Source organism: Pseudomonas xionganensis (assembly GCF_009763245.1).
Classification (GTDB): domain Bacteria; phylum Pseudomonadota; class Gammaproteobacteria; order Pseudomonadales; family Pseudomonadaceae; genus Aquipseudomonas; species Aquipseudomonas xionganensis.
In genome coordinates this window covers 1,916,810-1,974,002 of the sequence record NZ_WKJZ01000001.1, presented here as the reverse complement: position 1 = coordinate 1,974,002, position 57,193 = coordinate 1,916,810, and the positions used below count along the sequence as shown (strand labels likewise).

Annotated in this window: 47 protein-coding genes, 2 tRNA genes and 1 pseudogene (1 of these 50 only partly in view); 18 read left to right on the top strand and 32 right to left on the bottom strand. The window is 65.0% G+C overall.

Annotated features, from left to right (window positions below):
* Positions 1–4,414, bottom strand: partial view of an NAD-glutamate dehydrogenase gene (locus GJV18_RS09225; protein WP_160344679.1) — the 5' portion only. The gene continues 428 nt to the left of window position 1, outside the view; 4,414 of the gene's 4,842 nt are visible here — the first part of the coding sequence; it begins with the start codon at positions 4,412–4,414; its stop codon lies beyond the left edge, outside the window.
* A 165-nt stretch (positions 4,415–4,579) separates the two neighbouring features.
* On the opposite strand from GJV18_RS09225, the gene GJV18_RS09220 reads away from it, so the two are divergent.
* From GJV18_RS09220 to GJV18_RS09195, 6 genes are all read left to right on the top strand, one after another.
* On the top strand, positions 4,580–5,539 hold the full coding sequence (locus tag GJV18_RS09220) for an AAA family ATPase (RefSeq protein WP_160344677.1): 960 nt from the start codon (positions 4,580–4,582) through the stop codon (positions 5,537–5,539).
* Positions 5,540–5,679: 140 nt separating this feature from the next.
* Complete coding sequence (locus GJV18_RS09215; protein ID WP_160344675.1) at positions 5,680–6,621, top strand: DUF58 domain-containing protein; 942 nt, start codon at positions 5,680–5,682, stop codon at positions 6,619–6,621.
* Entirely contained in the window at positions 6,618–7,112 is a 495-nt protein-coding gene (locus GJV18_RS09210) for a DUF4381 domain-containing protein (protein ID WP_160344673.1), read from the top strand. The genes GJV18_RS09215 and GJV18_RS09210 overlap by 4 nt, the downstream gene beginning before the upstream one ends.
* Positions 7,105–8,133 (top strand): VWA domain-containing protein, encoded by a 1,029-nt coding sequence (locus GJV18_RS09205; protein WP_160344671.1) that lies wholly within the window; start codon positions 7,105–7,107, stop codon positions 8,131–8,133. The genes GJV18_RS09210 and GJV18_RS09205 overlap by 8 nt, the downstream gene beginning before the upstream one ends.
* Positions 8,130–9,899, top strand: coding sequence for a VWA domain-containing protein (locus GJV18_RS09200; protein ID WP_160344669.1), 1,770 nt, complete (start codon positions 8,130–8,132; stop codon positions 9,897–9,899). The genes GJV18_RS09205 and GJV18_RS09200 overlap by 4 nt, the downstream gene beginning before the upstream one ends.
* Complete coding sequence (locus GJV18_RS09195; RefSeq protein WP_160344667.1) at positions 9,896–11,542, top strand: BatD family protein; 1,647 nt, start codon at positions 9,896–9,898, stop codon at positions 11,540–11,542. Before GJV18_RS09200 ends, GJV18_RS09195 begins: the two co-directional genes overlap by 4 nt.
* Before the next feature lie 212 nt (positions 11,543–11,754).
* Here the strand turns inward: GJV18_RS09195 and ahpF are convergent, their stop codons facing one another.
* From ahpF to GJV18_RS09180, 3 genes are all read right to left on the bottom strand, one after another.
* Positions 11,755–13,311 (bottom strand): alkyl hydroperoxide reductase subunit F, encoded by a 1,557-nt coding sequence (gene ahpF, locus GJV18_RS09190; protein ID WP_160344665.1) that lies wholly within the window; start codon positions 13,309–13,311, stop codon positions 11,755–11,757.
* A gap of 272 nt (positions 13,312–13,583) precedes the next feature.
* Positions 13,584–14,147: an alkyl hydroperoxide reductase subunit C gene (ahpC, locus tag GJV18_RS09185; protein ID WP_160344663.1), complete on the bottom strand. Its 564-nt coding sequence runs from the start codon at positions 14,145–14,147 to the stop codon at positions 13,584–13,586.
* A 114-nt stretch (positions 14,148–14,261) separates the two neighbouring features.
* Positions 14,262–15,227 (bottom strand): NAD(P)H-quinone oxidoreductase, encoded by a 966-nt coding sequence (locus tag GJV18_RS09180; RefSeq protein WP_160344661.1) that lies wholly within the window; start codon positions 15,225–15,227, stop codon positions 14,262–14,264.
* Positions 15,228–15,356: 129 nt separating this feature from the next.
* Between GJV18_RS09180 and GJV18_RS09175 the strand changes: the two genes are divergently transcribed.
* Both GJV18_RS09175 and GJV18_RS09170 read left to right on the top strand, forming a co-directional pair.
* Positions 15,357–17,435 carry a carboxy terminal-processing peptidase gene (locus GJV18_RS09175; RefSeq protein WP_160344659.1) on the top strand — a complete coding sequence of 693 codons (2,079 nt, stop codon included), beginning with the start codon at positions 15,357–15,359 and terminating at the stop codon, positions 17,433–17,435.
* 85 nt (positions 17,436–17,520) lie between these two features.
* Entirely contained in the window at positions 17,521–19,275 is a 1,755-nt protein-coding gene (locus GJV18_RS09170; RefSeq protein ID WP_160344657.1) for a bifunctional diguanylate cyclase/phosphodiesterase, read from the top strand.
* A gap of 7 nt (positions 19,276–19,282) precedes the next feature.
* Here the strand turns inward: GJV18_RS09170 and GJV18_RS09165 are convergent, their stop codons facing one another.
* The 3 genes from GJV18_RS09165 to GJV18_RS09155 are packed head-to-tail and all read right to left on the bottom strand — an operon-like array spanning position 19,283 to position 20,430.
* Entirely contained in the window at positions 19,283–19,750 is a 468-nt protein-coding gene (locus GJV18_RS09165; RefSeq protein WP_160344655.1) for a sel1 repeat family protein, read from the bottom strand.
* The gene (locus GJV18_RS09160) at positions 19,751–20,116 is read right to left on the bottom strand and encodes a hypothetical protein (protein WP_160344653.1); all 366 of its coding nucleotides are present in this window, start codon (positions 20,114–20,116) and stop codon (positions 19,751–19,753) included.
* Positions 20,113–20,430 (bottom strand): helix-turn-helix domain-containing protein, encoded by a 318-nt coding sequence (locus GJV18_RS09155; protein WP_160344651.1) that lies wholly within the window; start codon positions 20,428–20,430, stop codon positions 20,113–20,115. The genes GJV18_RS09160 and GJV18_RS09155 overlap by 4 nt, the downstream gene beginning before the upstream one ends.
* 124 nt (positions 20,431–20,554) lie before the next feature.
* Here GJV18_RS09155 and GJV18_RS09150 point away from each other — a divergent pair, with 124 nt between their 5' ends.
* Positions 20,555–21,277 carry a substrate-binding periplasmic protein gene (locus tag GJV18_RS09150; protein ID WP_233280087.1) on the top strand — a complete coding sequence of 241 codons (723 nt, stop codon included), beginning with the start codon at positions 20,555–20,557 and terminating at the stop codon, positions 21,275–21,277.
* A gap of 8 nt (positions 21,278–21,285) precedes the next feature.
* Here the strand turns inward: GJV18_RS09150 and GJV18_RS09145 are convergent, their stop codons facing one another.
* The 4 genes from GJV18_RS09145 to GJV18_RS09130 form a co-directional block, all read right to left on the bottom strand.
* On the bottom strand, positions 21,286–21,741 hold the full coding sequence (locus GJV18_RS09145) for a YkvA family protein (RefSeq protein ID WP_160344649.1): 456 nt from the start codon (positions 21,739–21,741) through the stop codon (positions 21,286–21,288).
* A 366-nt stretch (positions 21,742–22,107) separates the two neighbouring features.
* Positions 22,108–22,815, bottom strand: a complete 708-nt coding sequence (locus GJV18_RS09140) for an FKBP-type peptidyl-prolyl cis-trans isomerase (RefSeq protein WP_160344648.1) — start codon at positions 22,813–22,815, stop codon at positions 22,108–22,110.
* A 201-nt stretch (positions 22,816–23,016) separates the two neighbouring features.
* A tRNA-Asp gene (locus tag GJV18_RS09135) sits at positions 23,017–23,093 on the bottom strand.
* A 22-nt stretch (positions 23,094–23,115) separates the two neighbouring features.
* Positions 23,116–23,191 (bottom strand) — tRNA-Val (locus GJV18_RS09130).
* Positions 23,192–23,460: 269 nt separating this feature from the next.
* On the opposite strand from GJV18_RS09130, the gene rdgC reads away from it, so the two are divergent.
* Together rdgC and sugE are read left to right on the top strand one after the other, a co-directional pair.
* The gene (gene rdgC, locus GJV18_RS09125) at positions 23,461–24,381 is read left to right on the top strand and encodes a recombination-associated protein RdgC (RefSeq protein ID WP_160344646.1); all 921 of its coding nucleotides are present in this window, start codon (positions 23,461–23,463) and stop codon (positions 24,379–24,381) included.
* Between the two features lie 147 nt (positions 24,382–24,528).
* Positions 24,529–24,843, top strand: coding sequence for a quaternary ammonium compound efflux SMR transporter SugE (sugE, locus tag GJV18_RS09120; RefSeq protein WP_160344644.1), 315 nt, complete (start codon positions 24,529–24,531; stop codon positions 24,841–24,843).
* Between the two features lie 57 nt (positions 24,844–24,900).
* Here sugE and GJV18_RS09115 read toward each other — a convergent pair whose 3' ends face one another.
* The 4 genes from GJV18_RS09115 to GJV18_RS09100 form a co-directional block, all read right to left on the bottom strand.
* Positions 24,901–26,775, bottom strand: a complete 1,875-nt coding sequence (locus tag GJV18_RS09115) for an MFS transporter (RefSeq protein WP_160344642.1) — start codon at positions 26,773–26,775, stop codon at positions 24,901–24,903.
* Positions 26,776–26,888: 113 nt separating this feature from the next.
* Positions 26,889–27,218: an AzlD domain-containing protein gene (locus GJV18_RS09110; protein ID WP_160344640.1), complete on the bottom strand. Its 330-nt coding sequence runs from the start codon at positions 27,216–27,218 to the stop codon at positions 26,889–26,891.
* Entirely contained in the window at positions 27,215–27,901 is a 687-nt protein-coding gene (locus tag GJV18_RS09105) for an AzlC family ABC transporter permease (protein ID WP_160346062.1), read from the bottom strand. The genes GJV18_RS09110 and GJV18_RS09105 overlap by 4 nt, the downstream gene beginning before the upstream one ends.
* Positions 27,902–27,954: 53 nt before the next feature.
* Entirely contained in the window at positions 27,955–28,524 is a 570-nt protein-coding gene (locus GJV18_RS09100) for a GNAT family N-acetyltransferase (RefSeq protein WP_160344638.1), read from the bottom strand.
* Positions 28,525–28,782: 258 nt separating this feature from the next.
* Here GJV18_RS09100 and GJV18_RS09095 point away from each other — a divergent pair, with 258 nt between their 5' ends.
* The 3 genes from GJV18_RS09095 to GJV18_RS09085 all read left to right on the top strand — a co-directional run bounded on the left by GJV18_RS09095 (position 28,783) and on the right by GJV18_RS09085 (position 34,563).
* Positions 28,783–32,259 carry a hybrid sensor histidine kinase/response regulator gene (locus GJV18_RS09095; RefSeq protein WP_160344636.1) on the top strand — a complete coding sequence of 1,159 codons (3,477 nt, stop codon included), beginning with the start codon at positions 28,783–28,785 and terminating at the stop codon, positions 32,257–32,259.
* A gap of 67 nt (positions 32,260–32,326) precedes the next feature.
* The gene (locus GJV18_RS09090; protein WP_160344634.1) at positions 32,327–33,583 is read left to right on the top strand and encodes an MgtC/SapB family protein; all 1,257 of its coding nucleotides are present in this window, start codon (positions 32,327–32,329) and stop codon (positions 33,581–33,583) included.
* A gap of 74 nt (positions 33,584–33,657) precedes the next feature.
* Positions 33,658–34,563 carry an alpha/beta fold hydrolase gene (locus tag GJV18_RS09085; protein WP_160344632.1) on the top strand — a complete coding sequence of 302 codons (906 nt, stop codon included), beginning with the start codon at positions 33,658–33,660 and terminating at the stop codon, positions 34,561–34,563.
* Here the strand turns inward: GJV18_RS09085 and rmuC are convergent, their stop codons facing one another.
* From rmuC to GJV18_RS09065, 4 genes are all read right to left on the bottom strand, one after another.
* A complete protein-coding gene (gene rmuC / locus GJV18_RS09080) occupies positions 34,564–35,931 on the bottom strand; it encodes a DNA recombination protein RmuC (protein ID WP_160346061.1) in 1,368 nt (455 codons plus the stop codon). It lies immediately after the preceding gene.
* Between the two features lie 176 nt (positions 35,932–36,107).
* Positions 36,108–36,512: a tetratricopeptide repeat protein gene (locus tag GJV18_RS09075; RefSeq protein ID WP_160344630.1), complete on the bottom strand. Its 405-nt coding sequence runs from the start codon at positions 36,510–36,512 to the stop codon at positions 36,108–36,110.
* 450 nt (positions 36,513–36,962) lie between these two features.
* Positions 36,963–37,715 carry an RES family NAD+ phosphorylase gene (locus GJV18_RS09070; RefSeq protein WP_160344628.1) on the bottom strand — a complete coding sequence of 251 codons (753 nt, stop codon included), beginning with the start codon at positions 37,713–37,715 and terminating at the stop codon, positions 36,963–36,965.
* A gap of 36 nt (positions 37,716–37,751) precedes the next feature.
* Complete coding sequence (locus tag GJV18_RS09065) at positions 37,752–38,120, bottom strand: antitoxin Xre/MbcA/ParS toxin-binding domain-containing protein (RefSeq protein ID WP_160344626.1); 369 nt, start codon at positions 38,118–38,120, stop codon at positions 37,752–37,754.
* Between the two features lie 132 nt (positions 38,121–38,252).
* Here GJV18_RS09065 and GJV18_RS09060 point away from each other — a divergent pair, with 132 nt between their 5' ends.
* From GJV18_RS09060 to GJV18_RS09050, 3 genes are read left to right on the top strand one after another with little or no spacing between them, the layout of a single operon-like run.
* Positions 38,253–40,850 (top strand): YdbH domain-containing protein, encoded by a 2,598-nt coding sequence (locus GJV18_RS09060; RefSeq protein WP_160344625.1) that lies wholly within the window; start codon positions 38,253–38,255, stop codon positions 40,848–40,850.
* A gap of 16 nt (positions 40,851–40,866) precedes the next feature.
* On the top strand, positions 40,867–41,055 hold the full coding sequence (locus GJV18_RS09055; RefSeq protein WP_160344623.1) for a YnbE family lipoprotein: 189 nt from the start codon (positions 40,867–40,869) through the stop codon (positions 41,053–41,055).
* Positions 41,056–41,066: 11 nt separating this feature from the next.
* Positions 41,067–41,411 carry a YdbL family protein gene (locus GJV18_RS09050; RefSeq protein ID WP_160344621.1) on the top strand — a complete coding sequence of 115 codons (345 nt, stop codon included), beginning with the start codon at positions 41,067–41,069 and terminating at the stop codon, positions 41,409–41,411.
* A gap of 63 nt (positions 41,412–41,474) precedes the next feature.
* On the opposite strand, the gene GJV18_RS09045 is transcribed toward GJV18_RS09050, so the two are convergent.
* The 7 genes and pseudogenes from GJV18_RS09045 to GJV18_RS09020 all read right to left on the bottom strand — a co-directional run bounded on the left by GJV18_RS09045 (position 41,475) and on the right by GJV18_RS09020 (position 49,965).
* On the bottom strand, positions 41,475–42,698 hold the full coding sequence (locus tag GJV18_RS09045; RefSeq protein ID WP_407692354.1) for a methyl-accepting chemotaxis protein: 1,224 nt from the start codon (positions 42,696–42,698) through the stop codon (positions 41,475–41,477).
* A 36-nt stretch (positions 42,699–42,734) separates the two neighbouring features.
* Positions 42,735–43,064, bottom strand: a pseudogene (locus tag GJV18_RS18870) (PAS domain-containing protein); the annotation flags it as partial.
* The gene (locus GJV18_RS09040; protein WP_160344617.1) at positions 43,061–45,334 is read right to left on the bottom strand and encodes a putative bifunctional diguanylate cyclase/phosphodiesterase; all 2,274 of its coding nucleotides are present in this window, start codon (positions 45,332–45,334) and stop codon (positions 43,061–43,063) included. The pseudogene GJV18_RS18870 and the gene GJV18_RS09040, both read right to left, overlap by 4 nt.
* Positions 45,335–45,503: 169 nt before the next feature.
* On the bottom strand, positions 45,504–45,812 hold the full coding sequence (locus tag GJV18_RS09035; RefSeq protein ID WP_160344615.1) for a hypothetical protein: 309 nt from the start codon (positions 45,810–45,812) through the stop codon (positions 45,504–45,506).
* A 249-nt stretch (positions 45,813–46,061) separates the two neighbouring features.
* Positions 46,062–47,795: a hybrid sensor histidine kinase/response regulator gene (locus GJV18_RS09030; RefSeq protein ID WP_160344613.1), complete on the bottom strand. Its 1,734-nt coding sequence runs from the start codon at positions 47,793–47,795 to the stop codon at positions 46,062–46,064.
* The gene (gene ercA, locus GJV18_RS09025; RefSeq protein ID WP_160344611.1) at positions 47,779–48,942 is read right to left on the bottom strand and encodes an alcohol dehydrogenase-like regulatory protein ErcA; all 1,164 of its coding nucleotides are present in this window, start codon (positions 48,940–48,942) and stop codon (positions 47,779–47,781) included. The genes GJV18_RS09030 and ercA overlap by 17 nt, the downstream gene beginning before the upstream one ends.
* A 54-nt stretch (positions 48,943–48,996) precedes the next feature.
* Positions 48,997–49,965 carry a LysR family transcriptional regulator gene (locus tag GJV18_RS09020; protein ID WP_160344609.1) on the bottom strand — a complete coding sequence of 323 codons (969 nt, stop codon included), beginning with the start codon at positions 49,963–49,965 and terminating at the stop codon, positions 48,997–48,999.
* A gap of 94 nt (positions 49,966–50,059) precedes the next feature.
* On the opposite strand from GJV18_RS09020, the gene GJV18_RS09015 reads away from it, so the two are divergent.
* The gene (locus GJV18_RS09015; RefSeq protein WP_160344607.1) at positions 50,060–51,379 is read left to right on the top strand and encodes a D-serine ammonia-lyase; all 1,320 of its coding nucleotides are present in this window, start codon (positions 50,060–50,062) and stop codon (positions 51,377–51,379) included.
* Here GJV18_RS09015 and GJV18_RS09010 read toward each other — a convergent pair.
* From GJV18_RS09010 to pqqA, 6 genes are all read right to left on the bottom strand, one after another.
* Entirely contained in the window at positions 51,349–53,469 is a 2,121-nt protein-coding gene (locus GJV18_RS09010; RefSeq protein WP_233280086.1) for an alpha/beta hydrolase family protein, read from the bottom strand. The genes GJV18_RS09015 and GJV18_RS09010 overlap by 31 nt on opposite strands.
* Positions 53,457–54,611: a pyrroloquinoline quinone biosynthesis protein PqqE gene (gene pqqE, locus GJV18_RS09000; RefSeq protein WP_160344605.1), complete on the bottom strand. Its 1,155-nt coding sequence runs from the start codon at positions 54,609–54,611 to the stop codon at positions 53,457–53,459. The genes GJV18_RS09010 and pqqE overlap by 13 nt, the downstream gene beginning before the upstream one ends.
* Complete coding sequence (pqqD, locus tag GJV18_RS08995) at positions 54,583–54,849, bottom strand: pyrroloquinoline quinone biosynthesis peptide chaperone PqqD (protein WP_160346059.1); 267 nt, start codon at positions 54,847–54,849, stop codon at positions 54,583–54,585. The genes pqqE and pqqD overlap by 29 nt, the downstream gene beginning before the upstream one ends.
* 83 nt (positions 54,850–54,932) lie before the next feature.
* The gene (gene pqqC / locus GJV18_RS08990) at positions 54,933–55,685 is read right to left on the bottom strand and encodes a pyrroloquinoline-quinone synthase PqqC (protein WP_160344602.1); all 753 of its coding nucleotides are present in this window, start codon (positions 55,683–55,685) and stop codon (positions 54,933–54,935) included.
* A gap of 72 nt (positions 55,686–55,757) precedes the next feature.
* Positions 55,758–56,672, bottom strand: coding sequence for a pyrroloquinoline quinone biosynthesis protein PqqB (gene pqqB / locus GJV18_RS08985; protein WP_160344600.1), 915 nt, complete (start codon positions 56,670–56,672; stop codon positions 55,758–55,760).
* Between the two features lie 48 nt (positions 56,673–56,720).
* On the bottom strand, positions 56,721–56,792 hold the full coding sequence (gene pqqA, locus GJV18_RS08980) for a pyrroloquinoline quinone precursor peptide PqqA (protein WP_003253598.1): 72 nt from the start codon (positions 56,790–56,792) through the stop codon (positions 56,721–56,723).
* Between the last annotated feature and the right edge of the window lie 401 nt (positions 56,793–57,193).

Below are 57,193 nucleotides of genomic sequence, written 5' to 3'. Positions count from 1 at the left end.
CCAGCTCCTCCGGCACACCGGCTTCCACATAGGCCTGGAAGCGCGCCAGCCACTGTTCGCGGGCCGGGCCTTCGAGCAGTTCGTCCAGGCAGCCCACCAGGGCCTCGATGCGTGGGGCGAAGTGGGCCACATCGCGGGCGGCATCCAGGTCGTTGCGACGGCTGCGCAGGAACCAGCGGGTGGCGCGGCGGCCCAGGCGCATCAGCTCGTCCATCAGCTGCAGCTGCAGGTCGGCCGGTACCTTGTGGTCCAGGGCCTCGATCTGCTGCCACCAGTGCGGCAGGCGGAACAGGTCGCGGACGATGACGTAGGCGCCAGCCACGTTGGCCGCGCTCATGCCGGTGGACTCCTTCAGGCGCTGCACGAAGGTGATGCCCATGTGGTTGACCAGGTCGTTGGCGATCTGGGTGCTGACGATTTCGCGCTTGAGGCGGTGACGGCGCATGGCCTCGCCGAACTTCTGGGTCAGCACCGCCGGGAAGGCGGTTTCCATCTCGCGGGCCAGGTAGTCGTCGTCTGGCACCTGGGACTTGAGCAGGGACTCCTTGAGGTCGATCTTGCTGTAGGAGATCAGCACCGAGAGTTCCGGGCGGGTCAGGCCCTGGCCCTTGTTGGCGCGTTCGGTCAGCTCGTCGTCACTGGGCAGAAACTCCAGGGCACGGTCCAGCTTGCCGGCGCTTTCCAGGGCGTTCATCAGGCGCTTGTACTCGCCAACCCGCTCGCGGGCGCGGCGTTCGGCCAGGGACAGGGCCTGGGTCTGCTTGTAGTTGTTACCCAGCACCAGGCTGGACACCGCATCGGTCATCTCGGCCAGCAGCTTGTTGCGCTGCTTGCCGGTCATATCGCCGGCGCTGACGATTTCGCCAAGCAGGATCTTGATATTGACCTCGTGGTCGGAGCAGTCCACGCCGCCGGCGTTGTCAATAAAGTCGGTGTTGCTGGCGCCGCCGTGCAGGCCGAATTCGACGCGGCCGAGCTGGGTCATGCCCAGGTTGCCGCCCTCGCCCACCACCTTGGCGCGCAGTTCGCAGCCGTCCACGCGCAGGCCGTCGTTGGCCTTGTCACCGACATCGGCATGGCTTTCCTTGCTGGATTTGACGTAGGTGCCGATGCCGCCGTTCCAGATCAGGTCCACCGGGGCCTTGAGCAGGGCATTGAGCAGCTCGGTCGGCGCCAGTTTGTCCGCCGTGATGTCGAAGCGCTCCTTCATCTGCGGGCTGATGGCGATGCTCTTGGCGCTGCGCAGGAAGATGCCGCCGCCCTGGGAGATCAGCGCGGTGTCGTAGTCGGCCCAGCTGGAGCGCGGCAGGTCGAACAGGCGCTGGCGCTCGACAAAGCTCTTGGCCGCATCCGGGTTGGGGTCGATAAAAATGTGCATATGGTTGAAGGCGGCCACCAGCTGCAGCTTGTCCGACAGCAGCAGGCCGTTGCCGAACACGTCGCCGGCCATGTCGCCGATGCCGATCACCGTGGTGTTGTCCTGCTGCACGTCGATGCCGCGCTCGCGGAAGTGACGCTGCACCGACACCCAGGCGCCCTTGGCGGTAATGCCCATGCCCTTGTGGTCGTAGCCGGCCGAGCCGCCGGAGGCGAAGGCGTCGTCCAGCCAGAAGCCGTAGTCGGCGGCGATGCCGTTGGCGATATCGGAGAAGGTCGCGGTGCCCTTGTCCGCCGCCACCACCAGGTAGGGGTCGTCGCCGTCATGGCGTACCACGTTGGCCGGCGGCACCACGGCGCCGTCCTTGAGGTTGTCGGTAATGTCCAGCAGGCCGGAAATAAAGATGCGGTAGCAGGCGATGCCCTCGGCCAGCACCTCGTCGCGCGAGCCGCCCACCGGCATCCTGCGCGGCACGAAGCCGCCCTTGGCACCCATGGGCACGATTACCGCGTTCTTCACCTGCTGCGCCTTGACCAGGCCGAGCACTTCGGTGCGGAAGTCTTCCTCGCGATCCGACCAGCGCAGGCCGCCGCGGGCCACGTCGCCGAAGCGCAGGTGCACGCCTTCGACGCGCGGGCTGTAGACGAAGATCTCGAACTTGGGCGTGGGCCGCGGAATCTCCGGGATGGCGCGGGGGTTGAGCTTGAAGCTGAAGTAGCTCTTCGGCGCGCCGCTGGCGTCGGTCTGGTAGAAGTTGGTGCGCAGGGTGGCCTTGATCAGGTCCAGGTAGCGACGCAGGATGCGGTCTTCGTTGAGCACCGCGACATTGTCCAGGGCGGCGAGAATCGCCTGCTCCAGCTTCTGCTGCTTGCCGTCCAGGTCTTCGCTGCTGAGCTTGCGCGCCAGGTAGAAGCGGGTCTTGAACAGACGCACCAGTTCCTTGGCGATATCGGCATGGTTGACCAGGGTGGCGGCGATATAGCTCAAGTCAAAGCCCAGGCGGATCTGCTTGAGGTAACGGGCGTAGGCGCGCAGCAGGGCCACGTCGCGCCAGGGCATGGCGGCCATCAGCACCAGGCGGTTGAAGCCATCGTTCTCCGCCGCGCCACCAACGATCTTGACGAAGGCGTCCTGCAGGGTGTCGTTGAGCTGCTGGATATCCACATCCAGGCCTTCGGCATAGGTGAAGGCGAAGTCGTGGATCCAGAACTCGCGGCCATCGGCGCGGCGCAGCTTGTAGGGGAATTCGCCGAGTACGCGCAGGCCGAGGTTTTCCAGAATCGGCAGCACATCCGACAGCGGCAGCGGCGTGTCGGCGTGGTACAGCTTGCAGTGCAGCTGCTGGCCGGCCTGGGTCAAAGGCTGGTAGAAACTCATCACCAGCTGACGATCACTGTTGAGGCTGAGCAGGTGCTGCATGTCCACCACCGCCGAATGCGGGGCGAAACGCTCGCGGTAGCCGGCCGGGAAGCCTTCCGGGAACTCGCTCAGCACTTCGGTGCCCTGGGCTTCGCCGAGGCTTTCGACGATCAGGCTGGAGTAGTCGTCCTTCCACGAACGGCAGGCCTGGACGACTTCCTTCTCCAGGCGCAGGGGGTCGATCTGCACGCGGTTTTTCGGGTCGACCTTGAGGATGAACTGCACCCGCGCCAGCACCGACTCGGAGAAGAAGGTCCAGAACTCGCAATCGGTGGCCTGCAGGCGCTCCATCAGCACCTGCTGGATCTTCATGCGGGTTTCGGTGGAGTAGACATCACGCGGCACATAGGCCAGGCAGTAGCAGAAACGGCCATAGGGATCGCGGCGCAGGAACACGCGGATCTTGTTGCGCTCCTGGATCTGCACGATGGACATGGTGGTGTTGAACAGCTCGTCCACCGAGGTCTGGAACAGGTCATCGCGCGGCAGCACTTCCAGCACCTGGGCCAGCTCCTTGCCCAGGTGGGCACTGCTGTCGAAGCCGGAGCGGTGCTCGATCACATCCACCTTGCGGCGGATGTAGGGGATGTTCCACACGCTCTCGGCATACACCGCCGAGGTGTACAGGCCCATGAAGCGGCATTCCTTGACCACATTGCCCTTGGCGTCCAGCTCGCGGATCGACACCAGGTCCGGGTAGGCCGGACGGTGCACGCGGCTGGGCACGGCGGCCTTGGCGAAGGACAGCAGCTGCGGCTCGCGCAGGTAGGCCACGGCTTCCGGCTCGATATGCAGTTCATCGGCCTTAAGGCCGCTGCGCAGGCGCTTGGACAGGCCCAGCAGGGAGCCTTCGTCATACTGCATGCTGCCGCCACCGGGGACGTCGACCACGGTGAACTCTTCATAACCGAGGAAGGTGAAGTGGTCATCGAGCAACCAGCTCATGAACACCTTGATCTCGTCCAGCTCGGCGCCATCGACCTTGAGCTTGGCCTTGTCCAGCCAGGCCAGCAGCTCGCGGGCCTTGGCCTTCATCGGCTGGAAGTCGGCCACGCTCATGCGCACATCGCCGAATACATCGAGCAGGGCCTTTTCCAGGCTCTTCAACTCGCCGGCACTGGAGCAACGGTCGATTTCCAGGAACATCAGGGCTTCCTGCTGCACGTCCTTGCCCTGGGTGCCCTTGGGCAGGATCTCCAGCAATTCGCCGCTCTTGTTGCGACGCACGCTGAACACACTGTTCTGCAGGGTGTGGATGCTGTAACCGCGACGGTTGAGCTCCATGCGCGCGGAGTCGACCAGGAAGGGGATGTCACGGTGCAGGATTTCCACGGCACTGTGGGTCGACTGCCAGCCGTGCTTTTCATAGTCGGGGTTGAATACCCGTACCTGCGGCTTGCTCGCTTCGAAACGCTGCAGCATGCGCCAGGCCGAGAGGGTACAGCCCACCAGATCGGACAGGCGCCGCTGGATCAGCTCCTCCAGAGCGATGATGCCGAAAAATTGCTCGGCGAACAGGGCTACTTGTGGCAGGGCCTGCTCGCTAACGTGCTGCGCCAGTACCGTTTGCAGTTGATGCTGGAAATCGGCTTTGCTGGCCGCCGTAAAGAACGCCATGGGTTTGCTCCGTTTGGCTTGTTATTCGACTGGGGGCTGGATGACTTTCGCCACAACCTTGTAGCTCAACGTTAGTCTAGGAGGCCGCGATTGCATTAAAGTGCTGCCTCTTACTCTAGGCGACGTCTACGACTCGCTGGTCACATTTGCCGGATGAGCTTAACGATGGAACACCGTGACGCGCTTATCGCGCTGCGACATTTTCTTTCAGCCCAGATCCTCGGCCAGGAAAAACTGATCGAAAGACTGCTGATCGCCCTGCTCGCCGACGGCCATATGCTGGTCGAAGGAGCGCCGGGGCTGGCCAAGACCAAGGCGATCAAGGAGCTGGCCGAAGGTATCGAGGCCGAGTTCCACCGTATCCAGTTCACCCCCGACCTGCTCCCGGCCGATATCACCGGCACCGAGATCTATCGCCCGGAAACCGGCAGCTTCGTGTTCCAGCAGGGGCCGATCTTCCACAACCTGGTGCTGGCCGACGAAATCAACCGCGCCCCGGCCAAGGTGCAGTCGGCGCTGCTCGAAGCCATGGCCGAGCGCCAGGTGTCGGTGGGCCGCAGCACCTATGAGTTGTCGCCGCTGTTTCTGGTGATGGCCACGCAAAACCCCATCGAGCAGGAAGGCACCTACCCGCTGCCGGAAGCCCAGCTCGACCGCTTTCTGATGCATGTGAAGATCGGCTTCCCCGACGCCAGCGTGGAGCGCAAGATCCTCGCCCAGGCCCGCGGCGAGGCCCTGCACGGCGAAACCAAGCCGGAGCGCCTAGTCAGCCAGCAGGCCATCTTCGCCGCCCGCGAGGAAATCCTCGGCCTGTATATGGCCGACGCGGTGGAGGAATACCTGGTGCAGCTGGTGATGGCCAGCCGCACCCCGGCCAAGTTCGATGCCGAGCTGGCCGAATGGATCGCCTATGGCGCCAGCCCGCGCGGCTCGATTGCCCTGGATCGCTGCGCGCGGGCCCATGCCTGGCTGGCCGGGCGCGACTTCGTCAGCCCCGAGGATATCCAGGCGGTGCTGTTCGACGTGCTGCGCCACCGCATCATCCTGTCGTTCGAGGCCGAAGCGGCTGGCATCGATCAGGACCGGGTGATCCAGCGCATCCTCGATGTAGTGGCGGTCGCATGATGCCGGGCAGCCTACTTAGCTCCCCTCGCCCGCTTGCGGGAGAGGGGCCGGGGGAGAGAACCACAACTGGTTCAGCCCTCTCCCCAGCCCTCTCCCATGCATGGGAGAGGGGGTTTGTAGTCGACGCGACCTGAGCCCCCATGCACGCCCAGCCCCTACCCAGTGCGATCCAGATCAGCCTCGCCGAGCTGATCGAGATGCGCCATCGCGTGCGCGAGGTGCAACTGTTCTCCACCCCGGCGCGGCGCAGCCCGCTGATCGGCCTGCACCATTCCAAGCTGCGCGGACGCGGGGTAGATTTCGATCAGGTACGCATCTACCAGCCCGGCGACGACGTGCGCAGCATCGACTGGCGCGTCACCGCGCGCACCCAGGAGCCCCATACCAAGCTGTTCCACGAGGAGCGCGAGCGGCCCATCTACATCATGGTGGAGCAGAGCCCACGGCTGTTCTTCGGCTCCAGCCTGCTGTTCAAGTCGGTGCTGGCGGCCCAGGCGGCCAGCCTGATCGGCTGGTCGGCCCTGGAGCACAACGACCGTATCGGCGGCCTGGTGTTTGGCGGTAGCGAACCTCACGAGATTAAGCCCCGGCGCAGCAAGCAGAGCCTGCTGCAGTTGCTCAACCGCCTGGCCCGCGCCAATCAGGCCCTCAGTAGCCACAGCGCGGCCCCCAGCGAGGCCTTCACCCTGGCCCTGCGCCGTGCCCGCGAGGTGCTGCGCCCCGGCAGCCTGGCGGTGATCATCTGCGACGAACGCAGCCTGACGGACAGCAGCGAGCAGCAACTCAGCCTGCTGGCGCGGCATACCGACCTGCTTCTGCTGCCCGTATCCGATCCGCTGGACCATGCCCTGCCCGCTGCCGGCCTGCTGCGCTTTGCCCAGGGCGCCGGCCAGCTGGAGCTGGACACCCACAGCCGCGAGTTGCGCCTGGCCTACAGCGAGCTGGCGGCCAGGCGCCAGGCCCAGTGGCAGCGCCTGGCGCAGAAACTGGCCGTGCCCCTGCTGCCGCTGGGCAGCCAACGGGAGATGGTCGAGCAGCTGCGCGAGCAGCTCAACGCTCCCGCCGGCAGGAAAGCGCCATGAACCTGCTTGAGCAGCTGCAACCCGTGATCGCCCCGCCAGCCATTCACTGGTGGCCCCCGGCCCCCGGCTGGTGGCTGCTGGCCCTGCTCGTGCCCCTGGCGCTCTTTGGCCTATGGCGCCTGGGCCGCACGCTGCTGCGTCAGCGCCGCACGAGCGCGCCCGCACAGGTCCTCGACCCATTGCGCCAGGCCGCCCTGGACGAACTGGAGCGCCTGCCCAAACCCTACTATGGCGCCGATGCCGGCCCCTGGCTGCAGCAGATCAATGCCCTGCTCAAGCGCCTGTGCCGCGAACGCTACCCCGATAGCCACAGCCATACCCTGAGCAGCCGCGCCTGGCTGGCCTTTCTCGACAGCCGCTGCCCGGCCGCCGGCCTGACCCGCTGGATGGTGCTGGTGGAAGGCGCCTACAAGCCCCATTGCCAACTGGACGACAAGGCCATCGACAGCCTGTACCAGGCCGTGGCCATCTGGATTGGCAAGCATGTTTGAATTCGCCTGGCCCTGGATCTTTCTGCTCGCGCCCCTGCCCTGGCTGCTGCGTCGGCGGCTGCCTGCCGCCGACAGTGGCGAGGCGGCCTTGCAGGTGAGTTTTATCGCCGAGCTGGAAGGCCTGAGCGGGCGCCAGGCTCGCAGCACGCTGCCAAACTGGCGACAGCAGGCGCCACTGGTACTGATCTGGCTGTGCCTGCTGCTGGCGGCAGCGCGCCCGCAGTGGCTGGGCGAGGCCGTGGCACAACCGGCCAGCGGGCGCGACCTGCTGCTGGCGGTGGATGTGTCCGGCTCCATGGATTATGCCGATATGCGCTGGCAGGATCAGGAGGTCACCCGCCTGCACCTGGTCAAGCAGCTGTTCGGCGACTTTATCGAAGCGCGCCATGGCGACCGGGTGGGCCTGATCCTGTTCGGCAGCCGCGCCTTTGTACAGTCGCCCCTGACCTTCGACCGCAAGACCGTACGCACCTGGCTGGATGAAGCCCGGCACAATATCGCCGGGCCGCAGACCGCCATCGGTGACGCCATCGGCCTGGCCCTCAAGCGCCTGCGCCTGCGCCCCAATGAAAGCCGGGTGCTGATCCTGATTACCGACGGTGCCAACAACAGCGGTGAGATCGACCCCATGACCGCCGCTCGCCTAGCCGCCAGCGAAAACGTGCGTATCTACACCATCGGCATCGGCGCCGACCCGCAGAGCGGCGGTGTGCTCGGCATGCTCGGCCTCAACCCAGGGCTGGATCTGGACGAACCGACCCTGCGCGGCATCAGCGAGCTGACCGGCGGCGAATATTTCCGCGCCCGCGATGGCCAGGAGCTGCAACGTATTGAGGCGACCCTGGATCGCCTGGAGCCGGTGCAGCAGGACCCGGCCCTGAGCCGGCAGATCGCCGTGCTCTACCCCTGGCCGCTGGCCCTGGCGTTGCTGCTCAGCGCCCTGCTGGTCAGCCGCAACCTCTGGCCCCAGGCGCTGCTGCACGGGCGGGCTCGCCTGTCACGCAGGAGGCACCAGCCATGAGCCTGCTCGCCCTCTGGCCCCACTGGGCCCGCCCCCTCTGGCTGCTCGCTGTGCCCGTGCTGGGCTGGCTGCTGTGGTCGTTGTGGCAACGCAAGCAACGCAGCGGCCAGTGGCAGCAGTTGCTGCCCGCCGCCTTCCATGCCGTGCTGTTGCGTGGCGGGCACAACCGACGCAGCCGTCTGCCCCTGCTGCTTCTGGCCCTGGCCTGGCTCCTGGCCCTGCTCGCCCTGCTCGGCCCCAGCTGGCAGAAGCTGGAGCAGGATCGGCTGAAACCGGCCGACCCGCTGGTGGTGCTGCTGCAACTGACGCCCAGCATGCTCGCCGGCGACGCCACCCCCAATCGTCTGGAGCAAGCCAAGCGCAAACTGCTGGATCTGCTCGAAGCGCGCCAGGACGCCCAGACCGCCATCGTCGTCTACGCCGGCAGCGCCCATACCCTGGTGCCGCTGTCGGACGACCTGGGCACCAGTCGCAATCTGCTCGATGCCCTCAAGCCCTCGATCATGCCCGAGCCGGGACAGCGCGCCGACCTGGCCCTGACCCGCGCCCTGCAACTGCTGGAACAGGGCGCCCTGGGAGAGGGTCGCCTGCTGCTGCTCGGCAGCAGCCTGCAAGCCGATGAGCGCAGCGCCATCACCCAGGCCCTGGCCGACAGCGATACGCGCCTGCAGATGATCGGCTTTGGCAGCAGCCAGGGCGCGCCGATCCAGCAGGAGGATGGCAGTTTTATGAAGGATGCCGAAGGCGCAATCCTGGTGCCGCGCCTGGACAGCAACAGCCTGCGTACCTTCTTCGCGCAGCTGGGCGGGGCTTACCAGCGCGCCAGCCTGGACGAGCAGGACCTGCGCAGCCTGGGCCTGCTGGAACGCAGCCCGGCGGTGCGCCACGACGCGGAACAGACCCGCCTGGAGCGTTGGGCCGAGCAAGGCCACTGGCTGTTGCTGCCCCTGTTGATGCTGGCTGCCGCCAGTGCCCGGCGCGGCTGGCTGCTGTGCCTGCCTTTGCTGCTATGCCTGCCGCAACCGAGCTACGCCCTGAGCTTTGATGATCTCTGGCTGCGCGCCGACCAGCAGGGCCAGCGCCTGCTCGACGCCCAGCGCCCGGCCGAGGCGGCCAAGCGCTTCAAGGACCCGCAATGGCAAGGCCTGGCCCTGTATCAGGCCGGCGACTATGCCGGTGCGGCCGAGCGTTTCGCCCAGGGTGAGGATGCCATCGCCCACTACAACCGCGGCAATGCCCTGGCCCTGAGCAATGAACTCGAAGCCGCCCTGGACGCCTATGCCCAGGCCCTGCGCCTGCAACCGGAACTGAGCCAGGCGCAACAGAATATGGCCCTGATCGAAGAGCTGCTCAAACAGAAGGAGCAGGCAGACCGGGGACAGTCCGCCGATCAGGCCGAGTCCCATGACCCGGCAAACGAAGCGCCCAGCCAGAGCGCCAGTCAGGGCCAGAGTCAGAGCCAAACGGCTGGCGGCGCCGGTCAGCCTGAGCCATCCGACGCACAGCCCGCCGAACAGACCGCTGCCGAACAGAGCCAGGCCACCGCCCAGAGCGCCTCACCGCCGGGCGAGCAAGCCAGTGCGGGCAGCGCCAACGAAGCCACGCCAACCAACACGGACGGCGCCGCAGAGGCGCCCAGCGAGCTGGATGGCGAACGCCGGCAAGCCCTGGAACAATGGCTGCGCCAGATCCCCGATGACCCGGCCGAACTGCTTAGACGCAAGTTCTGGCTGGAACAGCAAGAACGTCAGGAATACGCCCCATGACCCGCCTGCTCTGCCTCCTGCTTCTCGGCCTGCACCTGGGCGCTCAGGCCAGCACCAGCCACTTCAGCGCCACTGTGGACCGCACACGCCTGAACGCCGGGGAAAGCCTGGAACTGACCCTGGAAAGCAACGATGCCACCCTGTTCGGCAAGCCCGATCTGACGCCGCTCAATGAACTGTTCGAGGTGGTCGCCAGCCGCCAGGTCAACCGCCTGAACACGGTCAACGGCCAATCGCGCACCAGCACCCAGTGGATCGTCACCCTGCAGCCCAAACAGAGCGGCTATGTGGTGATCCCGCCCCTGGCCCTGGGCGAACTGCAGAGCCCGCCCATCACCCTGCATGTGCAGGAAGGCAGCGGCCAGGACGGCGGCCAACTGGCGCCGGTGTTTATCGACGCCAGCCTGGATCAGAGCAGTGTCTATGTGCAGGCCCAGAGCATCCTGACCCTGCGCATCTACCACTCCGTGTCGCTGTATGACGACAGCAGCCTGACCCAGCTGGACTTGGCCGATGCCCGGGTCGAGTCCCTGGGCGAACCCAAGACCTATGAAAAGGATCTGAATGGCATCCGTCATGGCGTGATCGAGTTGCGCTATGCCATCTACCCGCAACAGAGCGGCGAGTTGCTGATCCCGGGCCAGACCTTTACCGCCACCGTGGTCGAACGTAGCCGTAACAACGACTACAACCCCTTCGCCCCGCGCAGCGGCCGGGTGACCCGGGTCAAGTCACCGCAGCTGCGCCTGGAAGTCAGGGCCAAACCTGCCGAATACCCTGCCGACGCCCCCTGGCTGCCGGCGCGCAGCCTGAGCCTGGTGGAAGCCTGGAGCCCGCAACCGGAGCAGATCAAGGTCGGCGAATCCCTGACCCGCAGCCTGCTGCTCAAGGTCGATGGCCTGTCCAGCGCCCAACTGCCGCCGCTGCCAGCCACCCAGGCGCCGGGCTTGCGCCGCTACCCGGACCAGCCGCAACTGGCCAATCAGTCCAGCGAACAGGGCCTGATCGGCAGCCGTGAAGAACGCGAAGCCCTGGTGGCCAATCGTGAGGGTGCCATTGAGCTGCCAGCGATCGAAGTGCTGTGGTGGAACACCCTGGAAGATCGCCTGGTGCGCAGCAGCCTGCCGGCCAGAACCCTGCAGGTGGCCAGCAATCCGGCCCTGGAAGAGCCCCCCCTGCCCCTGGCCGAAGCGCCGCAGACCCTGGTGGTTCAGGGGCCGCCGCTGTGGCCCTGGCAACTGAGTACCCTGCTGCTGGGGCTGACCAGCCTCTGTGGCTTTGGTCTGTGGTGGCGTGCCCGTCAGCAACCGCCGATTGCGCGCAGCGTACAGAGCGGCCCAAGCCCGCGGGATCTGCTCGATGAACTCAAGCGCAGCTGCCTGGCCAATGACTCCCAGGCCACCCGCCACGCCCTCGACGCCTGGGCGCGCCAGCAACCGGAAACCCTGGCCGACATGGCTGCCCGCTACCTGCCCCTGTCCGCGGCTCTGGACGGACTTAACGGCGCCCTGTACAGCGAGAGCGGCCAACGCTGGCAGGGCCGTGAACTCTGGCTGGCCATCCGCAGCCTGCCGCCCCTGGACGATGCCGACAGCGCCGCCAACCCGGAAACCAGTACCCTGCCACCGCTGTATCCGCGTTAAGGCACTGGATCTATAGGGTGCGCCGCGCGCACCGGTATTGAGTTGCCAAACGTGGTGCGCACAGCGCACCCATAGCCGCCTCTGCAAGACAGGCCTCCGGGCCTGCCCTCAATGCAACAAATGATTGGTAAAGCGCCATAAAAAATGCCGCTCACCCGAAGGTGAGCGGCATCGATTACGGCACGCCGAGTCGCGCGGCCCGGCGCCCGGCCTCAGTTATGGCGGATCAGGTGGTCGAAGGCGCTGAGCGACGCCTTCGCGCCCTCGCCCACTGCGATCACGATCTGCTTGTAGGGCACGGTGGTCACGTCACCTGCTGCAAATACGCCGGGAATATTGGTGGCGCCCTTGGCGTCGACGATGATCTCACCGAAGCGGCTCAGCTCGACGGTGCCTTTGAGCCAGTCGCTGTTGGGCAGCAGGCCGATCTGCACGAAGATGCCTTCCAGCTCGACGGTATGCAGCTCCTCGCTGGTACGGTCCTTGTACACCAGGCCGGTAACCTTCTGTCCGTCACCCTTGACCTCGGTGGTCTGGGCGCTCTTGATCACGGTCACATTGGGCAGGCTGTACAGCTTCTTCTGCAGCACGGCATCGGCACGCAGGGTGTCGGCGAACTCCAGCAGGGTCACGTGGCTGACGATACCGGCCAGATCGATCGCGGCCTCAACGCCGGAGTTGCCGCCGCCGATCACCGCCACGCGCTTGCCCTTGAACAGCGGGCCGTCGCAGTGCGGGCAGAAGCACACGCCCTTGGCCTTGTACTCCTGCTCGCCGGGCACCCCCATCTCGCGCCAGCGGGCACCGGTGGAGAGGATCAGGGTCTTGGCCTTGAGCGAAGCGCCATTGTCGAACTTCACCTCGTGCAGGCCACCTTCACTGGCGGCCGGCACCAGGGCGCTGGCACGCTGCAGGTTCATCACGTCAACTTCATATTCCTTGACGTGCTCTTCCAGGGCGCGCACCAGCTTCGGCCCTTCGGTTTCCTTGACCGAAATGAAGTTCTCGATGGACATGGTGTCGAGCACCTGGCCACCGAAGCGCTCGCCGGCAATGGCGGTGCGAATGCCCTTGCGCGCGGCGTAGATGGCCGCCGCAGCGCCGGCCGGGCCGCCACCGATCACCAGCACGTCGAAGGCCTGTTTGGCGCTCATCTTCTCGGCATCGCGGTTGGCGGCACCGGTGTCGATCTTGGCGAGGATTTCCTTCACCTCCATGCGACCGGAGGCAAACACCTCACCGTTCAGGTAGATGCTCGGCACGGCCATGACCTGGCGGCGCTCGACTTCATCCTGGAACAGCGCACCGTCAATCGACACGTTGCGAATATTGGGGTTGAGCACCGCCATCAGGTTCAGCGCCTGGACCACGTCCGGGCAGTTCTGGCAGGAGAGCGAGAAATAGGTCTCGAACTCGAATTTGCCTTCAATGCCCTTGATCTGCTCGATGGTGTCTGCGTCCAGCTTGGACGGATGGCCACCGACCTGCAGCAGGGCCAGCACCAGCGAGGTGAACTCATGGCCCATGGGGATACCGGCGAAGGCAACACCGGTGTCTTCGCCCGGACGGTTGAGGGCGAACGACGGACGGCGGACATCGCTGCCGTCGGTCTTCAGGGTGATCTTGTCGGTCAGGCCGACGATATCCTGCAAAAGGCCCAGCAGCTCCTGGGATTTCGCGCTGTCATCGAGGGACGCGACGATCTCGAACGGCTGGGTGACCTTTTCCAGATAGGCCTTCAACTGGGTTTTCAGGTTGGCGTCCAACATGATGGCAAGTCCTCAATGACAAGAATTTTGGGCAATAAAAAATTGTCGGGAACAATTTTTAACGTCGCGCAGCGACGGCCTGCAGAGTCGCCGCCATGGAATGGCAGGCAATAAAATGCCCGGACGGATCGCGCCCGGGCATCGGGGGCCGTTAAGAATCAGGTAAGGCTCTTAAGGGCTGGCGTAGGGTGGATGACGCTTCACCCATCCGCCGTGGGCAACCGGTAAAGGTGGATGAAAAAAGCGTCATCCACCCTACGGATCGACCGTTGTTAGATCTTGCCAACCAGATCCAGGGACGGCGCCAGAGTGGCTTCGCCTTCTTTCCACTTGGCCGGGCAAACCTGACCCGGGTTAGCGGCGGTGTACTGGGCAGCTTTCAGCTTGCGCAGGGTCTCGGAGACGTCGCGAGCGATTTCGTTGGAGTGGATTTCCAGGGTCTTGATCACGCCTTCCGGGTTGATCACGAAGGTGCCACGCAGAGCCAGACCTTCTTCAGCAATATGCACGCCGAAGGCGTTGGTCAGCTGGTGGGTCGGGTCGCCGATCAGCGGGAACTTGGCCTTGCCCACAGCCGGGGAGGTTTCGTGCCATACCTTGTGCGAGAAGTGGGTGTCGGTGGTGACGATGTACACCTCGGCACCGGCCTTCTGGAACTCGGCGTAGTTGTTGGCCGCGTCTTCGATTTCAGTCGGGCAGTTGAAGGTGAAGGCAGCCGGCATGAAGATCAGCACGGACCACTTGCCCTGCAGGGACTGTTCGGTGACTTCGATGAACTCGCCGTTGTGGAAAGCGGTGGCCTTGAAAGGTTGAACCTGGGTGTTGATGAGGGACATCAATAACTCCTTGTGAGGGTTGAGAAATCTACGGGGCGCATAGTAGCCCGTTTGACGGAAAAAGCTTATTGATTGACGGCATGGTGACGATTGAGAGAGCCAATCGATCCGCCGTCAGGTCAGAGAGGAATCTATCACCAATACCAGTTTGCCGTTAACCCGGTTACCCGCCAGTGCAGCAAAGGCCGCCTCGGCCTGCTCGATCGGGAAACTGTCCTGCAGTTGCGCACTCAACCGCCCCTCGGCAAACAGTGGCCACACATGCTGACCCAGCTCGCGCATCAGCTCGGCCTTGAACAGCGCATCGCGGCTGCGCAGGGTCGAGCCGATCAGGCTGATGCGCTTGCCAAGCAACTGCACGAAGTCCAGCTGGGCCTGACGCCCGCCCATCAGGCCGATATTCACCCAGCGCCCGTCCAGCGCCAGCAGTTGCAGGTTGAGCTCGGCATAGGCGCCGCCCACCGGGTCGAGAATCACATCAAAGGGGGCGAAATCGGCCAGGGCCTGCAACTGGCCTTCGCCACGCAGCACCCCGCCCTGGGCTCCCAACTGCTCACAATAGGCCAGCCGCTCGGTCGAACCCACGCTGACCCAGCAGGGGCTGCCGAAGGCCCTGCACAGCTGGATGGCGGCCGAGCCCACGCCACTGGCGCCAGCATGCAGCAGCACCTTTTCCCCGGGTTTGAGCCCGGCCAGCTGAAACAGGTTGAGCCAGGCGGTGGCATAGACCTCCGGCAGCGCCGCCGCTTCCTGCAGCGACAGCCCCTCAGGCACCGGCAGGGCATGGCGGGCATCGACCACCACCTCCTCGGCCATGCCGCCACCGGCCAGCAGCGCACAGACCCGGTCGCCCACCTGCCAGTCGCACCCGGCGCCGACCTCTGTGACGATGCCGGCGCACTCCAGGCCCAGCGCCGCGCTGACCCCGGGGGGCGGCGGGTAAAGGCCGGCACGCTGCAACAGGTCGGCACGATTGAGTCCGGCGGCCGCCACGCGAATACGAATTTCCCCCACATCACAGGTCGGAGTGGGCTGTTGCAGCCACTCAACCCGGCCGTCTACGCCTTGCAATGCCTTCATGCTGCCTCCATAGTGCATTTACACCCTGGCCTGGCGTTGAACGCCGGGCTTCTGCATTGCGCCGATGGAACCAGGCGCCCTTATTGACGGCCTAATATGCGTTATCAACTGCCCACACGTCGAATCAGCATGAAGCGATCCCTACTCAGCGCCACCTTCGCCCTGGCCATTGGCCTGAGCGCCCCACTGGCGGCCAAGACCACCGGCGTCACCGACTGGACCTACCTGGACCCGGATCGTCAGCAGGTGATCGCCAGCCTCAACGTGGTGGAATTGCTCAAACGTCATCACTACAACAAGCCGCCGCTCAACGACGAGCGCTCGGTGAAGATCTACGAGGCTTACCTCAAGCTGCTCGACCCGTCGCGCAGCATCTTTACCGCCCGTGACATCGCCGAATTCGACCAGTGGCGCACGCGCTTCGATGACCTGCTGAAAAGTGGTGATCTGCAGCCCGGCTTCAGCATCTACAAGCGCCACCTGGAGCGCCTGGAAAGCCGCCTGCATTACGCCATCGACATGCTCAACCGTGGCGTCGAGCAGATCGACTTCAGCATCGAAGAGGAGCTGCTGCTCGACCGCGAGAACGCGCCCTGGGCCAAGGATGTCGCCGCCCTGGACGAACTCTGGCGCAAGCGGGTCAAGGATGAGGTCCTGCGCCTGAAAATCGCCGGCAAGGAACCCAAGGCCATCGAGGATCTGCTGACCAAGCGCTACAAGAATCAGCTCAAGCGCCTCAAGCAGACCCGTGGCGAGGACGTATTCCAGGCTTATATCAATGCCTTCGCCACCACCTACGACCCGCACACCACCTACCTGTCCCCGGACAACGCGGAAAACTTCGACATCAACATGAGCCTGTCCCTGGAAGGTATCGGGGCGGTGCTGCAAAACGACAATGAACACGTCAAGGTCGTGCGCCTGGTGCCGGCCGGCCCGGCGGAGAAAAGCAAGCAGATCGCCCCGGCGGACAAGATCATCGGCGTAGCCCAGGGCGACAAGGACATGGTCGACGTGATCGGCTGGCGCCTGGATGAAGTGGTCAAGCTGATCCGCGGGCCAAAAGGCTCTACCGTGCGCCTGGAGGTGATCCCGGCCAGCAACGCGCCGAACGATCAGACCAGCAAGGTGGTCACCATCGTCCGCGAGGCGGTCAAGCTGGAGGAGCAGGCGGCGAAGAAACAGGTGCTGGAACTGCAGCATGAAGGTCGCGCCTACAAGCTTGGGGTGATCGAGATCCCGGCCTTCTACCTGGACTTCAAGGCCTACCGCGCCGGTGATCCCAACTACAAGAGCACCACGCGCGACGTTAAACGCCTGCTCAGTGAGCTTAAAGACGAGCAGGTTGATGGTGTGGTCATCGATCTGCGCAATAACGGCGGCGGTTCCCTGCAAGAAGCCACCGAACTGACCGGCCTGTTTATCGACCAGGGCCCCACCGTACTGGTACGCAACAGCGATGGCCGGGTCGATGTACTGGCCGACGAAAACACCGGCGTCTACTACAAGGGCCCGCTGGCGGTGCTGGTCAACCGCCTGTCAGCCTCGGCCTCGGAGATCTTCGCCGGCGCCATGCAGGACTATCACCGCGCCCTGATCCTCGGTGGCCAGACCTTCGGCAAGGGCACGGTGCAAAGTATTCAGCCGCTCAACCACGGCGAGCTGAAGCTGACTTTGGCCAAGTTCTACCGGGTTTCCGGGCAAAGCACCCAGCATCAGGGCGTGATTCCGGATATCCAGTACCCGGACATGATGGACACCAAGGAAATCGGTGAAAGCGCCCTGCCCGAGGCCCTGCCCTGGGACAGCATCCGCCCGGCCATCACCCCGGAGCTGGACCCGATCAAGCCCTTCCTCGCCGAACTGCATGCACGCTTCGAAGCCCGCACCCGCAACAATCCGGACTTCACCTTCGTGCGCCAGCGCCTGGCCCTGGCCAAGGAGCTGATGAACGAAACCAGTGTCAGCCTCAACGAGAGCACACGTCGCCAGCAACAGAACGATATCGAGGCGCGCCAGCTGACCATCGAGAACAACCGACGCCAGGCCAAGGGCGAAGCCCCGCTGAACAAGCTCAAGGAAGAAGACGAAGACAGCCTGGTTATGGAGGACGACAAGAACAGCGCCGAGGACGATGCCTACCTGGCCGAAGCCGGGCACATCCTGCTTGACTACCTCAATCTCAATACCCGCGTGGCCAAACACTAGGCCGTCATCAAAGGGTCATCAAACTGTCGTGAAATGCGAGGGCGGGCCCACAGACCCGCCCTCGTTTTTTGCCCAGAGACCCGCCATGATCATCACCGAGCAGTTGAGCGAGCTGGACAGCATCCTTGCCAAAGGCGAGCTGCACAGCCTGTTCCAGCCCATCGTCTCACTCTCCGAACGCAGCATCCTTGGCTACGAAGCCCTGAGCCGCGGCCCGTCCAACAGTGCCCTGCACGCCCCCCTGAACCTGTTCGCCGTGGCCCGGCATAGCGGCCGCCTGAGCGAACTGGAGCTGCTGTGCCGGAAGAAGGCCTGCATGGCCTTCAGCGAGCAGAAACTGCAAGGCAAGCTGTTTCTCAACGTCTCACCCGACTCCCTGCTGGAGCCACGCCACCAGCCCGGCCGCACCCTGCAACTGCTGCAGACCCTTGGCATTCCGCCCAGCCAGGTGGTCATCGAACTGACCGAACAATCACCTACCGAAGACTTTGCCCTGCTCGACACGGCCCTGCATCACTACCGCGCCATGGGTTTCTCCATTGCCCTGGATGATCTGGGCGCCGGCTACTCCAGCCTGCGCCTGTGGTCGGAACTGCGCCCGGACTACGTGAAGATCGACCGCCACTTTATCGACGGCATCCACCAGGATGCGGTCAAGCGCGAATTCGTCGATTCCATTCTGAAAATGGCCAAAGCCTCCCGCGCCCAGGTGATCGCCGAAGGCATCGAGCTCAGTGAAGAACTGGAGGTGCTGGCTGAGATGGGCGTGGATCTGGTTCAGGGCTACCTGCTCAGTCGCCCCCAGGAACAGCCACCGCGCCAGGCCCATCAGCTGTTGCCCAGCCGCACCTGCCACCCGCTCAGCGAGGAAGCCTGCGAGCTGCATGGCCTGCTTACCCCCCAGGTCGCCGTCCAGCTGGATACGCCCATCTGCGAAGTGCTGGAGCTGTTCCGCGCCCAGGCCAGCCTCAACTCCCTGGCGGTACTCAACCCGCTGCAGCAACCGGTGGGCATCGTCCACCGTAACAGCCTGTCCGAAGCCCTGCTCAAGCCCTTCGCTGCGGAAATCTTTGCACGCAAGCCGATCAGCCGGCTGATGAGCGATGACTTTCTCGCCGTGGAAATCGATCAGTCGTTGCAACAGGTCAGCCGCCTGCTGACCAACCGCGCCCGGCAGCGCATCGAGGAAGACTTCATCATCACCCAGGGCAACGTCTACAAGGGCCTGGGCCGGGTGATCGACGTGCTGCGCCTGATCACCGAGTTGAAGATCCAGCAGGCCCGCCACGCCAACCCGCTGACCCTGCTACCGGGCAATGTACCCATCCAGCAGTGCCTGGGCCGCCTGCTGGAGCAGGGCCGTGAAGCGTTGATCTGCTATGTGGATATCGACAGTTTCAAGCCGTTCAACGACCTCTACGGCTATGCCAAGGGCGACGAAGTGCTGCTGTGCCTGGCCCAGTGCCTGAAGGAGAAGGTCGATCCGGCGCGGGATTTTGTCGGCCATATCGGCGGCGACGACTTTCTCCTGGTGCTCAGCGCCGAGGACTGGCGGCCACGTCTGAATCGCCTGCTGGAAGATTTCCAGAACCAGTGCCGGCGCTTCTATCGCGAGGAAGACCTGCAGGCCGGCTGTTTTATCTCCCGTGACCGCCAGGGCAAGCGCCGGGAGTTCCCGCTGCTGTCACTTTCCCTGGGGGTGGTCCACCTGTACCCCGAGCAATGCCCGCATCTGGATGCCGGCCAGCTGGCGGCCCTGGCTTCGGAGGCCAAGCGCAGTGCCAAGGCAATACCGGGCTACAGCCTGCATATTATCGACACCCACAAGCTATCGGCCTGACCGAGCCTCACAGGCCCAGCGCGGCCGCCCGCGCCCGATACTGCTGGCTGAGCGCGTTATCGACGGCAATACCTGGCGCACCTTCGGCATACAGCCTGGCCAGACGCTGGGCCGCCAGCGGGTGACCGGCGTCAGCCGCCAGCTGCCACCAGCGCTGCGCATCAAGGGGAGCGGGACTGCGACCGCTGTCGCCCTGCCAGCACAACAGCCCCAGCTGATAGGCCGCCTTGCCCTCGCCGCTCTGGGCCGCCAGGGTCAACAGACGCCGGCCCTCCTCCCGCGCCCCCAGGCCCTGGCCACGAAACAGCAGGATATGGCCGTAAAAGCTCTGCGCCCGGTGATCGCCCAGGCGTGCCTGGCGCGCAAACTGGCCTTCCATCCAGCGCCACAGGCGTGGCTGGCGCACCAGCCAGGGCCAGGACAGCAGACGACGGGCCACGGCATAACCCAGACGCGCCCGCAGACGGCTCAGCACCTACTCGCCCTCGGGATAGGCAAATTCGAATACCCGTGCCACTTCGGCGGCATGCCAGGACGCGGCGGCAATACCATCGGGGGCGCCGTTAAAGCGGCCCAGACGGCTGACGCAGTCGAAAAAGCCGGTACGCGGCAGGCGGCTGGCGCCCTGACTGATCACCAGGGCGCTGCGCAGTGGTCGTTCGGCCCGGGCATCCAGGGTTGCCAGATGCTCCAGGGCCGCGGCCAGGGTCTGCATGGCCGGGCTGGGCAAGGCCAGGCGCTCGATCAGCGCCCGGTAGGTCAGCAGATGACGCTGACGCTGGGCATCTTCCAATTCACTGAGCAGGGCCTGCCAGTGCTGACGACTGATACGCACGCTCAAGAGTCCGACTCCCAGCCTTCCACCCCCAGATGCCAGGCCAGGGCACGCAAAATGGCATCGTCCGGCTGGCGCTCGGCGCGTTCGATCATGGCCAGATAAGGCGGGCTGATCCCCACATTACGCGCCAGCTGCTCAGGGCTCAGGCCCTTGGCTTCACGCAGGGCCGTCAACTGGCTCAAACGCGGACGGCTACCGACCACCGGCGCCGTGGTGGCTGTGGCCTGCCCTGCAGCCTGCAGCAGCGCCTGGTACTCGGCCCAGGGCAGCACCGCATACTCCGGTGCGCCGTCGCGCTGAATCACTTGCACACTCATTTATCAATCTCCATGCAACGCATTCACAACTCCCGTGCAGGCCGTCATCTTAACAGCCGAGCGCGGTAAAGCGCGTGATCTATACTCCCGGCATTGAGTCTGGCAGGTCATGGGGGGACAGGTCTTGCGCAACATCACAGCCATGCTGCTACTGACCCTGGCGCTGGGCGCCAGTGCCGAGGAATTGCGCTGGGGGTTTGCCTCAGCCGATGGCATGCCTTACGTCGAGGTGCATGAGCAAGAACTGCGCGGCGGCTTTATCTATCGACTGGGCAATGCCGCCAGCCAGCGCCTGGGGGTGCCGGCGCGTTTCGTGGAAACCCCGAACAAGCGCATCGAAGAATTTATGCTGCGCGGGCGTATCCATGTGATCTGCAACGCCAACCCGCAGTGGATAAACGAACCACAGCGCTTTCACTGGTCGCCCCCACTCTACAGCGAAGAGGATGTGCTGCTGACCCATAGCCAGCAGCCCGCCATCCAGAGCCTGGAAGACCTCTACGGAAAAGTGCTGGGCACTCAGCTCGGCTACGTCTACAGCACGCCACTGATGCAGGCCTTCGCCGAGCAGCGGGTTACCCGCCAGGATGTACGGGACCTGAATGCCAGCATCAATCTGCTGAGCCACCAGCGCCTGGATGCCGTGATCGACATGCGCCGACCGATCAGCTTTCAGCTGGCCAGGCACCCGGATGCGCCCCTGAGGATCAGCCCCTGGATTATCGAGCGCTACGACATGCACTGCAGCTACAGCCCCCAGCTGCCAGTCGACGCCGCGCGTCTGGATCAGGCCTTGCTGGAGTTGCGCGAGCAGGGGCAGATCGAACTGATGCTGGCCACGCCCTGAGCCCCGACCTAGTCCTCCAGCTGCCCCGTTTTGATCTGCGCTTTCGGATCCAGGGGCAGGCGTTCTATCACCCGCAGCACATCCGGAGACTGGGCCTCGCGCCATGCCTGAAACGCTGCCAGCTCATCACGCCAACGGTGCATGACCCAGGTCAGCACGGCCAGGTCATCGACAAACCCCAGCAACGGCAACCAATCCGGCAGCGCATCGAAAGGCGCGACGAAATAAACCAGCCCCGCCACTATGGTCAGCAGCGCCTGAGGATTGATCGCCCGGTATTCACCCCGCCACCAGGCCATGCACAATGCCTGCAGCAACTGCAGATCACGGCCCAGCGCGGACATGCTCAAACCAAGCTTTTCCCGCTTGCGCAAGGCCGAAAGGAGTAATCCCGGCAAGCGCCCCGCCTTGAGGAAACGCTGAGCCAAGCCCAGGTAACGCGAGAAGTTTTTCGGTGTTTTCATCCCCGCTCCTTGCCAGCCCGCGTACTTGCTGGGTCGGCTGGGGTTATCCACCAAAGCTGTGGATAACCTTGTGAACAGATTATTTATAACCCCTGCAAACGCCCAGCCCACGGGGGCTCGACACAGATCGGGCGTTTTTTACCCAGCAAGCAAAAACCCATACAAATCAATGCTTTACCGATAAAGAGCGGCATATTTCAGAAAGTTACCGAGCGCCCACAAGCTATTCCCGAAAAATGTGCATAACAGTAACAGCCACGCCCCATGCAGCCCGGTTACGGCCCTCCCGTCAAGCCCAATTGATCGACAGCAGGCAGAAACGAAAACGCCCCGTCGAGACGGGGCGTTGTCTGCACACAGGGAGGATCAACCCTCTGCGTTGGCATCCTTGATAGCGATCAGTTCCAGATCAAACACCAGTACCGAATTGGCGGGAATGGCCGGGGTCGGGCTCTGCTCACCGTAGGCCAGTTCGCTGGGGATATACAGCTTGTACTTTTCACCTACATGCATCAGCTGCAGACCTTCGACCCAGCCCGGGATCACACCACCCACAGGCAGATCGATGGGGCTACCACGCTCGATGGAGCTGTCGAATACGCTGCCATCGGTCAATTTGCCTTCATAGTGTACGGTCACTACATCATCGGCAGTCGGCTGAGCGCCATCGGCTTTCTTGATCACTTCATACTGCAGACCCGAAGCGGTGGTGATCACACCTTCACGCTTGCCGTTCTCTTCCAGAAAGGCCTTGCCAGCCTTGGCCGACTCTTCATTGAGCGACTGCAGGCGCTGCTCGGAACGCTGCTGCAAAAAGGCAAAGGCCTCCATCAGCTCTTCGTCTTTCAGGCGCTGCTCTTTCTTGCCGATTGCATCTTCGATGCCCTGGGCAACGGCTTGGGAATCCAGATCATCCAGGCCTTCCTGGGCCAGGCTGCGACCCATGTTCAGGCCTATGCCATAGGAGGCCTTCTGCGCGGCGGTTTCCAGTTTGACTTCGCTGGTTGGCGAATCACAACCGGCGAGTACCAGACCCACCAGGGCAACTGCCGCTGCTAAACGATGCTGTTTCATGCTTGTTCCTTGTCCGCTAGGCCCTGGGGCTTTCAATTCGAGTGAAGGCGCGAGCTTAGCAGGCGGTCGCGATCACTGGCTACCGTGCTAGGAACAGGAAAATGCGTATAAGTTCAGGTGTTTAGCTTAAATTTGAGGATTTGCCGGAACGGCAAGATAAAACGCGATTGTCACAGGGGAGGTGAAGCGAGGAGTAAAAAATGGCGCAGCGGACGGGACTCGAACCCGCGACCCCCGGCGTGACAGGCCGGTATTCTAACCGACTGAACTACCGCTGCGCGTAACTTCAAAAAGCGAGTTTGGTGGGTGATGACGGGATCGAACCGCCGACCCTCTGCTTGTAAGGCAGATGCTCTCCCAGCTGAGCTAATCACCCTTCACTCTCGAAGTGGGGCGCATTCTAGACAGCCTTCGACACCTTGGCAAGCACTGTTTTGAAAATTTTTTATTGGCGCAGCAATGGTTTAGCGCAGGCTTGGCCTAACGCCTCAAGCAAGGGAATAATGCGCCCCCAAATAAAACCGGGCAGGCGCGTCGTGGTCTGATGGATCGACGCCGCCCGTATAGCGTTCTGTAGCCAGACGCTGCCGCCCCATCCGCTGCCCGCCCCTGCTGGCCGGCCTGTCAATGGAGATTCACCCCCCTATGTGGTTTCGTAACCTGCTGGTCTATCGCCTCACCCAGGACATCCCCTTTGATGCCGAGGCGCTCGAAACGGCGCTGTTAGCTAAACCGGCCCGCCCTTGCGCCAGCCAGGAACTGAGCACCTATGGCTTTATCGCGCCCTTTGGCAAAGGCGGCGACGCGCCACTGGTACACGTCAGCGGTGACTTCCTGCTGATCGCCGCGCGCAAGGAAGAACGCATCCTGCCGGGCAGCGTGGTGCGCGATGCACTGAAGGACAAGGTCGACGAGATCGAAGCCGAGCAGATGCGCAAGGTCTACAAGAAAGAGCGCGACCAGCTCAAGGACGAAATCGTGCAGACCTTCCTGCCGCGCGCCTTTATTCGCAAATCCGCCACCTTTGCCGCCATCGCGCCCAAGCAGGGCCTGATCCTGGTCGACTCGGCCAGTGCCAAGCGCGCCGAAGACCTGCTTTCGACCCTGCGTGAGGCCATCGGCTCGCTGCCGGTGCGCCCACTGACCGTGAAGATCGCTCCCAGCGCCACCCTCACCGACTGGGTCAAGGCTCAGCAGGCCGCCCCCGACTTCCATGTGCTGGACGAGTGCGAGCTGCGTGACACCCATGAAGACGGCGGCGTGGTGCGTTGCAAGCGCCAGGACCTGACCAGTGACGAAATCCAGCTGCACATGACCTCTGGCAAGCAGGTCACCCAGCTGTCCCTGGCCTGGCAGGACAAGCTGAGCTTCGTGCTGGACGACAAGCTGGTGGTCAAGCGTCTGCGCTTCGAAGACCTGCTGCAGGAGCAAGCGGAACAGGACGGCGGTGACGACGCACTGGGCCAGCAGGACGCCAGCTTCACCCTGATGATGCTGACCCTGGTGGACTTCCTGCCGGCGCTGTTCGAAGCCCTGGGTGGTGAAGAGATTCCCCAGGGAATCTAAGCGCCCCGCAGCCGCAGAGCGACCACTGATCCTCTGCGGCTTGCCCCCCCTGCCAATGTGCAAAATACCGCACAACGTGAGGACGACCTCACCACTCTGCGAGTGACCACCCCGGGACGGCCCCTCTATCTGTTAGTGGAGGTTTGTATGTCCTGGATCATTCTGCTGCTGGCCGGCCTGTTCGAAGTCGGCTGGGCTGTCGGCCTGAAATACAGCGACGGCTTTACCCGACCCCTGCCTACCCTGCTGACTGTTGCGGCGATGATCGTCAGCCTGGCATTGCTCGGCCTGGCCATGAGGCAGTTGCCCCTGGGCACCGCCTATGCGATCTGGACCGGCGTCGGCGCAGTCGGGACGGTAATTGCTGGCATCATCCTGTTTGGCGAGGCCCTGAGCCTGCTGCGCATCGCCAGCGTGGCCCTGATCCTCTGCGGCCTGATCGGGCTAAAGCTCAGCCACTAGCCGCTCGAAACGCACAAAAAAGCCCGCCAAGCTGGCGGGCTTTTTCATCTCGACGATTTAACGCCGCTCACCCCGCAGTTCGGCCACCTGAGCCTGCAGCGACTCGCGCCTGACCAGATCGGGCGCTACCGGCGTACCGGCCACCAGGGTAATGCGCGACCACAGACGCTTGAACAGGCCCTTGTGCGGATCACGGCTGAAAAAGCTGCCCCACAAGCCCTGCAGGGCCATGGGAATCACCGGCACCGGGTTTTCCACGATGATACGTTCGATACCGTTCTTGAACTCATTGAGCTCGCCATCAGTGGTCAACTTGCCTTCCGGGAAGATGCACACCACTTCACCATTGCGCAGATATTCGGCGATTTTCTTGAACGCCGCGTCGTAGATCAGCAGGTCTTCGTTACGCCCGGCAATCGGCACGGTACCGGCGGTGCGGAAGATAAAGTTGAGCACCGGCAGGTTGTAGATCTTGTAGTACATGACAAAGCGTACCGGCCGGCGCACCGCGCCACCGATCAACAGTGCATCGACAAAGGACACATGGTTGCACACCAGCACTGCCGCGCCTTCGTCCGGGATTGCCTCCAACCCCCTGTGCTCTACCCGATACATCGAGTGGCTGAGCAGCCAGATCATAAAGCGCATGCTGAATTCGGGGACGATCTTGAAGATATAGCTGTTGACCGCGATGTTCATCAGCGAAATGGTCAAAAACAGCTGCGGAATCGACAGTTCGGCGACGCTGAGAAAGAGGATCGAGACAATCGCCGAGATCACCATGAATAGCGCATTGAGGATGTTGTTGGCGGCGATCACCCGCGCCCGCTCATGCTCCACCGTGCGCGACTGGATCAGCGCATAGAGCGGCACGATATAGAAGCCACCGAACAGGCCGATACCGAGGATCGAGCCGAGAATCCACCAGGCCTGGCCATGGCCCAGCAGGCTCAGCCAGTCATGGGGCTGCGCAGCCTCGGGGAAACCACCGGAATGCCACCACAGCAGCATGCCGAAAACCGTCAGACCAATGGAGCCGAACGGCACCAGGCCGATCTCCACCTTGTGCCCACTCATGCGCTCACAGAGCATCGAGCCCAGACCAATCCCCAAGGAGAACACGGTAAGAATCAGGGTCACCACACCTTCGTCGCCGTGCAGCCAGTCCTTGGCGTAGGCCGGGATCTGGGTCAGGTAGATGGCGCCGAGAAACCAGAACCAGGAGTTGCCGATCAGCGAACGCGACACCGCCGGGCGCTGGCCCAGGCCAAGCTTCATGATCAGCCAGGACTGGCGCAGGATATTCCAGTCAAGCCTAAGCTCCGGCATGGCCGCCGCCGCCCGGGGAATGCCGCGACTGGCCAGGTAACCGGCTACCGCTACCACCACCACCGAGCTCGCCACGATACTGGCATAGGCGCTATTGGCCATGATGATACCGGCGCCGATGGTGCCGGCGAGAATGGCCAGGAAGGTGCCCATTTCCACCAGGGCGTTACCGCCCACCAGTTCCTCCTCCCTGAGGTGCTGGGGCAGGATCGAGTACTTCACCGGGCCGAACAGCGCCGACTGGGTACCCATGGCGAACAGTACCGCCAGCATCAGCGGCAGATTGCCCAGCAGCACGCCGACGGCGCCCAGGACCATGATGCACACCTCGGCCAGCTTGATCTGGCGGATCAGCGCATCCTTGGCGAACTTCTCGCCAAACTGGCCACCCAGGGCGGAGAACAGGAAGAACGGCAGGATAAACAGCAAGGCGCAGAGATTGACCAAAAGGCTCTTGTCCGCCTCGGCGCTGAGTTTGAACAGGATGGTGAGGATCAGCGCCTGCTTGAAGATATTGTCGTTAAAGGCACCCAGCAGCTGGGTGATAAAAAACGGTAGAAAGCGCTTCTTGCCCAGCAGGGCAAATTGCGATTGTTGGGTCATCGTCCGTGTACCTCTGTTTTAGCCAGGCGAGCGTTGAGCATTTGACTGCAAGAGCGTTGCGCAAAGCCACAACAATGCCGGTTTTTTACCGCAAAATCGGCGCCATGACGCAGTTACAGGGGTAACTGGCCGAACAACCCACGCAGCAGAAAGAACACCAGCAGGCCTCCGCCAATGGTTGCCAGCAGGTGTCGGGTGAGCGCAGCAATGGCAATACACGCCAGCCCCGCCAGCAGGTAGGCATTGTCCAGAGCCAGATGCCAGTGCTGGCCATCAGGTAGCAACATGCCCGGCACCACAATGGCCGTCAGCACTGCGGTGGGCACATAGTGCAGGCCCTGGCGCACCAATGCCGGGAAGCGCAGATCGGGAAAGGCGAACAGGCTGTAGCGAATCACAAAGGTGATCAGCGCCATGCCGAGAATCAGCAGCCAGATGCTCATCGCCCGCCCTCCTCGACCGCCGCCGGCGACTCACGTCGCTCCAGCGCCACACCGATGACGATTCCGCTCAAGGCGGCGGCCATCAGCCCCAGCTTGTAAGGCCAGGCATGGCAGAGCAGCGCCACCGCCGCGGCCACCAGGGCGGCGGCAATCTGTGGCTGATTGCGCAGCGCCGGCACGACGATGCCGATAAAGGTCGCCAGCATGGCGAAGTCCAGGCCCCAGCCCGCCAGATTGGGCACCTGCTGACCGAACAGCGCTCCCACCAGCGAACTGCCGACCCAGGACAGGTAAAGCGCCACGGCGACACCGGCGTGATACCACTGCGCGTGATCGGCCATGCCACGGCTCAGGTAACGACGTTGCACCACGGCAAAGGTTTCGTCGGTCAGGCCGAAGGCCAGGGGCAGGCGCCAGCGCTGCGACAAGCCACCGACATAGGGTTGCAGGGCGGCGCTGTAGAGCACATGGCGCAGGTTGACGACAAAGGTGGTGAGCAGAATCACCGCCATACCACTGCCCAGCCCCAGCAGGCTGATGGCGATAAACTGCGCCGAACCGGCATACACCAGCAGCGACATGCCCAGTGCCTGCCACAGCGTCAGGCCGGCCAGCGAGGCCAGCGCACCGTAGATCAGGCCGAACGGCAGGATGCCGACAATCATCGGAATGCTGTCACGCATTCCCTGCAGCAGGCTGCGCGCACGACTGACAGTCACAACACGGGCTCGATGACTTATGCGCTAAAGCGCGCCTCCATCTGCTGCTTGAGCGCCGGCCACTCGTGATCGGTGATGCTGTACAGCAGCGTATCGTCCAGACGACCGTCATCCAGGCGGCGATGATTGCGCAGCAAGCCCTCACGCACGGCCCCAAGCTTTTCGATGGCCCGCTGCGAGCGCAGATTGCTGGCCGCGGTCTTCAGCTGCACCCGCACCATCTGCCAGTTGTCGAAGGCATGCTTGAGCATCAGGTATTTGATCTGGGTATTCAGCCCGCTGCCGTGCTGGCCCTGATCCAGCCAGGTCCAGCCGATCTCACAGGCCGGCAGATTGGTCATAAAGTCGCCATAGCGGGTAGTGCCCAGCAGCTGCTCGCCCAGGCGTACCACCAGCGGCAGGGCCTTGCCGGCGCTCTGTTCCTTGAGGGCCTGGCGATACCAGTCCAGACGCTGAGTGCCGTTCATATAGACGAGCTGTTGGCGATTGGCCTCGGCCAACTCGGCCAGGGCATGGACATCACTTTCCTGCATGGGGTCCAGACGCAACGCTCCGCGTTGCAGACTGACAGGTTGCGGCTTGAACATCGGGGATCCCTCCACGGAATACGGCGCAGGCGGGCACGCTATCAGGCCCGCGTGCTGTGCACAATCCACAACAGGGATGATTGCCGACTCCAGGCCCGACCTGCGACCTTGGTCGCGCCTGACGCCCCGGTATATTGCTGCAACACTGTTATGCAGTATTGTCCCGGCGTATGCGCAGGCCGGCTGACCCCGTCAGGAAAGCTGCACAGGCCCTCATCTCGACCGGGCAAGGCCCGACGTTATACCAGTGGAGTACCCATGACCCTGTCCAGCGGGCTGATTGCCAGCGTTGCCCTGATCTATATGGCCCTGCTGTTCACCATCGCCTTCTATGGCGATCGCCGTCGCGCCCCGATGTCACCGCAGGTGCGCGCCTGGGTCTACTCGCTGTCGCTGGCGGTGTACTGCACCAGCTGGACCTTCTTCGGCGCCGTGGGCCAGGCCGCCGAGCAGTTGTGGGCCTTTCTGCCGATCTATCTCGGGCCGATCATCATTCTGATCTTCACCCCCTGGGTGCTGCAGAAGATGGTGATGATCAGCAAACAGGAAAACATCACCTCCATCGCCGACTTTATCGCCGCCCGCTACGGCAAGTCGCAGAACCTGGCGGTGGTGGTGGCGCTGATCTGCCTGGTGGGCGTGCTGCCCTATATCGCCCTGCAGCTCAAGGGCATCGTCCTCGGGGTCAACCTGCTGGTGGGGGCTGGGGCCGAGTCCGCCGGCACCCGCGCCCAGGACACGGCGCTGATCGTGTCACTGATCCTGGCGCTCTTCACCATTCTGTTCGGTACGCGCAATCTGGATGTCACCGAGCACCACCGCGGCATGGTCCTGGCGATTGCCTTCGAGTCCCTGGTCAAGCTGCTGGCCTTCCTCGCAGTCGGCACTTTTGTCACCTACGGCCTGTACAACGGTTTCGGCGATCTGTTCAGCCAGGCCAAAGCCAGTCCGGCCCTCGACGAGTTCTGGGCGCATACGGTGAACTGGCCGGCCATGCTGACCCAGACCGGCCTGGCGATGATCGCCATCATCTGCCTGCCGCGGCAGTTCCATGTCACCGTGGTGGAAAATATCGAGCCGAAGGACCTCAACCTGGCGCGCTGGGTGTTCCCCGCCTACCTGGTGCTGGCCGCACTGTTCGTGGTGCCCATCGCCCTGGCCGGGCAGATGCTGCTGCCGGTCGGCGTCACCCCGGACTCCTTCGTCATCAGCCTGCCCCTGGCCCAGGCCCACCCGGCCCTGGCCCTGCTGGCCTTTATCGGCGGCGCCTCGGCGGCCACCGGCATGGTCATCGTGGCCTCGGTGGCGCTGTCGACCATGATCAGCAACGACATGCTGCTGCCGGCCCTGCTGCGCCGGAAAAACACCGAGCGCCCCTTCGAGGCCTTCCGCCACTGGATGCTCACGGCCCGCCGCGTCAGCATCGTGCTGATCCTGCTGCTGGCCTATGTCTGCTATCGCCTGCTCGGCGAGGGCGCCAGCCTGGCCACCATCGGCCAGGTGTCGTTCGCCGCCATCGGCCAGCTGGCCCCGGCCATGTTCGGCGCCCTGGTGTGGAAGCAGGCCAACCGCCAGGGGGTGTTCGCCGGGCTAATCTTTGGCGCCCTGATCTGGTTCTACACCCTGATCCTGCCCCTGATTGCCCGCGGCCTGGGCTGGCCGCTGGAGGTATTCCCCGGGCTGCAGACCCTGCTGCATGCGCCCATCGGCTTTCAGATGGACGCCCTGACCCGCGGCGTGTTGCTGTCCCTGGCAGGCAACTTCCTGCTGTTTGCCTGGGTGTCCTATTTCTCCCGCACCCGGGTCGCCGAGCACTGGCAGGCCGGGCGCTTTATCGGCCATGACTTCGGCGCCAAACCCAGCAGCCGCAGCCTGCTGGCGGTGCAGGTGGACGATCTGCTGCTGCTGGCCAGTCGCTTTGTCGGCGAGGATCGGGCGCGGCAGAGCTTTATGCGTTTCGCCTACCGCCAGGGCAAGCCCTTCGACCCCAACCAGACGGCCAACAGCGACTGGATCGCCCATACCGAACGCCTGCTGGCCGGGGTACTGGGCGCCTCCAGCACCCGCGCGGTGGTCAAGGCCGCCATTGAAGGGCGCGAGATGCAGGTCGAGGACGTCGTACGCATCGTCGACGAAGCATCCGAGGTGCTGCAGTTCAACCGCGCCCTGTTGCAGGGCGCGATCGAGAACATCACCCAGGGCATCAGCGTGGTCGACCAGAACCTGCGCCTGGTGGCCTGGAATCACCGCTATATCGAGCTGTTCAACTACCCCGAGGGCCAGGTCTATGTGGGCCGCCCGGTGGCCGAACTGATCCGTTTCAACGCCCAGCGCGGCCTGCTCGGCAGTGGCGATATCGAGGAGCATGTGAGCAAGCGCCTGTACTGGATGCGCCAGGGCACCGCGCACACCTCCGAGCGCCTGTTCCCCAATGGCCGGGTCATCGAACTGATCGGCAACCCCATGCCTGGCGGCGGTTTCGTCATGAGTTTCACCGACATCACCGAGTTCCGCGAGGCCGAGCGCGCCCTCAAGGAAGCCAACGAGGGCCTGGAGCAGCGGGTGGCCGAACGCACCTTCGAGCTGTCCCAGCTCAACCAGGCGCTGGGCGATGCCAAGGCGGTGGCCGAAGCCGCCAACCAGTCGAAGACGCGCTTTCTCGCGGCCGTCAGCCATGACCTGATGCAACCCTTGAACGCCGCCCGCCTGTTCTCCGCCGCCCTGTCCCACCAGGAAGACAGCCTGCCCCTGGAGGCCCGGGAACTGGTGCGGCACCTGGACAGTTCACTGCGCTCGGCCGAAGACCTGATCAGCGACCTGCTGGATATCTCGCGCCTGGAAAATGGCCGTATCAACCCGGAACGCCAGCCCTTTGTGCTCAATGAGTTGTTTGCCACCCTGGGCACCGAATTCCGCGCCCTGGCCAATGAGCAGGGTATCGACCTGCGCATCCGTGGCAGCCGCCTGCGCGTGGACAGCGACAGCAAGCTGCTGCGCCGGGTGCTGCAGAACTTCCTGACCAACGCCTTCCGCTACGCCAAGGGCCGCGTGTTGCTGGGCGTGCGTCGCCAGGGTGGGCAATTGCGCCTGGAAGTCTGGGACCGCGGCCCGGGCATCCCCGAGGACAAGCGCAAGGTGATCTTCGAGGAATTCAAACGCCTGGACAGCCACCAGACCCGCGCCGAAAAGGGCCTGGGCCTGGGCCTGGCGATTGCCGACGGCCTGTGCCGGGTGCTCGGTCATCGCCTGGAGGTGCGTTCCTGGCCGGGCAAAGGCAGCGTGTTCAGCGTCTGCATCCCCCTGGCCCAGCAGAGCACGCCCAAACCCGTGGCGGCGCCCGTGGAAATCAACGGCCAGGCCCTGAGCGGCGCCCAGGTGCTGTGCATCGACAACGAGGACAGCATCCTCACCGGCATGCACAGCCTGCTGTCGCGCTGGGGTTGCCAGGTGTGGACGGCGCGCAACCGCCTGGAATGCGAGCACCTGCTCAGCGAAGACGTGCGCCCGCAACTGGCCCTGGTGGACTACCACCTGGACGAAGGCGAAACCGGTACCGAGCTGATGGCCTGGCTGCGCACCCGCCTGGGCGAACCGCTGCCCGGCGTGGTGATCAGTGCCGACGGCCGTCCGGAGCTGGTGGCCCAGGTACACGCCGCGGGTCTGGATTTCCTGGCCAAACCGGTCAAGCCGGCGGCCTTGCGCGCCCTGCTCAGCCGTCATCTAAGTCTGCGTTGAGCTGAGGCAACACCCTCTGCACGCCGGCAGCTAAACTGCCGGCATCGCCCCAATTCAAGGCCGCAGCATGCCCGATGCCCTCGACACCCTGCTGAACTTTGCCAGTGCCCTGGCCGCCGGGCTGCTGATCGGCGCCGAGCGCGGCTGGCAAAGCCGCAATGATGACGACCGGCAGTTGGTGGCCGGTATCCGCACCTTTGCCCTCAGCGCCCTGCTCGGCGGCTTCGCCCTGCTGCTGGGCGAGCGTTTTGGCGTGGTCGCCTGGGCGGTGATCTTCGCCAGCTTCGCCGCCCTGGTGATCGCCTCCTACTTCGGCGAATTGCAGCGCACCGGCGATATGGGCCTGACCAGTGAAGTGGCCATGCTGATCACCTTCCTGCTCGGCAGCCTGGCTGTGGCCGGCCACCCGCCCCTGGCCGCAGCCGGGGCCGTGGCGGTGGCCTTGCTGCTGAGCCTCAAACGGGTGCTGCACGGCGCCCTGCAGCAACTGAGTGAGGAGGAACTGTCCGGTACCCTCAAGCTGCTGTTTATCTCCCTGGTGCTTCTGCCGGCCCTGCCCAACCAGGGCTATGGCCCCTGGCAGGCGTTCAACCCCTATGTGATCTGGTGGATGGTGGTGCTGATCGCCGCCATCGGCTTTGCCGCCTATATCGCCATCCGCCTGGTCGGTACCCGCCATGGCCTGCTGATCACCGCCCTGCTCGGCGGCATCGTCGCCTCCACCGCCATGACCGTCACCCTGGCGCGCCTGGCCGAAGGCCGCAGGCTCAATGCACTGCTGGCCTGCGGCCTGCTGGCGACCTCGGCCCTGATGTTCCCGCGCGTCCTGCTGGAAGTCGGCCTGGTCAATCCCGGACTGCTGCCGCAGTTGATCTGGCCGCTGCTCGGCGCCACCCTGATCTATGCCGGCGGCGCCTGGCTGTACTACCGACGTGCCGATAATGAAGTGGCGGACAGCGCCGATGCGCCGCTGAAAAACCCCTTCGAACTGGCCCCGGCCCTGCGCTTCGCCGCCCTGCTGGCGCTGATCCTGCTGCTGGTGGAAGCGGCCCAGGCCTGGTTCGGCGATCGCGGCGTGTATGCCGTGGCCCTGCTCTCCGGGCTGGCGGATGTCGATGCCATCACCCTGTCCCTGGCCCGCAGCGCCCAGGGTGAGCTGGGCAATGAGGTCGCTGTACGCGGCATCTTTCTCGCCGCCTTGAGCAACAGCCTGGTCAAGGCCTTTCTGGTCGTCCTGATTGGCGGCCGGGCCCTGGCCGTGCTGATCCTGCCGGTGATGGCCGCCGGCCTGCTGTTCGGCGCCCTGATCCTGCTTCTGCTGTAGCGCCCGACTTTTCGCCGGCTGCGGTCAGCCGCCCGATTACCGAGAATCGGCCGATCCAGCAGGAGGACGAGACGATGCAGGCAGTGCAGCGGGTCAACAGCGATGGCGTGGAGCTGGCGGTCTACCGCTGGGGCAAGCCCGGTGGCATACCGCTGCTGCTGGTGCATGGTTATCCGGACAGCCACCACACCTGGCTGCCACTGATCGAGCAGCTCCAGGACGAGTTTCAGCTGTTCGCCTACGATGTGCGCGGCTTTGGTGCCTCGGACAAGCCTGCCGGCAACGCCGCCTACCGCCTGCCCCAGCTGGGCCGCGACCTGCGCGCCGTGGTGCGCGCGGTCAGCCCGGACCGGCCGGTGCACCTGATCGCCCACGACTGGGGCTCAATCCAGAGCTGGGAAGCGGTGTGCGAGCCACGCAGCACCGACTTTCTCGCCTCCTACACCAGTATTTCCGGACCCTGCCTGGATCATGTCGGTCACTGGCTGCGCCAGCGCCTGGGTCGGGCCAGCGTGCGCGCCTGGGGTGAGGCCGGCGGCCAGCTGCTGCATTCCTGGTATGTGCTGCTGTTCCACCTGCCCTGGCTGCCGGAGCTGACCTGGCGTCTGGGCCTGGCCAGGGTCTGGCACCGGCTGATCGGTCGCCTGGAAGGGGTGCAGCCAGCCGCCAACCCGAGCCAGCTCAGCGATGCCATCCACGGCATCCGCCTGTATCGCGCCAACTTTATCCGCAGCCTGTTCAGGCCCCGTCAGCGCCATACCCAAGTGCCGGTGCAGCTGATTATTCCGAACCGGGATCTGTTCGTGCGGCCGCAACTGTTCGACGGTTTGCAGCACTGGACCGGACCTTTGCGTGTCCGCGAGGCCCGCGCCGGGCATTGGCAACTGCTGAGCCAGCCGCAGCGGCTGGCCGGCTGGGTGGCCGAGTTTGCCCGGCAGCAGGAAAGCCATGCAACACGGCCCCAGCGCGAGACGGCCTGATCAGTCCCCGGCTGCGCTTTCTTCCAGCTGCGGCAGGCCCGCAGCGCGCTCCAGCAGCTCCGGCGCCAGGCTCTTGCTGGCCCGGGCGCCGAGCAGCTTGAGGTTCTCCACCCGGCTGACGATATTGCCGCGGCCCTCGCACAGTTTGTTGCGCGCCCCGGCATAGGCCTTGTCCAGCTGCTGCAGGCGCGCGCCCATCTCATCCAGGTCCTGAACAAAGGCGACAAACTTGTCGTACAGCGCCCCGGCACGCTCGGCGATTTCCCGGGCGTTCTGATTCTGCCGCTCCTGACGCCACAGGCTGTCGATCACCCGCAGGGTGGCCAGCAGAGTGGTGGGGCTGACGATCACGATATGCTGATCGAAGGCCTCCTGAAACAGCCCCGGGTCAGCCTGTAAGGCTGCGGCAAAGGCCGCCTCGATGGGTACGAAGAGCAGCACGAAATCCAGGCTGTGCAGCCCTTCCAGGCGCTGGTAGTCCTTCAGCGACAGGCCCTTCAGATGGCTGCGCAGCGACAGCGCATGCTGCTTGAGCGCCTGCTGGCGCGTAGCCTCGTCCTCGGCGGCAATAAACTGCTGGTAAGCGCTCAGGCTGACCTTGGCGTCCACCACCACCTGACGCTCACCGGGCAGGCGAATCAGCACATCGGGCTGGAAGCGCTCACCCTCGGCGCTCTTCAGGCTGACCTGGGTCTGGTACTCGCGGCCCTTCTGCAGCCCGGCGTGTTCCAGCACCCGCTCCAGCACCAGCTCACCCCAGTTGCCCTGGGTTTTCTGGCCCTTGAGGGCACGACTCAGATTGGTCGCCTCATCGCCCAGGCGCTGGTTGAGCTGCTGCAGGCGCTCCAGTTCCTTGCCCAGGGAAAAGCGCTCGCGGGCCTCCTGCTGGTAGCTGTCCTCCACCCGTTTCTCGAAGGCCTGGATGCGTTCCTTGAGCGGGTCGAGCAACTGGCCCAGCTGCTGCTGGCTGGTCTCGGCAAAGCGTTGCTCCCGCTCATCGAAGATCTTCCCGGCCAGCTCGGCGAACTGGGCGCGCAGCTCGTCGCGCGAACCCTGCAGGTCCTGCAGACGCTGCTGGTGGCTGTCCTGCTGCTCCTTGAGCTCGGCCGCCAGGGCAGCGCGCTGGGCATCCAGGCGGCGGATTTCACCTTCCTGCTGCTCACGCTGCTGCTGCCAGGCATGGGCCGCCTCGCGGGCAATCTGCCGCTCGTGCTGCAGCAGCTCCGCCTCGCGGCGCAGCGCAGCCAGTTCAGCCTGTTGCTCGACCTTGATCTCGCTGATTTCCACCAGCTCTTCGCGGCAATCGTCGAGCTGGGCGGCCAGGCCGCTCTGGGCCAGCTGGGCATGATCCAGGCGCTCCTGCAGCAGGCTGAGCTGCAACGCCTGGCTGGTCAGGCGCCGCTGCAGCGACCAGGCCAGATAAAGCAGAGGCAGGGCCGCCGCGGTAAAACCGAGCAGCAAGGGGGTCAGCAGCGGGACAAGATCAATGGGCATGGGCAACTCCACAGCAAAGTACTGGGAGTATAACCAGTATCAGACCTGAATCAGAGTTGCTTGAGCAACTGGCGGGCCTGCTCACAACCCTGGCCTGCGGCCAGTTCCAGCCAGTGACGCGCCTGCTGCTGCTCGCTGCTGGACTCCTGGCACAGTTGGCCGAGCTCCAGTTGCGCACGTCGATCACCGGCCCGCGCCGCCTGGCGCAGCAGTTCCAGGCCGATACGCCGATCACGGGCGTTACCGCATTCGCGGCAGAGCATGGCACCCAGGCGGCTCTGCGCCGGCACCTCGCCCTGCAAGGCCGGCTGCTTGAGCAGGCGCCCGGCGAAGCGCTTGACGCTGACCGCATGGCCCAGGCGCGGGCTGTCCAGCAGCCAGAGGGCAACGCGGGTAGGGAGACGTTTGACCGAAGAAGAAGCGGGTGCGGGAATGCGGGTCAGTGCACGAGGCATAAAACACGGAAGGGGTAGCCGGGAAGGCGCGCCACTCTACTCCTTTTTTCGCCGAGGTAAAGCCCTGCGCAGGAGGCCTAATGTCGCACGCTTGCGCGACCCCATTGCAGTCCTCTATATGGGCCGGACCGCGACGCCACTGTGCGCAGCCCGCGATCTAGAGCAAGCGCTTGGCTTAATCCACAGAAGCTGTGGATAACTTCGTGGATAACATGGGCGCAAGCGCCGCCAGCGCCTATGCCTTGGGGGCTTGAGTCAAACTGGCGTTTTTTTCACCAGCTAAAAAAGTTCATATTTTTCATTGACTTATAAAATCGTAACGAAGAATCAAGGGTTTAGCGCAATCACAAAAAGTCGATTGACAAGTCGCCTCGCAATTGTGCACAAGTCCGCCCCCTGGCTGTCCGAAGCGCCCTTTTTGAGGGCACTTTCAGCCTCGCCAAAGCCCTTTCAAGCCGGCAGCGGCAGCTGGCCTTCGAGCAGGAAACCCTGCAACGGGAACAGACGCGGCTGGTCGGGCACCTGGGCATGCTTGAAGGCGACATAGTCAGCCGTGGTTTCGCACAGCCAGGCCTGCAGGTTGCGCGGACGCTTTTCCGCCAGGGCGGCGGGCACGAACAAGGCGACATTGATCCCGGCCTCGGGACAGCGGGCCGAGCGATACTCGAAAGCCTGTACCTCGGCGGCGCGCATGGCGCTGCCCAGGGCCTGACTGGCGGCGTAGTCACGCGGATGCCCCACTGCAGCCTGATAACCGGCAAAAGGCGGGCGTTGCAACTGAATGCCGCGCTGCACCTGATAGCGGGCCTCGAAACTGCTGTGTTCGGAGCGAATACGCCCGCTGGGCGGCGGGTTGGCCATGCCGCTCCACAGCACGAAACGGTAGTAGGCCGCTTCGGCCATGGCCGTTTCCAGGCGCTGGGCGCCGTAGAACAGGCTGGGTTCATGCACCCGGCCAAAGCGCGAGCCCCAGCGCAGCGGTGGGTAACGAAACGGGGTATGCAGCAGGTAGTGCAGCGGCTCGTGGCTGTCCGGCAACGGTGGTTTGCTGTTCTCCAGCAGCTCCTCAAGCAGCGCCTGCTCGGCCAGGGTATCGACCAGCTGCAGGGTGGCCACCTGGGCCTGACTTTCCACCAAGCGCACCAGGCGCCCACGCAGGGGTCTGATCTGCTGTATCCCGTTGCAAACCTGCCAGATATCCATGGGCAGAGACTCCTTGTCCGGCCGGTTCAATGACGCTTAGGCCTTGCCACGAATGGCATCCAGATACTCCATCACCCGAACCAGCCCCTGCACCTGCAACATCAGCTGCAGGGGCACGGCGTGCAGATGGTGGTTATAGGTGCGGAGAAAATGGCGCATATCGTCAAGATCACCGCCAAACAGGGCGAATAGCGAGCGGTAGATACGGATCAGCAGCAGGGCCAGTTCGGCGCTCTTGCTGCCTGCCCGCAGGCCGTTCTCCGCCCAGCGGGGTATCGCCGTGCGGTGCACACCGACAATCTCGGCCAGCTCCTGCTGCGTCAGCCCCAATTGCTCGCGGGTATTGAGCAGTGCCTTGGCCAGTACCCGATCGGCATCGACCTGGGTCTTGAGTAATGCACTCACGCTCACCTCCAGCGTTCATTTACGACAAAACTAGCATCTAATGATGTAAATACACAAACTATCCATGTAACTGACTGGCAGCGGCGCAGCCCATGCAGTAAGTTGCCAGCAACTCACCCAGGATCCATGCCCATGATCGGCCGACGGAGTTGGCTGCCCTTTGTCCTTGTGCTGCTGTGTGCCCTGGCGCTGGGCAGCTATGGCTACTTCAGCGTGCAACGCCAGTTGCAGCAGTACGGCATCGACGTGCAGCAGTTTCAGGGGCTGGGTCTGTCCGCCCGAGGCATCGATTTGCGGGCACTGAGCCTGGCGCAGGGCGACAGCCAGTTGCACCTGCAGGGACTGCACCTGCCCTGGTCCGGCTTGAGCCTGGACGCGCCTTATGCACAGCAGCTGCAGATCAACCAGTTGCACCTGCAGTTGCAGGCGCCGGTTAATGCAGCAGAAGCCAGTGCCCCGGCCACCGGCCTGCACGAGCTGCTGGACAGCCTCGCCCTGCTGCCGGAGCAACTGCAGATCCAGCAGCTGCAGCTGGACCTGCCCTGCCCCCGCGGCCGCTGCTCCCTGCAGGGCGATCTGCATCTGCAACGTCAGGCCGCCGGCACGGATCAGCGCCTGGCGATACGGCTCAATCTGACCCCAGCCACAGGCCCGGCGCTCAATACCCAGCTCCAGCTGAACGGCACTGCCCATGACACCACGCTGCAATTCGAACTGGCGGTGGCCGGACAGCCGCAACTGCAGTTGCATAGCCAGCTCACCCAGAACCGCCAGGGCAGCCAGTGGCAGGGCCGCCTGAGCGCGCCCGAGCTGAGCGCCGCCGACGCCCTGCAAACCTGGCTGGGGCAATGGCTGCCGGAGGATCTGCCGGTGCTGCCACGCGCGCCTGGCGCCGCCCGGCTCAGTGCCGACTGGCAACTGCACCTGCCCCCCGGCCCCCTCGACGCCGCCATGCTGAGCCAGGCCCGTGGCCGCTTCAGCGCCAGCGCCGAACTGCCCGAGGCCTGGCCAGTACCAGGCCTCGGGCAACTGCAGGGGCGCCTCAATCTGGCCTTGCTCAATAGTCAGGGGCCTTGGCTGGCCGAGGCCCTGGATGGCCAGCTGCAGCTTGACCAGCCCAGCGCCCAGCTGCTGGCCCAACTGCCAGCCGAGCTCAGGCCCGAACGCCTGCTGCTGCGCCTGCAAGCCGGCCAGGCGCCAAGCGATCTGCGCAGCGAACTGCAGGGCCGGGCCCTGCCCCTGACCTTCAGCCTGGAGGGCCAGGGGCCGGCCCCCTTCCAGCTACAGGGCCAGCTGGCCCTGGCCAACACCGCGCCCTGGAGCCTGCAATGGCAACAAACCCGCCTGCAGGCCAAGACGCCTTCTCTGACACTCGCGGACCTGCAGCTCAAGCGCCTCGAACTGCAGCTGAGCCTGGACGGCTATGCCGACGCCCAGCAGCTGAGCCTGCAGGTGGCAAGCGACTCGCAGCTGCGCCTGGGTCAGCTGCAGTATGCCGACAGCCGCCTGCAGCAACTCAGGGCCAGCAGCAGCGGGTTACAGCTCAGCCTTGCCTACCCGGCAGACGCCCCTCTGGATTGGCAGCTGCAAGGCCCCTTGAGCCTCACCCTGGACAGCCTGCAACAGCCCCAGCTCAAGCCCCAGCGCTGGACCCTGCAAGGCCGGCTGCAGGCCACCGGCCAGCAGCAGCGCCTGAGCGGCAAGCTGGGCAACGCCGCTGGCCTGGCCCTCGATCTGGAGCTGCAGCACACCGCTGCCAGCGGCCTGCAACTGGATGCCCGCCTGGCCGAGATCTTTCTGCGCGGCGGCAACCCGCTGCAGCAGAGCCTCAGCGCCTGGCCGCCGCTGCTCAGCCTGAACAATGGCCGCCTGAGTGGCCAGGCCAGCCTGCGCCTGCCCCCCGGCGCCCACCTGCCCGTGATGACAGGGCAAGTAGAGGCCAAGGGTCTGGCCGGGATCTATGACCGCAGCGAGCTGAGCGGCCTGGATCTGCGCCTGCAACTGCGCAGCGATGGCCGTCAACTGGCCCTGGAGCTGGACGAGTTGCATCTGGCCGAGATCAACCCCGGCCTGCCCATCGGCCCGTTGCAACTCAGGGGCCGCTATCAGGCCGCCACGGCCCAGCCGGATAAAGGCCTGCTGCAGATTGACCAGGCCCACACGGCGCTGCTGGGCGGTCAGGTACTCCTGGCACCCGGACAATGGAATCTGGCCGATGAGGCGCTGCTGTTGCCCCTTGAGGTGCAGGGCGTGGAACTTGAGCAGCTTTTTATCCTCTACCCCACAGAGGGATTGGCCGGCAGCGGCAGCCTGGATGGGCAGCTGCCGCTGCGTATCGACGCCAGCGGCGCAAGCATCAGCCAGGGTCAGCTCAGCGCGCGTCAGCCCGGTGGCCGGCTGCAGTTCCAATCCGAACGCATCCGCGCCCTGGGTCAAAGCAACCCGGCCATGCAGCTGGTGACCCAGTCCCTGGAGGATTTTCGTTATCAGGTGCTGAGCAGTCAGCTTGACTATGATCAGCAGGGCAAGTTGAACCTGGCCATGCGCCTGGAGGGGCAGAACCCGGCGATCGAACAGGGCCGGCCGATTCATTTCAGCATCAACCTGGAGGAAGATATCCCCAGCCTGCTGGCCAGCCTGCAATTGACCGACAAGGTCAACGAGGTGATCCGCCAGCGCGTGCAGCAGCGTATGCTGCAGCGCCAGAACACCTTACCCAGTGCGCCATAACCCGAGGAGATGCGCCATGCGCCTGCGTTGCCTGACCATCCTGCTACTGGGCCTGCTCGGCACGGCCTGCACCCCCACGGTGCAGCTGGCGATGCCCAACGAGCCGATCAACATCAACCTGAACGTGAAGATCGAACACGAAATCTATATCAAGGTGGATAAAGCCCTGGACAGCATGTTCAGCGAATCCAGCGGACTGTTCTGAGGAGCCCGACCATGAGCCTGTATAAACGCTTCGCCAGCCTGTTGCTGCTGCTCAGCCTGAGCCTGTCGGCGGCGGCCCTCGACCTCAACCAGGCCATGTCGGCCCTGGGCAATGCCAAGGCCAGCGGCCAGCTGGGCGAGATGCCCAACGGTTACCTGGGGGTGGTCAAGCCCGAAGGCCAGGCGGCCGAGATCGCCCGCCTGATCAACCAGGCGCGGCGCGCCGAATACCAGAAGCTGGCCAGCCAGAACGGCATCGCCCTCAGCGACGTGGAAGCCATCGCCGGGCAGAAGGCCATCGACAAGACCCCCGCCGGGCACTACATCCAGGTGCAGGGCAAGTGGCTGCGCAAGTAGCCGCCCACCTACCCGAGCGATCACCCGAGTAAGCGCAGCGCAATTCGGGCGAGTCTCTCCCCGCTACATCACCCGGCGCTCCCCCCAGAACTGCTCGGCCAGCAGCTGCAGGCGCTCGGCCAGGCCCGCCACATGGTCGGCGGCATTGCGGCTCTGATCACTGGCCACCACCGTCCCGTCGGTGGCCTGGCGGATGCCGTCCAGGTTGCGCTGGATGCTGTCGCCCACCGCACTCTGTTGCTCCACCGCCGCGGCAATCTGCACGCTCATGTCGCTGATCTCGGCAACCCGCTGGTTGATCCCGTCCAGGGCCTGGGCCGCCTGCATGGCCTGCTCGACACTGGCCCCGGCCTGGCTGTGACTGCGCTGCATGGCCTGTACCGCCTGGGCCGTGCTGGCCCGCAGGGTTTCGATGGTCTGCTGGATCTGTGCGGTGGATTCCTGGGTGCGTGAGGCCAGGCCGCGCACCTCGTCGGCCACCACGGCGAAGCCGCGCCCGGCCTCCCCCGCCCGGGCCGCCTCGATGGCGGCATTGAGGGCCAGCAGGTTGGTCTGCTCGGCAATGCCCTGGATCACCGCAAGCACCTGGTTGATTTCCAGGCCATGGCGTTCCAGCTGATGGATGACCGCGCTGCTGTGCTGCACCTCGCCGGCCAGGCCATCGATCTGCTGACGGGTCAGTTCGACCATCTGCAGGCCACGGTCGGTTTCCTGATTGACCAGGCTGGCCGCCGCGGCGGTGAGCTGGGCATTGCGCGCCACCTCCTGCACGCTGCACGCCAGTTGGCCGATGGCACTGACCACCTGGGCGGTTTCCCCCTGTTGCTGGACGCTGGCGCTGTTGCTGCCATCCACCGCCGCCACCAGCTCGGCCGCCTCCTGGCGCAGCTCCCGCGCCGAATCGGCCATGCGCCCGACCACGGCGCGGGTTTCGGCCTTGAGCATATGCAGGGCGAAGTCGATCTGGCCGAAGGCATCACTGCGGCCGGTGTAGAGCAGCTGGCTCAGGGGGTTGTCGGCGATACCACGGGCCTTGCGCACCAGCAGATCAAGGGGGCGCAGGCTGTGCAGCAGCCAGCCGCCCTGGAGCACAGCGAGCAAACCGCTCAGCAGCGCCGCCTGGCCCCAGTCCAGCACCCCGGCCAGGCCCAGGCTGAGGCAGCAAGCCAGGCCCAGGGCAGCATTGCTCAGGGCCTGGCGTGGTCCCGGCGCCAGCCGTGGCGGGCGCAGCGTCCGCGGCGTCTTGCCGGCGCGCAGCTGGGCATACAGGGCTTCGGCCGCCGCCACCTGCTCGGCGCTGGCGCGGGTGCGCACCGACTGGTACTCCAGCAGCTGGCCGTCCTGCAGCACCGGCGTGGCATAGGCGCTGACCCAGTAGTGATCACCATTCTGGCAGCGGTTCTTGACCAGGCCCATCCACGACTGGCCGGCCTTGAGGGTCTGCCACATATGGGCGAAGGCCGCCGGCGGCATGTCCGGGTGACGCACCACGTTATGGCTCTTGCCCAGCAACTGGCTCTCGGCAAAACCACTGATGCCGATGAAATCGCTGTTGACGTAGGTGATCACGCCCTTGGCATCGGTGGTGGAGAGGATATTGGCGCTGGCCGGAAATTCGACCTGGCGACCGCTGACCGGGAGATTGATTTTCATTGTTGTACCCGACTCCTTGGCAATGTTGAGGATGACCGTGCAAACACCTCAGGCAGCGCCGCAACGGCGCCGGCAAAGGCTCCCGGACGGCCGAGCAGCGCCTGCAGCTCGGCGCCAGGCAAAGGCTTGCTGAACCAGTAGCCCTGGGCGTAGTGGCAGCCCTCATGGCGGACAAAGTCCAGCTGGGCGTCGCGCTCCACGCCCTCGGCCACCACTTCCAGCCCCAGGCTGTGGCCCAGGCCGATAATGGCGCGGCTGATCGCACTCAGTTCGCCATCGGCCGGCGTACCGCCGATAAAGCTCTTGTCCACCTTGAGGATGTGCAGCGGGAAGCGCTTGAGATAACCCAGGGAGCAGTAGCCGGTGCCGAAATCGTCCAGGGCCAGGCGCACCCCCAGGCTGGCCAGCTCGCGCAGGCTGACCAGGGTCTGGGCGGTGTCCTCCATCAGCTGGCTTTCGGTGATTTCCAGGATCAGGCTGGCCGGCGGCAAGCCGCTGTCCTGCAGGATGTCGATCAGCCTTGGAATAAAACTGGCCTGCTGCAGCTGGCGGCTGGAGATATTCACCGAGCAGCGCAGCTGGCTCTGGCCCGCCAGTTGCCAGGCGCGCACCTGGCGACAGGCCTGCTGCAGCACCCAGTCGCCGACCCGGACGATTTCCCCGGACTCCTCCAGCGCCGGGATAAATTCCAGTGGCGAGATCAGCCGCTCGCCGCTGCGCCAGCGTAACAGCGCTTCCACCCCGGCCAGTTGCACCTGCCCCTGCTGCAGCTGGCAGATGGGCTGGTAGTGCAACTCCAGCTCGCCGTTGTCCAGGGCCTGGCCCATGGCCGACTCCATGTCCAGGTGGTGCTGGGCCGCGCGCTGCAGCTCCTCGCTGTAGCGGGCGAACTGCGCCTTGCCCGCAGCCTTGGCGCGATACAGGGCCAGATCGGCGGCCTGCAGGGCGTCCAGGGGCTTGCCGCGTTCCTGCAACGGGGCGATGCCGATGCTGGCGTTGACCACCAGGGTACGCTCGTCCAGGTGCAGCGGATGATGCAGGCCATCGAGGATGCGCTGGGCCACGCGCTCGGCATCGCCGGCACAGGCCAGATCGTCGAGCAGCACAACGAATTCATCGCCGCCAAAGCGAAACAGCTCGTCCCCCGGACGCAGGCAGGCCTTGAGGCGTTGCGCCACCTCCACCAGCACGCGGTCGCCCACAGCGTGGCCGAGACTGTCGTTGATCAGCTTGAAACGGTCCAGGTCGACGAACAGCAGCGCCGCTTCCCGGGCGCCGACCTTGCCCTGGCGTAGCAGAGCCTGCTGCAGCTGCTCGTCCAGGCGCATGCGGTTGGCCAGGCCGGTCAGCGGGTCGTGACGGGCGGCGTGCTGCAGGTGCTGCTCGGCGCTTTTGCGTGCGCTGATATCGGTCTGCGAACCGGCCATGCGCTGCTGGTCCGGCCCGCTCGCCTCCGCCACCCCGCGCACCAGCACCCAGGCATAGTCACCGTCGCGCTTGCGCATGCGGTATTCGTGATGCAGCAGAGCGGTACGCCCCTGCAGGTGGGCCTCGATGGCCTGGCGCAGCCCGGGCAGATCATCCGGATGGACCCGGCTGAACCAGCCCTGACTGGCATCGCCAATGGCCTCGCGGCTGATACCGAGCATGCTGGCCCAGCGCTCCGAGACGTACAGCCGATCCTGCTCCACATGCCAGTCCCAGAGGCCGTCGTTGGCCCCGCGCAGGGCCCGGGCAAAGCGTGCCTCGCTGTCTTCCAGGGCGCGATGCTGGGCCGCGCTGTAGGTATCCAGGGCCAGGCTGATGTCGAAGAACACCGCCTTGAGCAGGCTGGCGTAGAGCTGATGCTGCGGGTGCCCGGTGAACAGCTCGCCGAGCATGCGATCCAGATACAGACGGTAGGCCCCCAGGTACCACTTCAGCTCCAGGCCCACCTGCTGGTGGATCATGCCGATGCGCAGGCGGCCGTTGACATACTCTTCATCGAACTGACCGCGCCACAGATCCTGGTAATAGCTGCCCTGGCTGTGCTTGAGGCGCTCGATGGTCTGCGGCGACTGCAGCAGGGCCGCCGGGGTGGCGAAATTCTGCAGATGGTCATAGAGCTGATCGACAAAGGCCTGCTGCGCCGGGTCCATGGCCCCCGCCATGGCGGCCAGGCGCTGGGCATCCTCCGCGCTCCATTGCAGAAAGCTCAGCCGCTCGGCCTGCTCCTGCGGGCCCAGGTGCAGGCGCCTGAGCAATTCGGCGAAATCCTCTTTTGTTCTCATTGTTCCTCACCGCCCTGTGGGTCTTTTCCTGGGCATAAAAAAAGCGCCAGGGTCGAACTTCAAACAATCGAAGTTCGACCCTGGCGCTCTGTCTTTCAGGCCCTGTGTCCTGCTCGGCAAAGCCGGCCATCGCCCTCGGGCGATGCCTACCGCAGCCATATCTACCTGATCAGGCTGGCTCTGACAACTCCCTGAGCAGGTCATGCAGGCGGCTACGGGCCTGGGCCACGGCCTTGGACTTGAAGGCATGGCGGGTGCCGTGCAGCAGTTCGACCACCTCCTGCAGGGTGGCCTGCACCCGCCCGGCCTGCCCCAGGTGCAGCTCGCCCAGCCAGCGGCACAGCGGCGCCTCGCTACAGGCCCGCGCCTCGCAGAACACCTGCTCGGCCGCCACCTGCCCGGCCAGCAGCTCACGCATCTGCTCGACCAGTTCCGGGTCGTTGCAGAGCACTTTTACCTCGTCTCTGAAACTGCACATCGCCAGAGCCTCATGAAAAAGACTATGCCTCTATTAAGTGTTGATGAGTCGCCCCAGCACTTGTAGGAGCGGCTTGAGCCGCGAATATCGCGGATAAATCCGCTCCTACAGGGGCGCAACAACTCACGGAGACACGGCCTCGTGGAAAAGGCGCCTTTGTATACCGCCACCAGCGAGCGGCGGTTGATGCAGGTCAAAGGCGCCCGCCATAGCGGCAAATTGCCACCCTGGTGGCGATGGATGGTTGCCCTACTGGTTGAGCAGCTGGCTGAGACTGGCGCGCAGCTTGCCGGGCTTGACCGGCTTGTTCAGCAGCGCCACGCCCAGGGCCTGCAGCTCGCGGCGGCAGGCATCGCTGCGATCGGCGCTGATCACCAGGGCCGGGATGGCCTGCTGGAAATGCTCGCGCAGCGCCTGCAGCACCTCGGCGCCAGTGATGCCGTGGTCCAGGTGATAGTCGGCCAGGATCAGCTCCGGCGCCTGGCCATCGAGCACCTGCAGCGCCGCCGGCAGGTCGAGGGCGGTGAGTACCTGGCAGCCCCACTGCTCAAGCAGCAAGGCCATGCTGTCGAGGATGCTCTGTTCGTTATCGATCACCAGCAGGCGCCGTCCTGGCAGGGGGTCGCCCGTGACCGGCAAGGCGGGCTGCGCCGCAACCTGACGCACAGGGGCCTGCAGCGCCAGGGGCACGCGAATGCTGAACAGCGAGCCCCGGCCTGGCTGCGATTGCACCCGGACCGGGCAATCGAGAATACGCGCGATCCGCTCGACGATGGCCAGCCCCAACCCCACGCCCTTGCGCTCGGCGGCGCGGCCACGATCCAGCTGATTGAATTCCAGAAAGATCTGCGGCAATTGCTCGGCGGCAATGCCGATGCCGGTGTCCCACACCTGCAACTCGGCCCAGGCGCCCCGCCGGCGCACGCCCAGCAACACGCCGCCGCGCTCGGTATAGCGGCAGGCATTGCTCAGGAAGTTGCGCAGGATGCGCGTCAGCAGGCGCGCATCGGTCCGCACACTCAACGCCGGGATGCGCGCGCGCAGCTGCAGGCCGACGGCGGCGGCCACCGGCTGGAACTCCGAGGCCAGGGGTGCGAGCAACTCTTCCAGGCTGTAGCTATCCAGATCCGGCCTGACCGCGGCCTGGTCCAGCTTGGCGATTTCCAGCAGGTCGCTGAGCAGGTCTTCGGCGCCTTCCAGGGCCTGCTGGCTGCGCTCCACCAGATTCAGCTCGGCACTGGGCAAGGCCCGCTCGCGCAGGGTGGCGATCAGCAGGCGTGCCGCATTCAGTGGCTGCAGCAGGTCGTGGCTGGCCGCGGCCAGGTACTTGTCCTTGCTGCGGTTGGCCGCCTCGGCGGCGTCACGGGCCTCACGCAGATCCTGCTCGATGCGCCCGCGCTGCTCGATCTGCAATTGCAGGGCAAGGTTGGCCTCCTGCAGTTCGGCCGTGCGCGCCAGCACCCGTTGCTCCAGTTCGTCATTGAGTTGCTGCAGGCGCTGCTGGGCCTGCTTGCGCTCGGTGATATCGGCGACAAAGCCCTCGAACAGGCCCTGCTCCCCTGGCTTGAGCAGCAGGTTCATCAGGACCGTGATCACCGTGCCGTCACGCCGGCGCAGCTCGGCCTCATGACCATAAAGGCCACCGGCCTGTTTCAGCGCGGCTCGAATGCGCTGCAGCTCGGCCTCGCCACCGACGAACAGCTGTGCGGCCAGGTCCGGGGGTTCGGCCAGCAGGGCCTCGGGGCTGGGGTAGCCGAGCATTCGCGCCAGGGCCGGGTTGGCCGCCAGCAGGCCCTGCTGCAGGCGGGCCTGGAAGATGCCGTGCACGGCGTTCTCGAACAGCCATTTGTAGCGGTTGCGCTCGGCTTCCAGCTCTTCCAGGCGGGCCAGCAGCTCGGGGTAGTGGCTCTTGCGCTGGGACTGGCTGCTCAGGCCCAGCAACCCGGCCAGGGCCTGGTCCGGGTTGTCAGAGGGCCTCGCCATAGACCACCTCGACATCGCGCTGGCTGGACTGGCGCGGGTTGGTGAGGATGCAGGGGTCGTGCATGGCATGGCGCGAGAGGAAGGGAATATCGCTGCTGCCCACCCCGTGCAAAGCCAGGGTCTCGTTGAAGCCCACGGCATGCTTGAGGTCGATCAGGTGCTGCACCAGGCGGGCGCGGATCTGCACATGACTGAGGCCGCGGCAGTCGATGCCCAGGGTCTCGGCGATCAACTTGAAGCGATCCGGCGCGGCGTCATAGTTGAAGGCCACCACATGCTCCACCAGCACCGCGTTGCACAGGCCATGGGGCAGGTCCAGATAGCCGCCCAGGCTGTGGCTCATGGCGTGCACCGCGCCAAGGATGGCGTTGGAAAAGGCCAGGCCGGCCTGCATGCTGCCAAGCATGATCTTTTCGCGCAGCAGGATATCGGCGGGGTTGGCGATCATCTGCACCAGGTTGCCGTTGATCAGGCGCATGGCCTCCAGGGCATGGCTGTCGGTCAGGGGCCCCGAGCCGGTGGAGACGAAGGCCTCGATGGCGTGCACCAGGGCGTCGATGCCGGTGCAGGCGCTGAGAAAGCCATCCATGCTCAGGGTGGTCTCCGGGTCGATCAGCGACACGTCCGGCACCACCGCCTTGCTGACGATGGAAAATTTCATGCGTTCCTGCTGATTGGAGATGATCACGAACTGCGACACGTCCGCCGAGGTACCGGCGGTGGTGGGGATCAGAATCAGCGGCGGGCTGGGCACGCGCAGGGTGTCCACGCCCTCGAACTCGATGATGCTGCGGCCATGGGCGACCACGATGCCGATGCCCTTGGCGCAGTCCATGGGGCTGCCGCCGCCCACCGCGACGATCACGTTACAGCCCTCGCTGCGGTATAGCTCGGCGCCGCTCATCACCTCTTCCACCCGTGGGTTGGGTGACACCCCGGTGTACAGGCAATACTCAAGGCCCTGGGCCTGCAGGCTGGCCTCGATATCGGCGACCCAGCCGGCGGCCTGCACCCCGGGGTCGGACACCAGCAGCACCTTGCGCGCGCCGAAGTTGCTGGCGACGTTGCCGACGTTATGCCGACAGCCGGCACCGAAGATGATTTCCGGGGAAACGAACTTGCGCAAGGCAGAAAAAGCCTGGCTCATACGGCAGCCTTTTATTGTTATGAATGAACACCGGCAGCCTACTGCATACACCGCTCATTGCAATACGACCGCCGTAGTAGGTCCGGGCGCAGCCAGCAGCTGGCTGCGCTGGCGCTGGAACGCCGCGCCGCTGGCGGCCAGCCAGTCACCGACCTGGGCGGTGGCGGCATGCGCCTGGGGCGGGCAGATAAAGTGATAGCGCGCAGGGCTCTGCACGCACAGGCCGAACAGGTCGACCAGGCGGCCGGCGGCAATGTCCTCCAGCACCAGAGCGCTGCGCCCAAGGGCCACGCCCTGCCCGGCCAGCGCGGCGGCCAGGGCCAGTTGCGCCAGATTGAAGCTTTGGCCCTGCTCAAGATCGCCGCGCGGTGCGCCCACCGCACCCAGCCAGTGCTGCCATTCGGCAAAGGGCGCCGCCCCGGCCCAGGGGCTCTGGTCATGCAGCAGCAGGCTGCCGCGCAAATTCTCCGGGCCACGCAACTCCGGGTGAGCCGCGACAAAGGCCGGGCTGGCCACCGGCAGCAGCCACTCATCGAGAAAGGCCCGGGCAGCCAGATCGGGGTAATGGCCCAGGTCGAAGCGCACCGCGGCGGCAATGCCCTCGGCCTGCATGCGCCGATGATCCAGGGGGTGGAACTCGCCATACACGCGCAGCCCCACCCCGGGATGGGCGCGGAAGAAGTCACCGAGGCGCGGCGTCAGCCAGCCCATGGCAAAGGACGGTGAGCAGGACAGCACCAGCGGCCCGGCCGGGTCCTGGCGCAGCAGCCCCAGGCAGCTGTCGATGGCCGCGAAGGACTCGCCCAGCACCGCCCGCAGGCGCTCGCCATTGGCACTCAACAGCAACCCCCGGGGCTGGCGCAGAAACAGCGGCTGGCCCAGCCACTGCTCCAGCTGCTTGACCTGCTGGCTGACCGCACCCTGGGTGATGCACAGCTCGGCAGCGGCGCGGGTAAAGCTCAGGTGCCGGGCGGCGGCTTCGAAACAGCGCAGCCAGCTGAGCAGCGAGGCGGACAAGTTCATTAGTTTTACTAATCCATATAGCAGTATTAGCGGTTTGCCGAATCGGCCGCTCGGGTCGACACTGCAGGGCTCACCCGCAGCCGGATACAGCACCATGCACGAGATGTCACAAGATCACCTGGAACAGTCCCTGAGAAGTGCCCAGCCGTTGCTCTGGTGCAACCCGCGCTTCCAGCCCGAAACGGCGGCCCAGGCGGACACCGGCATTAGTCTAGCTGACGTTAGAGCGGCCCAGGCACGCTTTCAGCGCTGCGCCCCGCTGCTGGCCCGGCTGTTCCCGGAGCTGGCGGCCAGCGCCGGGCGCATCGAATCCCCCCTGCTCGCCACCCCGGCCCTGCAACAGGCCCTGAACCTGCCCGTTGGCAGCGGCCGGCTGTGGCTCAAGGCCGATCACAGCCTGCCGGTGGCCGGCTCGATCAAGGCCCGCGGCGGCATCCACGAGGTTTTGGAGTTCGCCGAGGGCCTGGCCCTGGCCGAGGGCCTGATCACTCCGGGTGACGACTATGGGCGACTGGCCGAGGCGCCGGCGCGGGCGCTGTTCGGCCGCTACCGGGTGCTGGTCGGCTCCACCGGCAACCTCGGCCTGAGCATCGGCATCATGGCCGCCGCCCTGGGCTTTCGCGCCGAGGTGCATATGTCGGCCGACGCCAAGGCCTGGAAGAAGGCGCGCCTGCGCCAGCACGGGGTGAACGTGATCGAGCATCTGGGCGACTACGAGGAAGCGGTCGCCGCCGGGCGACGCCAGGCCGAACAGGACCCCTTCTGCTATTTCGTCGACGACGAGCGCTCGCCCTCGCTGCTGCTCGGCTACAGCGCCGCCGCCCTGCACCTGGCCGAGCAGCTGACGCAGGCCGGGATCACCGTGGATGCCGAACACCCGCTGTTCGTCTACCTGCCCTGCGGCGTGGGCGGTGCCCCGGCCGGGGTGGCCTTTGGCCTGAAGCAGCTGTTCGGCGCCCATGTGCACTGCTTCTTCGCCGAGCCGACCCAGTCACCCTGCTTTCTGCTCGGCCTGGCCGCCGAGCCCGGGCAGTTGCCGTCGGTGTATCAGCACGGCCTGGACAACCGCACCGAAGCCGATGGCCTGGCCGTGCCACGGGCTTCGGCCCTGGCTCTGGAACTGATGCGCCCGCTGTTGTCCGGGGTATTGACCGTGACCGACGCACAGCTGTTCAGGCAGCTGTACCTGGCCGGCAGCAGCCAGGGCCTGCGCATCGAGCCCTCGGCGGCAGCCGGCTTCGGCGGCCCCGCCCTGCTGTGCCAGAGCCCCGCCGGCCGCGCCTACCTGGCCCGCCACGGCCTGCAGGCGGCCATGCCCCAGGCCAACCACCTGCTCTGGACCACCGGCGGGCTGTTTGTGCCGGAGGCCGAATACCAGGATTTCTATGCCCGCGGCGCGGCGCTGCAGGCCTGATAGAAGGCACACTCCTCGGCCAGCGCCATGGCCAGATTGGCGGCCTGACGAAAGCCGTGGCGCTCCTCGCGGAACAGGTGGTACTCGGCCAAGCGGCCACGCTGGCGCAGGGCTGCCACCATGGTTGCGGTCTGCTCGGGCAACACCACTGCGTCCAGGCCGCCCTGGAAGAAGATCACCGGGCTCTGGATGCGCCCGGCCTGCAGCAACGGCGTGCGCGCCTGGTAACGCTCCGCGTCGCGCTCGGGATCACCGATCAGCCAGTCCAGGTAATCGGCCTCGAACTTGTGGGTGACCCGGCGCAGCGCCAGCGGGTCACTGACCCCATAGAGGCTGGCGCCGCCGCACAGCCCCGGCAACTCGGCCAGGGCAAGCAGCGCGCTGTAGCCCCCGGCACTGGCGCCGCGAACAAAGACCCGCGCCGGGTCGATGCGCCCCTCAGCGGCCAGCTGGGCGATGGCGGCGCGGATATCCTCGACCTCCAGCGCCCCCCACTGCCCAGCCAGACGCAGACGGTAGGCACGGCCATAACCGCTGCTGCCACGGTAATTGAGATCGAGCACGGCGTAGCCACGCAAGGTCCAGTAGGCGATGCGCGGATCGAACACCGGGTAGCAGGCCGAGGTCGGGCCGCCGTGCAGGAAAATAACCAGCGGCGGCGGTTTATCCCCAGTGGCCGGTTTGTAGAAAAAGCCATGGCAGCGCTCGCCCTCGCCCACGGCACAGGCGAGGGGCTGCGGCCAGGAAAGGTGCGTGTCGCTCAATGGACACTGACCACCGGCCAGTATGCGCACCGCGCCATCGCTTCGGCTTATCGCCAGCACAGCCGGCAACCGGTTCGGTGAGGCGGCGATACAGTAGTAATGCTCTGCATCCGCCGCCAGGGCGCGAAAGCGCGTAAAACCCTCGGCCAGACGCTGTGCGTAGGGTGTCGCGGGGCCGCCTAGGCGGTGCACACCCATGCCTTCTGCGCCGGTATCAATGGTGCGCACGGCGCACCCTACCAACACCCCGACACCCTGCTCGAAGCGCGTGAGCAGCATCTCGCCGTTGGCCAGCGGCAGATAGCTGCACCCGCCCAACTGCCAGGGCGCAGGCGCATGATCGTAGGGTGACGCGGGGCCGCCCAGGCCGTGCGCACCAACTTGTTCAGCGTCAAGACACCATGGCTGCCACCAGCCGCTGGTATCACTCAGGACCCAGAGTCGCCCCGCAGGATCAAAGCGCGGCTGCTGCAGGGCCTGGTCATCTTGCGCGCCGGCCAGCACGCTGACGACGCCCTCTGAATCGCGCCGGCAGAGTCGGGTCGCCACCCAGGGCAGACTCGGCCTGCTCCACTCGATCCAGGCCAGTTGCCGACCATCGCGGCTGGCCACCGCGCCGGCATAGAAATCGGCGCCCTCCACCAGCACCTGGCGGCTAGCGTCCAGGCCGATGCGCACCAGGCGATGCACCACGGCTTCGCCCTCGTGGCTTTCCTCCAGCGCCAGCAGCGCCTGCCAGGCCGGTACAAAGGACAGCTCGCCATAGCGGCAGTGGCTGCGAGCCGTCAGCGCCAGAGGCTTAGCAGGCCGTTGAAAAACTACCTGCGTGGGCAATCCTGCGTTAAAAACGGCCTCAAAATGCTCATTTACAACACGTAAACTCCGCTTTTTCGGCCGTTTCTGCCTTGTCTTGCCTGCCTCGCCTACGTTTTTCAACGGCCTGTTAGCCCCCGTAGGAGCGGCTTCAGCCGCGAAGCCCTTGGTCTCAACGCGGTTCGCGGCTAAAGCCGCTCCTACAGAAGTGTGCGCCATTGCCAGGTGGTAGATCTGCTGATCGGCCTCGTTGACAAAGGCCACGCCCCGCTCCGTGGCGCAGCAGGCACCGCCGCCGTATTCATAGACCCGGCTGCGCACGGAAAACCCAGGCGACGTCAGCTCACGCGCCAGGCCATCACGCCAGTAGAACAGCCCGCAACGGGCCTGGGCCGGATCGAAGGCCACCCACAGCAGGCCACCATGGGCGGCGTGCAACTCGGCGAAATCCACACTGGCCGCCGCGGCCTGTTCGGCGCTCCAGATCGCGTCCGGGTCGATCACACCTTGCATATGATTCGCGAGGCTTTTTCATTGCGATACTGCAACTGCTCCAACCCCAGTGGCGCGTCTTCGGCCTGCTGGCGGGCGGCGAGGATCACGCCATGGTGGGCCGACTTGCTGCATACCGGGTCGGCGTTGCTGGCATCCCCGGTGAGCATAAAGGCCTGGCAGCGGCAGCCGCCAAAGTCGCGGTCCTTTTCATCGCACGAGCGGCACGGCTCGGGCATCCAGTCGTCGCCGCGAAAGCGGTTGAAGCCGAAGGAATGCCGCCAGATCTGCTCGATGCTGTGCTCGCGCACATTGGGAAACTGCACCGGCAACTGCCGTGCGCTGTGACAGGGCAGCGCGGTGCCGTCCGGGGTGATATCGAGGAACAGGTTGCCCCAGCCATTCATGCAGGCCTTGGGCCGCTCCTCGTAGTAATCGGGGGTGACGAAGATCAGCTTGCACGGATGGTTCTGCGCCGCCAGCCTGTCGCGCCACTCATTGGTGATGCGCTCGGCGCGTTCCAGCTGGGCCCGGGTCGGCAGCAGGCCGGCGCGGTTGAGTTCGGCCCAGCCGTAGAACTGACAGGTGGCCAGCTCGACGAAATCCGCCTCCAGCTCCAGGCACAGCTCGATGATGCGTTCGATATTGTCGATATTGTGCCGGTGGGTGACGAAGTTCAGCACCATGGGGTAGCCGGCCGCCTTGACCGCACGGGCCATGGCCAGCTTCTGGGCGAAGGCCTTTCTGGAGCCGGCCAACAGGTTGTTCACCTCCTCGTCGGCGGCCTGGAAGCTGATCTGGATATGATCCAGGCCGGCTTGCGCGAACTCGGCGATACGCGCCTCGGTCAGGCCGATGCCGGAGGTGATCAGGTTGGTGTAGTAACCCAGGTCGCGCGCGGCCTTGATCAGCTCGGCCAGGTCCTGACGCAGCAGCGGCTCGCCACCGGAAAAGCCCAGCTGCGCCGCCCCCAGCTCACGGGCCTGGCGAAACACCTCGATCCATTCGGCGGTTGAGAGTTCGGCGCCCTGCTGGGAAAAATCCAGCGGGTTGGAACAGTACGGACACTGCAGCGGGCAGCGGTAGGTCAGCTCGGCCAGCAGCCACAATGGTTGCCCCACCTCTACGCCCGGTTTAGCGAAGCTCGATCCAGAACTGTGCATGGGCCACCTCCATAAAGGCGAGGATGTCTTCCTCGATACCGGGAACATCGGGGAAGCGCTGGCGCAGCTGGTCGATGATCTCGACCACCGAGCGCTGGCCGTCGACCTGCTGGAGAATCTCCCCGGCGCTGTCGTTGAGCTTGATCATGCCTTCCGGGTAGAGCAGTACATGGCAGCCCTGAGCCGGTTCGAACTGCAGGCGAAAGCCGCGGCGGATAACGGGGATAGTGGTCAGCATGGGTTCGACCTCCAGGGTGCGCATGGCGCACCCTACGGGCTGTGCATCGGTAGGGTGCGCCGCGCGCACCGCTGGATTGAGGCTCATAACGCGATCCCCCGATGCCAGACCCGCTCGGCCGTCACCGTGTGGTAAGGCGGGCGCTCCAGCTCGTAGGCCATGCTCATGGCATCGAGCATGCTCCACAGCACATCCAGCTTGAACTGCAGAATGTCCAGCATGCGCTGCTGCGCCTCGACCGTGCGGTAATAGGCCAGGGTGATGCGCAGGCCATGCTCGACATCGCGACGCGCTTCCTTCAGGCGCTTGCGGAAGTAGTCATAGCCGCCGGCATCGATCCAGGGGTAGTGCTGCGGCCAGGCGTCCAGGCGCGACTGATGGATGGTCGGTGCAAACAGCTCGGTCAACGAGCTGCTGGCCGCCTCCTGCCAGCAGGCGCGGCGGGCGAAATTGACATAGGCGTCCACGGCAAAGCGCACCCCGGGCAGCACCAGCTCCTGGCTCAGCAGCTGCTGGCGGTCCAGTCCCACCGCTTCGCCCAGGCGCAGCCAGGCCTCGATACCGCCCTCCTCCCCCGGCGCGCCATCGTGGTCCTGAATACGCTGTATCCACTCGCGGCGGGTGTCGCGGTCCGGGCAGTTGGCCAGGATCGCCGCATCCTTGAGCGGAATGCACACCTGGTAGTAGAAGCGGTTGGCCACCCAGCCCTGGATCTGCGCGCGCGTGGCGCGACCCTCGTACATGGCCTGATGGTAAGGGTGATGGGTGTGGTAGTAGGCGCCCTTGGCGCGCAGCGCCTGCTCGAATTCGGCGGGGCTCATGGCGGGTTGGCTCATCAAGACTCTCCGGTGCTTTGCTCCGTAGGGTGCGCCATGCGCACCGCGTTCATCAGGTGCGCACGGCGCACCCTACAGATCGATGCTCATGCCATCGAAGGCGACCTCGATGCCCCGGGCGTCCAGTTCGGCGCGCTCGGGCGAGTCCAGGTCGAGAATCGGGTTGGTGTTGTTGATATGTATGAGGATCTTGCGTTTGCCCGGCAGCCCGTCCAGCACCTCCAGCATGCCGCCGGGGCCACTCTGCGGCAGATGACCCATCTCGCTGCCAAGCTTGTCGCCCACCTCGCAGACCTGCATCTCGTCGTCGCGCCACAGCGTGCCGTCCACCAGCAGGCAATCGGCGCGGGCCATCCAGGCCAGCACCTGCTTGTCCATCTGGCCCAGGCCGGGGGCGTAGAACAGGCTGCCGCCCGTGCGCATATCCTCGACAAACAGACCGATATTGTCGCCAGGATGCGGGTTGCCGCGGTGCGGCGAATACGGCGGCGCGCTGCTCAGCAGCGGCACGGCGGTGATGGCCAGTTCCGGGCAGGCGGCGATGCTGAAAGGCTCGCAGTCCAGGCAGATCAGTTGATGCTGCAGGCCGCCATTCCAGTGGCTGAGCATGGTGAACAGGGGAAAGCCGCTGCTCAGATCCTGATGGACCATCTCGGTGCACCAGACCTGGTGCGGGCAGCCTTCGCGCAGGGTCAGCAGGCCGGTGCAGTGGTCGATCTGGCTGTCCAGCAGGATGATCCCGGCAATCGCCGTGTCGCGCAGTTTGCGCGCCGGCTGCAGGGCCGGAAAGGCGGCCAGCTGGCTGCGGATATCGGGGGAGGCGTTGCACAGAATCCACTCGCTGCCGTGATCGGACAGGGCAATGGACGACTGGCTGCGCGGCTGCGCGCGCAGACTGCCATCGCGCACACCCCGGCAGTTGCGGCAATTGCAGTTCCACTGGGGAAATCCGCCGCCGGCGGCGGAACCGAGAATCTGGATATGCATGGCAGGTTACCGATTGGGATGCCCCGGACCAGCCGGGGCCAGGGCGGGTCAGCGATTGGCGAAGTACATGGTCACTTCGAAACCAATGCGCAGATCGGTAAAGGCGGGTTTAGTCCACATGGCGCGGTCCTCTTGTTATGAATGCCGGCGAATTCCGGCAGTGCTAGTTATGCACCCCGAGGGCCCTGGGCAGAATGGTACTTTGGGAGGAAGCGGGGCTGGCTTTGGTAGGTAGCCCCACTACGCCACCGCTGCGTAGGCTGGATGACGCTCTTTTCATCCACCCGCGATAACCACGGTGGATGGCTACGGCCATCCACCCTACGGCTGCATTCCGGCGCGCAGCACAGAGCGTGAAGCCCGGTGCGCAAGGCGCACCCTACGCCACCCGAGCGCGTAGGGTGGATGACGCTCTTTTCATCCACCTGCGATAACCATGGTGGATGGCTACGGCCATCCACCCCAAGGCTGCATTCCGGCGCGCAGCACAGAGCGTGAAGCCCGGTGCGCAAGGCGCACCC

Bases quoted from the DNA above. Each gene is read 5' to 3' on its own strand.
- sugE (WP_160344644.1), top strand. From the start codon at position 24,529: ATGTCCTGGATCATTCTGCTGCTGGCCGGCCTGTTCGAAGTCGGCTGG.
- GJV18_RS09175 (WP_160344659.1), top strand. From the start codon at position 15,357: ATGAAGCGATCCCTACTCAGCGCCACCTTCGCCCTGGCCATTGGCCTG.
- pqqB (WP_160344600.1), bottom strand. From the start codon at position 56,672: ATGCATATCCAGATTCTCGGTTCCGCCGCCGGCGGCGGATTTCCCCAG.
- GJV18_RS09015 (WP_160344607.1), top strand. From the start codon at position 50,060: ATGCACGAGATGTCACAAGATCACCTGGAACAGTCCCTGAGAAGTGCC.
- ahpF (WP_160344665.1), bottom strand. From the start codon at position 13,311: ATGTTGGACGCCAACCTGAAAACCCAGTTGAAGGCCTATCTGGAAAAG.
- GJV18_RS09030 (WP_160344613.1), bottom strand. From the start codon at position 47,795: ATGGCGAGGCCCTCTGACAACCCGGACCAGGCCCTGGCCGGGTTGCTG.
- GJV18_RS09215 (WP_160344675.1), top strand. From the start codon at position 5,680: ATGCACGCCCAGCCCCTACCCAGTGCGATCCAGATCAGCCTCGCCGAG.
- GJV18_RS09085 (WP_160344632.1), top strand. From the start codon at position 33,658: ATGCAGGCAGTGCAGCGGGTCAACAGCGATGGCGTGGAGCTGGCGGTC.
- pqqC (WP_160344602.1), bottom strand. From the start codon at position 55,685: ATGAGCCAACCCGCCATGAGCCCCGCCGAATTCGAGCAGGCGCTGCGC.
- pqqD (WP_160346059.1), bottom strand. From the start codon at position 54,849: ATGCTGACCACTATCCCCGTTATCCGCCGCGGCTTTCGCCTGCAGTTC.
- GJV18_RS09090 (WP_160344634.1), top strand. From the start codon at position 32,327: ATGCCCGATGCCCTCGACACCCTGCTGAACTTTGCCAGTGCCCTGGCC.
- GJV18_RS09155 (WP_160344651.1), bottom strand. From the start codon at position 20,430: ATGAGTGTGCAAGTGATTCAGCGCGACGGCGCACCGGAGTATGCGGTG.
- ahpC (WP_160344663.1), bottom strand. From the start codon at position 14,147: ATGTCCCTCATCAACACCCAGGTTCAACCTTTCAAGGCCACCGCTTTC.
- GJV18_RS09195 (WP_160344667.1), top strand. From the start codon at position 9,896: ATGACCCGCCTGCTCTGCCTCCTGCTTCTCGGCCTGCACCTGGGCGCT.
- GJV18_RS09070 (WP_160344628.1), bottom strand. From the start codon at position 37,715: ATGGATATCTGGCAGGTTTGCAACGGGATACAGCAGATCAGACCCCTG.
- GJV18_RS09210 (WP_160344673.1), top strand. From the start codon at position 6,618: ATGAACCTGCTTGAGCAGCTGCAACCCGTGATCGCCCCGCCAGCCATT.
- GJV18_RS09140 (WP_160344648.1), bottom strand. From the start codon at position 22,815: ATGAAACAGCATCGTTTAGCAGCGGCAGTTGCCCTGGTGGGTCTGGTA.
- GJV18_RS09200 (WP_160344669.1), top strand. From the start codon at position 8,130: ATGAGCCTGCTCGCCCTCTGGCCCCACTGGGCCCGCCCCCTCTGGCTG.
- GJV18_RS09145 (WP_160344649.1), bottom strand. From the start codon at position 21,741: ATGAAAACACCGAAAAACTTCTCGCGTTACCTGGGCTTGGCTCAGCGT.
- GJV18_RS09100 (WP_160344638.1), bottom strand. From the start codon at position 28,524: ATGTTCAAGCCGCAACCTGTCAGTCTGCAACGCGGAGCGTTGCGTCTG.
- GJV18_RS09105 (WP_160346062.1), bottom strand. From the start codon at position 27,901: ATGCGTGACAGCATTCCGATGATTGTCGGCATCCTGCCGTTCGGCCTG.
- GJV18_RS09010 (WP_233280086.1), bottom strand. From the start codon at position 53,469: ATGCAAGGTGTGATCGACCCGGACGCGATCTGGAGCGCCGAACAGGCC.
- GJV18_RS09055 (WP_160344623.1), top strand. From the start codon at position 40,867: ATGCGCCTGCGTTGCCTGACCATCCTGCTACTGGGCCTGCTCGGCACG.
- ercA (WP_160344611.1), bottom strand. From the start codon at position 48,942: ATGAGCCAGGCTTTTTCTGCCTTGCGCAAGTTCGTTTCCCCGGAAATC.
- rdgC (WP_160344646.1), top strand. From the start codon at position 23,461: ATGTGGTTTCGTAACCTGCTGGTCTATCGCCTCACCCAGGACATCCCC.
- GJV18_RS09180 (WP_160344661.1), bottom strand. From the start codon at position 15,227: ATGAAGGCATTGCAAGGCGTAGACGGCCGGGTTGAGTGGCTGCAACAG.
- GJV18_RS09075 (WP_160344630.1), bottom strand. From the start codon at position 36,512: ATGCCTCGTGCACTGACCCGCATTCCCGCACCCGCTTCTTCTTCGGTC.
- GJV18_RS09040 (WP_160344617.1), bottom strand. From the start codon at position 45,334: ATGAGAACAAAAGAGGATTTCGCCGAATTGCTCAGGCGCCTGCACCTG.
- GJV18_RS09060 (WP_160344625.1), top strand. From the start codon at position 38,253: ATGATCGGCCGACGGAGTTGGCTGCCCTTTGTCCTTGTGCTGCTGTGT.
- GJV18_RS09110 (WP_160344640.1), bottom strand. From the start codon at position 27,218: ATGAGCATCTGGCTGCTGATTCTCGGCATGGCGCTGATCACCTTTGTG.
- GJV18_RS09115 (WP_160344642.1), bottom strand. From the start codon at position 26,775: ATGACCCAACAATCGCAATTTGCCCTGCTGGGCAAGAAGCGCTTTCTA.
- GJV18_RS09035 (WP_160344615.1), bottom strand. From the start codon at position 45,812: ATGTGCAGTTTCAGAGACGAGGTAAAAGTGCTCTGCAACGACCCGGAA.
- GJV18_RS09205 (WP_160344671.1), top strand. From the start codon at position 7,105: ATGTTTGAATTCGCCTGGCCCTGGATCTTTCTGCTCGCGCCCCTGCCC.
- pqqE (WP_160344605.1), bottom strand. From the start codon at position 54,611: ATGCACAGTTCTGGATCGAGCTTCGCTAAACCGGGCGTAGAGGTGGGG.
- GJV18_RS09220 (WP_160344677.1), top strand. From the start codon at position 4,580: ATGGAACACCGTGACGCGCTTATCGCGCTGCGACATTTTCTTTCAGCC.
- GJV18_RS09095 (WP_160344636.1), top strand. From the start codon at position 28,783: ATGACCCTGTCCAGCGGGCTGATTGCCAGCGTTGCCCTGATCTATATG.
- GJV18_RS09170 (WP_160344657.1), top strand. From the start codon at position 17,521: ATGATCATCACCGAGCAGTTGAGCGAGCTGGACAGCATCCTTGCCAAA.
- GJV18_RS09050 (WP_160344621.1), top strand. From the start codon at position 41,067: ATGAGCCTGTATAAACGCTTCGCCAGCCTGTTGCTGCTGCTCAGCCTG.
- GJV18_RS09020 (WP_160344609.1), bottom strand. From the start codon at position 49,965: ATGAACTTGTCCGCCTCGCTGCTCAGCTGGCTGCGCTGTTTCGAAGCC.